A 56,698-nucleotide genomic window follows, 5' to 3' on the forward strand; every position below is an offset into this window, starting at 1 on the left:
TCCGTTGTGTGGTGAAGCCTAGACACCTCCACCACACCGGAGGTCTTCGCCATGATCAAGCCCAGCCGGTGTCAACAACGCTCGTGATCAATACATGCGATGGCTACGAGGAGGTCGCTCACCGCTGCCAGTGCGGGCTGGGCGGCGTGTAGCAGGTGCTGGGTGACGGCGCTGACTTCGGCGGGTGTCCGGGCGGCGGCGAGCGCGGCGCGGCACGGGGCCGTGTCCGACGCAGGGAGGGGTTCGGTGGGCAGGGCGTGCTCGGCGAGAAACGGGGCGGCGTCGCGGCGGGCCCGGCGCAGCAGGTCGTCGCGGGTGGCGATGCCGAAGTGCGCGGCGGCGATCTGTTCGGAGGTCCGGTCGGCGTTGTCGTACTGCTCGAAGTCGGGGTGCTGCATGTGTGGTTCCTGGACGGTGGTGCTCGGGCTGGTCGACGCGGTGCCGGGCGGGACAGCTGTGGGCGAGCAGGGCGGAGGGGCCCGTGGTGCCGCAATGGCGGCGGCGTCCGAGCAGACGAGCGGGGGGGGGGCGGGGCGGGGCCGAACCGCGCTCGGGGCAGTGCGCTTGCAGACGGGGCGTGACTGTTGCTGAAGACAGCGTGTGCGTGGGTCGCTTGCCCCGGATACTGGGGTATGGCCTTCGTTGTCTTCATGACCTTGCCCGGACTGGTCATCTTGTTGACTGTTGTCGCCTTCGCCGACCAACTGCTGCTGCGCGTAGGGCGAGCTGGACTGCTCCCATGGCGCAACAGCGTCAGACAGGGGCAGATATCGGCTACCGGTTTCGAGCAGCTTCATGCGAGCTTCTCACCAGGTAAGCAAAGCGAGCTGAAGGAACGGCAGTCGGCGCTCATCCTGCGGGACGACGAGGAGGACGGAGCACCGCCGAACAGGACCCTGGTGGACCTGGAGGCAGGAACAGCGGTCATCCGCATGCCTCACGCCGGCCGGTAGCGCAAGCCGGACGTCCGTCCCGGGCGGCCCTGGCGCCAGTGAGCAGACAGGACCCGACCCGCGGCCGGGAGGAGTACGCCGGCGTGCCGCGAGGCGGCTAGCGGTGGCGGGCGGCCGTGGACGTGCCGCTGGGCGCGGGGATGGCTGGACGTGTCGTCGTGATGGAGGGTGAAGCGGTGTCCGGTGCGGCGTGGCGGAGGTTCACGCCGATGCCCCGGGCGGCGAGCTTGCGGGCCACGGCGTGGATGCGCCGGGCGCGGCCGTCCTCGCCGTACGCGGCGGGCAGGAGGAACGCGGCCTGGTGAGGGTGGTACTGGAAGCCGTGGGCGTACAGGGCCGTGCGGGCATCGGGGGGCACGCTCGCGTACGGCGCCCCGAGGGCTCCGTCGCCGTAGTAGGTCAGGGTCAGGACCTGGGCGACCTGCGGCGGGGCGGACCGGTGCGGGGGCTCGGGCTGCTCGGCCGCATGGTGGAGCACCTCGTTGAGGGCCTGCTGGTAGCGGGGCAGGAGTCGGCGGGTGATGTGGGCGGCGGCGCGTGCGGGGTCGTCGGGGACGGCGATGCCGTCCGGTTCCGCGACGCCCTCGAAGTGGTGCGGTCTGATGCCGTCACCGTCGGGGTGGAGGGGGGCGACGACGAACTGGTGGGGGTACCGGGGGCGGTCGGTGACGTAGAGCCGCTGGTGTTCGGGGCCGTGGAGGACGGCGTCGTGGGTGAGGACGTACGTGCTGACGACGTGGTCGACGAGGCCGGCATCCCAGAGCTGCCCGGCTTGGGGGAACTGGTCCCGGTACGCGGCGTGGCGCTGGTAGGTGCTGGTCCAGGGGCCGGGCAGGCGGGCGGCCAGGCCGGCGGCGAAGGCGGACAGGTCGGTGCGGGGCGAAGGCATGGGCTCCCGGAGGGACGGCGCGGGGGCGGCGGGGTCAGCGTGCCCGCGGGCGGGTTGGAGGAAGAACCGGCCGGGACGGAGGCGACGTGGGGGCCGGGTTGGCTGCTGACCGGTGTGGCGGCGGGGGCGCGGTGGTGAGGGCGCGCATCCGGTCCTTGGCCCCGTGCAGCACCTCGGTGAGGGTGCGGAGTTCGGCGGCGGTGTCGGCGAGGTCGTACGACAGGTCGAATCCGTTGTCCTCCTCGTCCTCCTGGGCCTTCTAGCCGCGCTCCCCGCGTTCGGGAGGTCGATGGCGGTGACCGACAACGGTCACGCCCGTTAGCCGGACATGACGATTTTTAACCTTCCTGTCGAATCCGCCGATCCAGCTCCGCGCCAGCCATGGGAGGGCGAGGCGAAGGCTCTGGCCGAAGCCGCGGCGGCCTGGCTCCGGGCCCTGCCCGCTCCCGAGTTCGACCGGTGGATTGTCGGCCCCCTCGCCGACGCCGTCGAGGCGGCGATGACGGACCTCGAACCCGGTGACCGCGACGACGTGGACCGGGGCCAAGAGCGGCGTCGGCGACAGCACCATGGTGACGCTTGCCGGTCTCCCGTACGCGGTGCCCGAGGCAGCGCACTGGTTCACCCTCGACCAGCAGGTCCGCCTCCTGGCCGTGGTCGCCGCCGTCTCCGGCATCCCGCGGCTGCTTGCCAACGACCCCCGCACCGTGATCGAAGATGGTGAGCTGGGGTGGATGTGTGCCATCCTCGACCACGCCACCCGCAACTGACACCCGCCCGCTCCGCCCGCGAGCGCGCCAGCAACCGTTCAGCTTGCGGTGCCGCGCCCTCAGCTCGCCCGGTCCATCGCGGCCCGCAGCAGCGCCACGGTCTCCGCAGCGGCCCGGCGCCGTCTTCCTCGCCGGCGTCCGGCCGACCCGGCCTCCAGCGCCTGTGGTGCGTGGCGCTGAGTGTGGACGAGGGGTGGTGACGGGCGATCAGGTCCGTGCCCTCTTGCTGGAAGTGAAATAGATCATGGAGATTTCAGGGTAGGCGGGGGCAACCATTCGTGTTCGTCCCATTTGGTCCGGTGGTTCGCCGTTGGTCGTGGGCTGGCTGGGCGGAGATTTCGCTTTCTTCGGTCTTTATCTTGGCCATATGATCCCCGGCATGGCTGCTGCGTGATCCTGATTCGGCGCGACGGCCTTCACCTGCCCTCCGTCTGAGAAAAAGGATCAAGTGAAGCTTCGCCGCGCTCCTGCGGTGGCTGTCGTTGTGGTCAGCCCCGCCGCACCGCTCTCCGTCGCTCGGTCCTTAGCCGATGCCAGACATGCGCCCCACAAGTTGAATCAGCCGAAGGCCTGCGCCGAGCTGAAGAAATCGACCGCTGACGTGGTTGCTGCCGTGGGGGTTGGGCTGAAGAAGTTGAAGTCAGCATTAGATGTCCTGCGCTTGGACAGGCACTCGCTCAGTACTACAGGCCTCGCCCAGCACAAGGCGGCCAAGGATGAGGGGCTGGGAGGTCAGGGCGCGGAAGACGGTCAGGGGGGGGCTGTGGCCGACGCTCAGAAGGCCACCGATGTCAAGGCGGCCGAGTAGGGCACGGCCCGGAAGATGTCGAAAGACGCCCAGATGAAGAGGGGACAATCGTGCCCCTTGGCCCAGGATTCCCTAGGGAGAACTCTCACAGCCAAGGAAGCGGCCGTCATGGTGTTCACGGCCCCGACCGCTGCGTGAGGGGCACGGCCTCGGCTTTCCTCGCGAACGATCTGTCGTCCGAGGCCGCCGCTGGGGCCATGATCAACTTCTCTTTCGGGGCGACCAATGCCGCCGATCAGCGGTACCCGTACGTCTTTGGCCTGACGCGACACTAGGACTTCAAGGTCGTGCCCCGGCGGTCCGACAAGGTCGACGCCACCGACCGGTCGGCCGGCCCCGAGGCCGAGCATCGCGGAAGGCGGCACCACCAGGCGGGTGGACGTCTACGCCAAGCAAGTGACAGCCCCCCGTGAACGGCAGCCTTGCCACGGCTGGTCCCCCTCTGCCCTTCTCCAGTTCGTCCTTGGGGTCGCTACCTTCAGGCGGCATGTGAGGACGAGTCCGGCCAGCACATCGGTCTCGAGCTGCTCCTCTTCCTGAACTGACGTGAGTGCCTGGCACTCGCGCGGATTCCGTACGACCGCGATTACTCACGCTGGCGGTAAGCGGCGCCCGGTGCCCGCGAGGGCGGGCCGCTGTCCAGGATGTCACCGCTCCTCGGACGGCTGCGGACAGGGGTGGGCACCGGCTACAGAGCCGGGTGATCGACGCCGCCTGCGGTGCTGACAGGAAAGACGCTCCGCTCCGACTGCCTCCCAGCCGCGTGCGCACCGCTTTTGGGCGAAGCGGGGCTTCCGCAGCCATGAGCAACCGCTGCCGTGATGTGTCGATAAAGCCACTGCACACATGAGGCCACCCCTACCGGGGGCCTATTCGAAACAGTAGAAGGGATTGCTGAAATCAGAATGCGCAACAGACACACAGCCTCCGCACGTACGCGGAGCGCCTTTACGCGCGGTATCACGACCGCCACTGCTCTGATCGCGGTCACCGGCGTAGCCGTACCGGCCACTGCGATCGCCGCGCCGTCGGGTGCGAAGGTCACCTTGGCCGGCATCGGTACCAGTGACGAGCAGCGGGTCGATGCGGCGTCGGTGGTCCATCTGGATCCGAGCCCGGATGTGCTGCTGCTCAGCGACCGGGACTTCATCTTCGCCTTGTGGGAGAAAGCCCGGGACGCCGGCGAACGTCTCGAGGCGGTACGCATAGCCGCCGAGGAGGCCATGGGCAGCACCTCTGCCGACGATCATGTGCGGTTCATCGCCACCGGCATCCATGAGGCGTACGCGGTCGACAAGCAGCGGGAGCAGGACCGGGCCGACGCCGAGCGCGCGGCCCGGCAGGCCAAGGCCCAGGCATTGATCGCGGTAGGCATCCCGGTCACCCCGGATCTGCTGGCCCTCAACGACGACAACTTCATCCGCAAGGTCATGAAGCACCCGGATGTGGGGCCCGAGGTGCAGGCCGCGGCCGCGCGCGCTTTGACGGGAAGTCCAGCCGACTGGCGGGAGTTCATCGCCAACGGAGCCCGCGAGGCGCATGACCGCGATGTAGCCAAGGAACTCAAGGAGCTCGAGGAGAAGAACCGCGAGGAGGCCCAACGCCGCAAGGAACTGGCCGCCCGCAAGAACGTCGCCGCGCTGTTCGCCATCACCCCCAGCGAGGCCATGCTCAGCCTCGGCGACGACAACTTCATCCGCGAACTGATCCGCAGCGTCCCAGCGGAGGCCCGGGACACCGACCTGTACGCGGCGGCCCAGGCGGCGCTGAACAGCTCCGCTCCGGCGGACTGGCAGGAGTTCATTCACACCGGAGCCGAACAGGCCTACAAGCGTGACGACGAGGCCCGTCGTAAGAAGGTCGCCGACGCCAATCGCCGGCGCGCTCTGGAGATCCAGGCCGGGGCCGAGAAGACCGGGATGCACCCCGGTCTGGTCACCGCGGCGCAGAAGGCGTTGGCCGGCAGCGACGAGGACGTTGCCCGCTTCCTTCGGGAGGACAGCCAGGAGCGGGCGAAGCGGCAGTCCTTCCAGCCCAGCGGCGGCAAGCAGGCCGGCTGGTACATCCGCCAGTCCAGCGCGGACGGGGGAGCTGCCTTCCTCGCTCCCGTCGATGCCGAGGGCCAGCAGCCCGACCGCGAGGACGCCACCTGGGTCGTCGTGCCCTCGCTCGCCATGCAGCCCGGCTGTTACTCCTTCGAGTCGGTCCGCAAGCCCGGCTACTACCTGATGCAGAAGGACCTCCGGGTGCGGATCTCCGCGAACGACCGCAGCGCGGTCTTCGCCAAGGACGCCACTTGGTGCGCCCGCAAGGGCCTAGCCGGTTCCGGCACGTCCTTCGAGTCGGCGAGTCAGCCGGGCCGCTGGCTGCGCCAGTTCCAGGGCGACCTCTGGGCGGCGGACAAGAGCGGCAAGCACCGCTACGAAACCAGTAAGGACTTCGCCCAGGACGCCACCTGGAAGATCGCCGCCCCGCTCGCGAACTGACCCTCACCCGCCGAGTCCCTCCTTCAAGAAGAACGGAACACCCGATGTCTCGGACCATCCGAGCCGCGCTGGCCACGGCCGTCAGCGCCGCCGCACTGGCCGGCGGTGCGATCCCCGCACACGCCGAGGAGGCCATCACCCGTACTGCGACGGCCACGTCATCTGTCGTGCAGTTGCAGGCGGCGCACAGCGGCAAGTGCCTCACTCTCGCGCAGGGCAGCCTCAGCAACGGCGCGAACGCGGTGCAGTCCACGTGCGTCGGTGGCCTCGCCAATCAGCTCTTCGAGCTTGTCCCCACCGAGTCAGCGGCGTTCGAGGTGCGGGCCAAACACAGCGGCAAGTGCCTCGAAGTGGAGAACGGCGGCACGAAAGCCGGTTCGAACGTCCAGCAGTGGTGGTGCACCGACGGACCACAGCAGCGCTGGAAGGTGATCATGGTCGAGATCGCCGAAGGGCTGTACGAGCTGCGCCCTACGCACGCCCTGGACCGTTGCCTGGACATCAGCAACGCGAGCTTGGAAGACGGCGCAAACGCACAGTCGTGGTACTGCAACGGTTCCCTCGCCCAACGGTGGCGGATTCTGCCGGCCAAGCCCTGACCTCCCGGAAATCCCGCTGAGCCGTGCCCCGCGCCTCGGCGGGCTCTGTACCACCAGGCATACCGCGGTGCCCAACCGTCGGGGCACCACTTGTCCCATCGAAAAGAAATGGATCCCACGATGTCCCGGATCACTCGAGCCGCGCTCGCCATGGCCTCCTGCGTCGCCGCACTGGCCGGCGGCGCGGCCACCGCACACGCGGAGGGAGCCACCTATCTCTCCGCTGTCCCCACCGGGGAACCGGTCGTGCAGCTGCAGGCCGCGCACAGCGGCAAGTGCCTGGAAATCGAACACGGTAAAACCGGAAACGGCATGCCGGCACAGCAGAGAACCTGCGACGGCACGGACCCCGCCCAGCAGTGGCAAACGGTCGCCGTCGCCGGCTCCTCCTTCGAGGTGCTCTCCGTGCCCAGCGGCAAGTGCCTCGAGGTGGAGAACAGCAGCACCAAGGCCGGCGCCAGAGTCCAGCAGTGGACGTGTGTCGCCGGCAAGCAGCAGCGCTGGCAGCTCGTCCTTGTCGACCAGGACAAGGCCTCTTCCAGCTGCGCCCCACCCACACAGAAAACCGCTGCCTGGACATAGCTGGTGCCCAGACAGGCGACGGCGTGCCAGCACAGCAGTGGTACTGCAACCAGACCAATGCCCAGCTGTGGCACATCCAGGTGGTCAAGTGACCTCTCGCGCCCTGCCGCGAGAGCGCGGCAGAAGAATGTGGTGGGGGGGGACAGGCCACAAATGCGGCAACTGCCCTTTGTCAGTGAGAGCACGCTATGAAACGCATATCAGTGAAAGGTTCTGGAGTGAGTCGTCAGAGGTGGGTCACACAGGCACTGGTGGTCAGCCTGCTGGCTGGCGGCGGCAGTCTCGCGGGAGCGGTGCCGGCATTCGCCGAAACCCGCGTGCCAATCACCGTCACAGTCCACCAGCGATCGGAGCGGGGCCCCCTCACGGTGGCTGATGCGGCCGCGGAGGCGCGTGCGTACGTCACCTCACTGGCGAAGTCGCATCTGCCTGCCGAGATACGCGTGTCAGCGTGGAACGTCCTGCGCAATTCCCGTGGGGACGAGGCGATCGCGGAATGGCTGGCACCCGGTGGCGGCTATGACTACGCCAAACAGCGCACACGGGACGCCCGTTCCCGCAACAAGGCGTTCTGCGAACGGGTGGCGCGGACCCACACCATGGCGTTCTCCCCCGAAGTGCACATCGCGGCTGAGCGTGCGCTGAAGGGCACTGCTGCCGACCAGGCCGCGTTCGTCAAGACCGGATACGCCCAAGCCCAACAGCGTGACCGGGAGACCAGGGAAGCCGACACAGCGCACCAGCGCGAAGTCACCGCAAGCGAACGTGACTTCGTGCGCGCCCGCGCTGAGCAGGACCCGGGTGAGCAGGTACGGGTGGCGGCACAGTGGGCTCTGCGGGCCGGCGCCACTGACGCGGACATCGAGGAGTTCTTCGGCTACGGCTGGACGAATGGCGCGGTCTTGGACCTGGAGGCTCATCAGACGCGGATGGCTGACGCGGAGACGCGACGGCACCACACACTGTCCCGCCTGATCGAGGAAGCCACGGCGGCCGAAGAAGCTGTCCGGGGCGCGGCCGACGCGGCGAAGGCCAGGGCCGAGGCCGAACGTGCCTGGAAGTCCGTGGCCGAGCACGCCGACGCCGCTCAGAAGGCGTGGCTGGCGGAACAGGCTGCCGCCACTGCTCAGGCGGAGCACTGGAAGAACATCGCCAAGGTATCCCAGGAGACCGCGGACGAGCTCTGGAAGAACATCACCGAGCCGGCCGAGGCCAATCAGGAAACGTGGGCCCAGGAGCAGGCGGAGGCGGCCGCAACGGCGAAGTTCTGGAAAGACATCTTCGACCGGGCCCGGGAGAGTGAGAACCGCGTCAAGGGCTGAGCGGCCCCGCACACGCGGTTGGCCTCCGATTGGCGGGCCGACCGAATCCGACCACCCCGCCCAAATGCAGGGCAGGGCGGCTTTTCTGTCCAATTTCAATGAGGAGCTTTCCCATGACGGGTAGATTCCGGCCAAAGGCCGGACTGTTACGTAATGACGTAGTCAGAGCGATGAGAGCGGCCGTGTCCGCGGCCGTCGTTCTAGCGGTTTTCGGCGGCGCGACCGGCGAAGCCGCTGCTGCCGCCGCTACGCGCACTGAGGCGGCCTCGGCTACGCAGGCCCTGGCCACACTGGACCGTCTGGCCGCCACCCTGCCGAAGCCGACTACGCCGACAGCCGCGCCGCAGTCCGAACTGGCAAAGATCAGCGCGGAACGCGATCGGCAACTGGTCGAGGACTACGCGGAGTTCGACGAAGAGGAAGAAGTCCGCGAGGCCGCCAAGAAGGCCCTGGAGAGCGACGATCCCAATGCGATCCGGGAGTTCCTCGAACATGGCGAGGCCGAGGCCCGCCAGCGCGCCAAGGACAAGAACAACGCCGCCGATGTCAAGAACCGCCAGCAGATCGAGGCGTTGCGTGGCACCGGCGGCCCGCACTTCAACCAGGCGGTTGAAGACGCGCTGAAGGGCTCGGCCAGGGACCGCGCCGACTTCCTGGCGTTCGGCGCCGGGATCGCCCGGCAGCGGGACGAGAAGACCGAGCAGAACGCCAAGGAGCGCGCGGAGAAGAACCGCAAGCGCGTGGAGATGCTGGCCGCCTCCGGTGGCCCGGAGGTGAAGAAGGCCGCCCAGGCCGCGCTGGCCACCAACGACGACGCCAAGATCGAGGAGTTCCTGGAGAAGGGCTACCAGGTCGCGGCGCAGAAGGACGCCGACGCCCGGGCGGCCCACGAGAAGGCCGAGAAGGAAGCTCAGGAGGCGGCGGAGAAGCTGCGGGAGCTGGCCCGGCAGGCCGCCCGCGCGGCCGAGGCCCGTACCAAGCTGATCGCCGTCAACGGCGACGCGGTGAAGGCGCTCAAGGAAGCGTCCAACGCCATGTCCCAAGCGGCATCGGCCGCCCGTGAGGCCGACCGTATGCTGTCGGCCGACCGGGCCGGCAAGGCCCTGTCCGACTACGGCCAGGTCAAGGACGAGGTCGCCAGACAGGTCGGATACGCCGTCGAGGCCGCCAAGCGGGCCAAGATCGCAGCCGCGCAGGCCAAGGTGCAGGCCGACGTGCTGGTCGACACCGGACTGCCCTACGGCACCCAGTGGGCTGAGGTCGCCTCCGGCATGGCGGCGGCAGCGGACGCGGCCGCCAAGGCCAGCGAGACCGCCCAGCACGCCGTTGACGCCACCGCGGCCGACGCCGCCGGGCTGAACTCCAAGAACCAGGCGGAACTGCACGAGCAGCAGGCCGAGAAGTGGCGGGCCAACGCCCAGGAGCACGCCAAGGCCGCAGCGCAACTCGCCAAAGCCGCCGACAAGCAGGCCCAGACCGCCGCGAGCGCGGCCGCCCGGACCAAGCAGGCACGCATCGCGGCCGAGGAGGCCGAGAAAGAAGCCTGGGCCCACGCCAAGAAGGCCCAGGAAGCCAGGAGCGAGGCCCAGCGACAGGCGAAGATAGCCGCCGAACAGCGCACCATCGCCGAACGCGAGCGCAACCTGGCCGCCCAGGCACGGGAACGGGCCGAGCACGAGCGCGACAACGCCGCCGCGGCACGGGCGCGTGCGGAGGCCGAAGCCCGTACGGCAACGGCGGCACGGGCAGAGGCCCAGGCCGCAGGAGCCACCGCAGCCAAGGCACGCGCGGACGCCGCAGAGAAGGAAGGCATCGCCGCCAAGGCCGACGACCGGGCCCGCGGCGAGGAGAGCAACGCCCGCGACGCCAGGGACAAAGCTTTCAAGGCCGAGCAGAACCACCAAGCTCAGGAGGCACGGGCCAAAGCTCTCGAGGCGATGGCGGCCTCGGGCAAGGGCACCGCAGCAGCCGCTCAGGCCAAGGCCGTGGCGGAGGGGGCGCGAGCGGACGCCGACACCGCCGGTGCGGCGGCCGGCCAGGCCCAGAACGCCGCCGACAGGTCCAGCGGCGCGGCGATCCAGGCGCGCTCCGCGGCCACCGAGGCAGCGGGTGCGGCAGCTCGGGCACGGGCCGCAGCGGCGGAAGCCACCGCACATGCTGCACGGGCCAACGCCGCCGCCAACAAGGCCGAAGCCGCCGCCGCCAACGCCAACGCGGCAGCGAACAAGACCGAGGCCGAAGCCGCAGCCACCCACGCCGCAGCCCTGCGGGCCAACGCCAACGCCACCGAAGCCACCGCTCAGGAAGCCCGCGCCGGCGTCGCCGCGCATGAGGCCGCACGCCTGGCCGGGCTGGCCGCGACCGAGGCCAACAACGCCCTGCAGGCGGCCAACCGCACCAAGGACGAGGCCGAAGGCGCGGTCCGCGAAGCCGCCATGGCCCGGCTCCAGGCCACCATCGCGCTCCAGGCCTCTGCGGCAGCTCGCAGCACCGCAGCCGGCATCGCCGACCCCGCCAACACCGCCATCGCCCTGACGGCCCCCTTCTCCGGCAAGGACGTCGACGCAGACTTCGCCGCCGAAGTGGCCCAGGCCGCCCAGGAGATGGGCCAGGAACAGGTCGACTCGGCCGAGGCCAAGGCAGCCGAAGCGGTCAAGGCCGCCGAAGCCGCCGAAGACGCAGCCAAGAAGGCCAACGCCCAGGTAGCACCGGCCTTCCAGGCCGCAGCCGACGCCGCCAGGTCCTCGGCCAACGCAGCACGCTCGGCCGCATCAGCCATGAAGTCCGCCGCCGAAGCAGCAGCCGACGGAGCCAAGGCCAGAGCCGCCGCAGCCCGCGCCAACCAGGCCGACGCCCAGGCCCAGACCGACGCCCAGCTCGCCCGCCAAGCCGCCAGCCAGGCCTACAAGGACGCGACGGCCGCCCGCGACGCCGCCGACCAAGCCGAAGCCGAAGCAGCACGCGCCCGCGGCGCAGCGGCCGAAGCCGACCAGCACGCCTCCGCCGCCAACAGCGCCGCCGACCTCGCCGAACACGAAGCCACCGTCGCCCAGGGCGCCGCAACCCAGGCACAGAAGGACGCCACCGACGCCGGCAAGCTCGCCGAATCCGCCGAAACACACGCCAAGTCGGCGGAAGAAGCAGCAAAAAACGCCAACAAATACGCCCACGAAGCCGACGAGGCAGCCGAAAAGGCCGAGACGTACGAGCGGGAACAGGAACGCAAGCGTCGCGAAGCAGCTGCCAAACAGGACGGCAAGAGCGGCGCTTCTGCGTTGACTCGACTGGACGAGTGGGTGCTCAAAACGAAAGGCTCATCACCCGAAGAGTACGCGGATGCACTCAAGGCGGACAAGACTATCGCTGAATTCCTGATGGAAAACGGCGGCGAGATCCTTGAGGAGCTCATCGGACTTGAAGACATCAAGAAGTGTTTCACCGAGGGTAATGTTGAAAGCTGCTTCTGGACGGCTATCGGAGCTCTTCCGTGGGGTAAAGCCCTTACTGTCATCAAGAAGCTTCCCGAGCTCTCCAAGACCGTCGCTCGTATTGTTGGCGGAATGGGGAAGTTTCTCGATGAATCTGCTATAGCGAAGAAAGTGATAGATAGAGGGCGAAAAACCCTTGAAGATTTCTATAGGGCTCCTCAGTGCTCGGTAAAAAAAGCATGGTCAATAGCGTCACGACGGCAGTGTCGACGCTCCTGGACGATGGCCCGCGTAGGCCGATCCAGGAAGTACGCATAGGACAGCAGGTTCTGGCTGCTGACGCGGGGGCTGGAAAGACCAAGGCGCGAGCGATCGCTAACGTAAGTTGTCCGTGGACCTCGATGCGCAAGTATGATGGCGAGGGTCATCCGGTGGATGGAACCCGCATACTCAAGAACGATGCGCTCGATTCGGCGGAGAAGTGGCTTGGTTCTGGATATACGGAGCCTGTGCCGGGGAGTGGGCGATACGTTTCGAGGGACGGTACACGTGTTGCAAGGCTGGGCGAATCGGATATCACTGGGCAACACGGTGGCGGCCCGCACATGAATTTCGAGCGCCTAGCCCCCAATCCGAAGAAGCCTGGAAAGATGATGGTCGTTGAGAATCGGCACATCTATCTGGAGTAGGGTAATTCTAGTTGCTCTGCTGTCCGAGGGAGTGGATTGCCGGGGCGGCATGCAGCGGTCAGTCAGTTAGGAGAACGCCATGGAGCAAGTAGTTGTTATTCCCGACTATCGACCTGATGACGGGTTGCGATTCTCGTGGGATGAAGGGTTTGAGATCGCGGTCTCCGCGGATCGATCGGAAGTTCTCATCAAAGCCAACCGGGCGGGACTAACGTCACTGGCGCGTCATCTTCTTACACTAGCGCAGGAGGGTGTAAGTGGTGGGATGCATATCCACCTCACTGCTGACCAAGAAATCGATTCCGAAAATGATCTGATTCTGGAGCGGATGGAGGAGTAAGTCCTCTTTGGATCGCGTTCTTTTCGGCTATCGCGGACGGTGCTGATGCGCTCGGTGGGCTTCGTGCAGGGATGCCTGGCCGACCATAGAGCAGCGGGCTGGACAGGATCACCCTGTCCAGCCCGCTGCTCGTTTCCATCTGCGCCAGTATTACCGGCTGTGCGTTCTCATTGGAGTTGTGGTGAGAGCGCCCTTCTGACCTGGGGAGGTGTAGAAGGCTGAGACTTCCTCGGGCCGGGTTCTTCTGCATGAAACCGCGTTTGGCCTGCAGAGCTGCAACTACCGGTGGTCCGTTAAATGCGGTGGTAGAGATCAAGGGGTCTGCTGGTGGTGACCGCGTCGAGGAGGGCTTGAAGCTCGGACGGCGGGTCTTTGTCGGTCCAGGCCCGCCACCAGCGGGTCATGGTGGTCGCAGGGGTGAGCCAGGTGCGGACTGCTCGTGAGGCCCTGGGCCAGCAGGGCGGTTGGGGCTGGTGGGGCGTGGTGGGGCCCCCTCTCTGCGCCTTCGTCGGGGCGGGGCTCGGGCGCGGTGACGTCCAGCGGTCCGGGCGGGGCGAACCACTGGTCCCAGCAGAAGGAGAAGGCACAGTTGAGCAGGGTCTGGTGCCGGTGGATGGCCCTCGCCGAGCGGACCTGGAAGTCGGCCCAGCCGAGCTCAACCTTGATCTGCTTGTAGCTCTGCTCGATCCACGGCCGCGGCCCGTAGAGCCGGACGACCTCGGCGAGGTCGGCCGGCGGGTGCGTACTGGTGGTGGCGTGCGGGGCGTCGGGACGGGGCAGGTTGGTGGCCAGGTACCAGGTGGCCTTCTCCGGCAGGAGGCCCGGGTCGGTGGTGGCCACGACCAGGCGGCACGCGCTGTCGGGGCCGTAGCCGCCCAGGCGCGCGTCGACGGCCCACCAGGTCTCAGTGTGCCGTTCGCGAAAGCGCCGTTCGACCGGCGTCCAGTCGCCTGGATGGTCAGGGTCGGTCCCGGTCAGGGCGCGGGCGGCGTCGATCGGGGTGTGTGGCTCGTCGGCGTGGGCCCAGGTGCCCCGGTGCGGCTTGAGCGCCACCATATAGGGAAGTCCGGCCTCGCGCAGTGCCAGATACCAGTCGTCGCTGACCGAGTATGCGCAGTCGGCGACCACGGCCCGGCAGGCGAAGCCCGCCTGTTTGCCTTGGCCGGCGAGGGCTGCTGAGATCTGTGGTCTGGTGCGGAAGCCGGGGTCGGCTCGACCACGTGCGAAGTGGTGGGCGGGCGTGTACGGCTGCGCGTGCAGCGGGCAGTACACGCCTCCGTCGGGTCACACCGTGGTGACCGTGACGATGCCGTTGTCGGTCTTGCCCAGCCGGCCCAGCCGCTGGCGGCCGACATGCGCGGTCGCCGTGCCGTCCTTGCGGTCCCCGGAGTCGTCGATGACCAGCACCCCCTGATCGTGCGGGGCGGTAGCCGGATCGGCGCGGATCAACTCTAGGCGCCGGTCGTTCACCTTCACGTCGTCCCAGGTGGACTCCGACAGGAAGAACTGCAGGCGCTGCACGGCTGCGTCCTTCGAACCGGTCACCGGCGCGGCGCCGGCCAGGCAGGTCAGCGTCTTGTTGCGGTCGCGGGGCGCCAGCAGAGCAGTCAGATACTCGCGCAGACCGCGCCGCTGAGCCAGCGAGACCAACAGGTCATCAAAGCGGGCCGCGTACTCCTCCAGCGGGCCCGGCGCGGGCGGGCAGACACGTCGCTCAGTCATCGCTCCTCCGGGGCAATCCTCCCTTCCCGCTCCACGAGCACCCTGAGCAGACGTCAAGCCCCGCTACCACCGCGTTTAACGGACTACCGGTAGCAGGTCGGTAGCCGGAAAGTCCCCGATCGCGGGCGGGTGATGAGGTACCAGAATGATTGGATAAGGGATTCGCAGATGTCGGCTCGGCGTTTTCGGCGGACGCGGAGTCATCAGAAGTCGTGGAGGCAGCGGGGCACCTCGGCGGGCGACTTGAGCGGCGATGTGCCCTGGCGCGCAGAGCACAGATCGCATCCCCAAGGTGCGCGTGCCGGGCGGCGTGTCCGTCGGCACCGTCGGGCCGAGGGGCCTGGTCGCTACCGTTCCGCCGCGTACAGCTCTTCGATCTCCGCCGCGTACTTGACATGGATCGGGTGCCGCTTGAGCTTCATCGTCGTGGTGAGTTCGTCGCCTCCAGGCAGCCAGTACGAGGGCAGTACAACGAACCGTTTGATCTGTTCGACACGCGACAGGCGCGTGTTGCCCGCGTCGACGCCCGCCCGTACCTCCGCCACGATCCGCTCGTCGATGGCGAGGAGCGCCGGGTCCGGGGCCAGGCCGAACTGCGCCGCACGCGTCGCGGCCGTCGCGGGGTCGAGGGCGATGAGGGCGGCATTGTAGGGACGGGCGTCGCCGACCGCCACCACGCTGCCGATCAGCGGTGACGTGCCGATGATCGCGTTCTCGATGTTGATGGGCGACATGTTCTTGCCGGCCGCGTTGATGATCAGTTCCTTGACGCGGCCGACGATCCGTACGTAGCCGTCGTCGTCCACCGTCACCGCGTCGCCGGTGTGCAGCCACCCGTCCTCGTCGAACAGGGTCGCCGTGCGTTCGGGATCGCCTCGGTAGCATTTCATCCGGAACGGCGTACGGATGAGCAGCTCACCGCCGTCGGACACCTTCGTCTCGACAGTGGGGAAGGGGATTCCGACCGTCGCGATCCGCGCCTGCTCGGGTGGGACGCCCATCGCGAGGCCGCACTCCGACATGCCCCACACCTCGCTCACCGGCACCCCTAGCCGTCGCAGGAACGCCCACGTGTCGGGGACGATCGCGGCCGCGCCCGACAGGGCCCAGCGCATCCGGTCGAGGCCGAGGCGGGTGCGCAGCGTGGCCAGGGCCGGTTCGGTGCCCGCTGCGAAGGCTGCGGCGAGTTGCGGGTCGGCGGCCAGCATGCCCTGGACACGGACGTGGAGCTTCTCCCAGATACGGGGGACGGCGGCGAACGTCGTCGGCCTGATCTCGGCCAGCGCGGGAGCCAGTCGACTCGCGTCGGCGAGGGTGACGACCTCCACGCCGTGCAGCATGGCGAAGTACTGGTTGAGGAACCGGTCGGCAACGTGGGCGGCCGGCAGATACGACAGCGCGATGTCGTCGTTGCGCATCGGAAAGGCGCCGGCGATGTCCTCTGCCATGGCGAGCACGCCGCGGTGGGTGTGTTCGGCGGCTTTGGGCGGGCCGGTAGCGCCGGAGGTGTAGATCAGGCACAGGACGTCGTCCGCGGTGACGGCCCGCCACGTCGCCTCGAAGTCGAAGTCGGGCCGCGGGCTCAGCCGCTCCAAGTCGCCGTCTTCGACGACGAGGATCTGCTTGACCGTCCCGGCGGCCCCCTTCACCAGCTCCGTGAACTGCCGTTCGGTGACGATCACGTGGGCCCCGGCGTGGTTCAGCAGGTGGCCGATCTGCTCCACAGAGCTGGTGTTGTAGACGGAGAACGTGGGGGCGCCCAGATGGGAGGCGGCAGCCTCCGCCAGATGGAACTCGGGACGATTGGTGAGCATCAGGGCCAGGGTGTCGCCGCGCCGCACGCCCAGCGCGGCGAGGCCGCCTGCGATGCGTCGGACGTGCGTGGCGTACGCGCCCCAGGTCAGCGCCGTGTCGATGCCGTACGCGCGCAGCGCCACAGCATCGGGCCGAACGACTGCCGTGCGCTGGAACGCCTCCGGCAGGGTCCGGGGCGCTTCTGCGCCTTGCACGCGGTGCCTCCTTGCCTTCACCTGTGCGGACGGTGACGCCAGCAGAGGCGGTCAGTCGGGCGGGGTGCCGAGCACGAGGCCGTACATCTTTCCGTCGAGACCGCCGGACAGGTCGTACGAGATGAACTTGGCCTTGGTGTACTCGTCGAGCGCGCCAGGACCGCCCTCGCGGCCCAGGCCGCTCTGCTTGACGCCGCCGAACGGGTACTCGGGCGGTGCCAGATGCCAGTCGTTGATCCACACCATCCCGGATTCGAGAGCCTCGGCGACGTCGAAGGCGCGTCGCGCGTTGCTGCTCCACACCCCGGCGGACAGCCCGTACTCGCTGTCGTCGGCGAGGGCGACGGCCTCCTCGTCGGTGTCGTAGGCGAGGACCGCGACGACCGGGCCGAAGACCTCCTCCCGGGCGATCCGCATGTGCGGGTGGACGTCGGTGACGATGTTCAGCGCGCCGGCGGCAGCCCCGCGGCCTCGAACTCGCGGGCCAGTTCGAGCACCATCAGCGGCGCGTGCTCGTCCGGCTTGACGACGACCGTGTTGCCCGCGCCGAGCGCCGGGAAGACCTTCCAGACGGCCAGGGGCAGCGGGATGTTCCACGGCACGATCGCCGCGCAGACCCCGATCGCCTCGCGCCGCACTCGGCCCGAGGCGAGCACCGGGCCGACCAGAGGGCCGCCCTGCTCGAACTCATAGCGGGCCGTCAGATCAGCGAGGTACTGCATGTGCGGCAGCGCCGCGCCGAAGTGCATCGGTTCGGCGAGCCGGATCGTCGCCCCGAGCTCGCGGGCGTCCAGCTCGGCCAGTTCGACGGAGCGTTCGGCGAACCGATCGGCGACCTTGCGCAGCACCGCGGCGCGCTCGGCGGGCGGAGTCAGGTGCCATATGCCGGCCCGGTGGGCCGATGCGGCGGCGGCGACGGCCCGGTCGGCGTGAGCGACGTCGTCGCGGGCGACGGTGGCGACCAATTCCTCGGTGGCCGGGCTGCGGATCTCGAAGTGTTCGTCCGTGTCGACCCATTCCCCGCCGATGAACATGCGGAAGTGTCCGACGGCCGTGCTGCTGTTCGCCGAATGAAGGGCTGTCACCTCGCTTCCCCTGCCCGCTCCTTGGTTGCGACGAGCTTGCGGTAGAGGGGGAAGGCGGGCTTGGCGGCGGGCAGCACCTTGAGGATCTTCGCGATGGGTCCGCGGGCGCGGGCCTCCCCCTTGGCGAGGCCGAGGGCGGCGTTGTACTCGCCGCGCCAGAACCGATTGCCGTTGTCCGCGGTCATGCTCAGATGAATGTCCGCCGGCTGGTCGCTCTGCCCCTCGATGATCTCGACGCCTTCGGCGCGCATTCGCAGGGTGAGGGTGGCGGCCGGGTCGCAATACTCGATGCGCAGGGTCGCGCCGACGGCGCGCTGGCGGGGCCCGGCCTCGGGGTGGTCGGCGGCGAGGCGGAAGGCCCCGCCGATGTATCGGTAGACCTCGGCGGCGTCGGCGAAGTACGGCATGGAGCACCCTTCCGGGAGAGTGGAGGCGGCGGAGGTATGGGGGGCAGTACGCGGCCGGCGTCTCATGCCCGATCCCGCCCTCGCGGCGGGATCCGTCCTTTGCGGGGACGGCGGCCATGGCTCGCTCGGCGAGTGCGGTGATGGTCAGGCTGGGGTTGGTGCCGGGGTTGCAGGGCACGGCAGCGCCGTCGGTGACCAGGAGGTTGTGGTAGCCGAAGGCGCGGTGGCGGCTGTCGATGACGCCGGTGTCGGGGCTGGTTCCGATGACGGCACCGCCCAGGATGTGCGCGGTGAAGGGGACGTTGAACGGATCGATGGCCCAGATCTGCGGAATCGCGCCGTACTTCTCGGCGAGCCGGCGTACGAACGCGTACATGACGCGTACGTCTCGGGCAGGAAGGTGGGGTTGGGGTGGTCGGGGTCGGGCCTGCTGGTCAGCCGCACGCCGCGTCCGAGGAGGCGCCGTCGGGCGACGAACCTGAGCGCGCCGTCCTGCGTCCACATGCCACCGATGAGCATCGAACGCCTTGACCAGCCACGGGGGTTGGCGCAGCGCAGCAGGTCCACAGGGCGACGCAGCATCTCCCTCAGCAGGCCCAGCGGCCGGGGCAGCCGAGTGCCGTCGCCGCTGAGGGGGACGAACAGCAGCCCCATGGAGTCGGCGGCGCCGCCGTAGCCGACCGGTTCGAGATGCATGTCGTCGGTGACCTGCGGGCTGCCGGAGACGGCGACGCCCTTGCTGAGGTCGGCGTTCGGGTCGCGGGCGGTGAGCGCGCAGATCGACTCGGCGTTGGTGCGCACGCCCTGGCCGAGTCGCTCGCTCAGTGCGGGCAGCGAGCCGCGGTGGCGACAGGCGGCGAGCAGCCGGGCCGTGCCCACCGCACCCGCCGCGACGACCACACCGCGAGCGCGCAGCACTTGCGTGCCGCGGCGCATGGCGGCGCCGGGGCGGCAGGCGGTGACCGCGTATCCGTCCGAGCCGTCGGCGGTGCTCAGCGGGGCGATGTCGGTGACCTCGCGGTCTGGTTCGATGCGTGCGCCGCGCCGTTCGGCGAGCCATAGGTAGTTCTTGTCGAGGGTGTTTTTGGCGCAGACGCGGCAGCCGACCATGCAGCGTCCGCAGTCGGTGCAGCCGGTGCGTGCGGGGCCCTCGCCGCCGAAGTACGGGTCAGGTACGGTGACGCCCGCTGTGCCGCGGAACACGTCGATGCGGGTGGTGCGGAAGCGGTCGGGCGGCAGGCCGAGATCGTCGGCGGCGGCGCGGGCCATGGCGTCGCGCGGGGAGGCGACGGGGGTGTCGACGACGCCGAGCATCCGCTCCGCTATGGCGTAGTAGCGGTCCAGATCGACGTGTTCGCCCACCGCTATGTCGAGGTGCTCACGGAATGCCTCGCCGGCCCGGTACAGGGTCTGGGCGTAGACGAGGCTGCCGCCGCCGACCCCGGCGCCGCCGATGATCGACACGTTGCGGAAGGCGCTGACCCGCAGGATGCCACGCAGGCCGAACCGTGGCATCCAGAAGTAGCGGCGCAAGTCCCAAGTTGAGGCGGGGAGTTCGGAGGTGGGGTAGCGGTGCCCGGCCTCCAGGGCGCAGACCCGGTATCCGCGCTCGGCGAGCCGTAGGGCGGCCACGCTGCCGCCGAAGCCGGAACCGATCACGACCCAGTCGCAGTCGAAGCCGTCTTCGCGCTCTTGCCCGCTACGAGATCCCATGCGTATCCCTTGCTCGAGGCGCCCGTCGGTCTCACGCGCGGACCGTACGAACGGTCGGCGTCGAGGGAATAACAGTCTCTGTCCGTCCGAAACTCTCGTCAAGGTGGGCGGCGTGCGCTGACGGGCAGAGTCCACCTGGTTCACGGGGTGAAGAGTCAGTCGTCTGTCGGGCTCTGCTCGCCCATGGGGGGGCCTCGTGGTGTGGCCCGGAGGGGCTGACAGAGGGCGTGGGCGCCAAGCCGGTTCGCGGCGCGCGTGCGGGAGGCCGCGGATCGTTTTGCCGCGCTGCTCCCGGATCGCTCGGGCGCGTGATGAGGAGTTCCTGGCAGCGGCCGCGGCAGAGCCGAGTCGTCAGGAGGAGGCGGCCGCCTCCGCGAGGCAGGTGCGGACCGTCTCGGCGACCTTGCCGTCGGGATCGCTGAGCCGGGCGAGTGCGGTGCGGCGGATCAGGAGGCTGCCGAGGACCAGGTCCACGAAGGCGGCGCCGATCTCGTCGACGCTCTTCTCGCCCTCGGGATCGAACCACGTCCAGGCCCACTGCGCCGAACCGAACAGCAGCAAACTCTGCACCGGTACGTCCGTCTCGCGGAACACACCGGACTGGGCTCCGTCCCGCATGACGCCGCGGACGAGTTCCACGTACTCATCGCGCAGCCGGTCGCCCTCGGCGTGCATCTCCTGCCCGGCCAGGCGGACGCTCTCGCGCTGGAAGGCGACGGTGGCGTGCCGGTCGTGCACCTGGTAGCGCACGAACGCGTAGAGCAGGCCCGCCAGTTGATCGGCCGGTTTGCGCAGGCACTCAAGGATGCGCCGGGCCTCGGCCAGGCGGCGCCGCATGTACGACTCGTGGAGCACGGCGAGCAGGCGGTCCTTGGTGCCGTAGTGGTGCACGATCGTGCCCTTGGAGATGCCCAGCTCTTCGGCGATGTCACCGAAGTTCGTGCCGGCGTAGCCGGATTGGGCCACCCGCCGGGTAAAGGATTCCAGGATCTGCACCGACTTGCCCGCAGCCGGGATGCCCCTGCGCTTCGTGGCCACGTTCCCGCTCCTCTACGATCCGCCCGTGCACCCATTCCGGGGGTCGTCCAGGCTACCGCGCGAGCCGGCTGTCCGTACGGTCAAGGCCGTCCGTACGGTCGAAGGCCCGGGTGAACCGGACGCTGGTGCGGTACAGCGCGACGAGCCGGCCCGTCTCCGCCTCCCCGGCCATGACTCGCGACCGGCCCCCGACGGGTGCCGGCGCGGCGTGCGGCTCGCATGGCGCTCGGCCGGTCCGTGGCTGTCGGGTGCCCAGGACAGTTTCGGGTGTGCGCTGGCGGCGACGCCGGAGCCCGTGGCGAAGGCGAGTTCGGCGGCGGTGAAGGGCTGCGGGAGGGGCGCGACATGAACGCGGTGACGGTGCCCACTGGCTCATGCCGCGCGGTCGTGGTGGAGCCGTAGCCGCCGAGCGCGGCCGAGGTCCCCGGTGAGCGTCCCATGGCCTGCGCATGACCGTACGGGCGGTCAGTATCTTACGGCGCGATCATTGACTGTACGGTCGGTCAATTCTACGGTGATGCGCGCCACAGCCCACGACGAAGTGAGGCCGAACATGATCAAAACCCTCAGGCAGGTCGCTGCCGTCGCCGCCGCCCTCGGCGCCGTGCTCGCCGGATCCCTCAGCCCGCTCGCCCGGGCGGATACCGCCGACGAGGGCCCGCCGCTCACCCAGCCGGAGTCCGCGCTGCGCGACGCGGTGTCCTGCGACCCGTCCGTCACTCCGTCGTCCGGCAAGCAGGCCGTGCTTCTGGTACATGGCATCGGCGGTCAGCCCGAGGGCTACTGGGACTGGAACTACCAGCGCGCCCTGCCCGATGAGGGGTACGGAGTCTGCACCGTCGCCCTGCCCAGTCGCGGGGTCATCGACCCGGTGATCTCGGTCGAGTACGTGGTGTATGCGGCCCGGTACGCCTACGAGCGTTCGGGGCGCAAGATCGCGATGATCGGGCACAGCGAAGGCGGCTCGCTCGTGACCTGGGCCACGAAGTTCTGGCCCGACGTGGCCGCGCACGCCGAAGACGTCGTCTCGCTGGCCGGGGCCATGCGGGGTACCGGGCTCGGCAACACGCTGTGCGCCACGAACTGGTGCACCAAGGCGGCCTGGCGCGCCAGCCTGGACTCGCATTTCATGCGCGCCATGCAGAAGGCGCCGATGCCCGCGAACGCCTCGGTGACCTCTGTCTACACCACGGCCCTCGACGAGGCGGTGTTCCCGCAGCCCAAGGCGAGCAGGCTGCCCGGCGCGGCCAACATCGCGTTGCAGGATGTGTGTCCGGCACGGATCGCCGACCACGTCACGATCCTCAGCGACTCGGTCGGCTATGCCCTGGTCCTGGACGCGCTCAAGCACCCGGGGCCCGCCGTGCCGTCGCGTCTCCACAACAAGCTGTCGCTGTGCCTCAACCCGTTCATGCCGCGTGCGGTGCCTCCCCGTGCGACGGAGGTGGCCGAGATCGCCGCGGCTCTGGTCGACGGACTGCTGTTCGGCGGGGACAAGGTGAGCGCCGAGCCGCCACTGCCCGACTACGCTGCCGCGTACGGCGGTTGACCCGGACGTTCGGCGAGCGTCAGGCTCGCGCCGCCCCGACGTGGTCCTGCGCGGCTCGTGCGTCGTCCGACTCTGCGATCGACTGGGAGCATTCGACGTACTGGTCGGTGTTGCACTCCGGCGGCAGGGTTACGCCGCCGCCATCACCACCGCCCCTGCCGGGGAAGTTCACGCCCCGGCCTGCCCATCGGCCGGGGTGAGGTCGTGGACGGGGGAGCCGACGGTGATCGCGCCTGCCGGCGACGCTCCGTGCCGTTCGGCCGCCGTCCAGGTCGCGAAGCCGCCCATGCTGTGCCCCACGACGACGTGAGGGCCGTCGATACCGGCGTCGGCGGCGACGGCCATCACCTCCTCGGCCCGGACGCCGAGGCTGTATTCGCTTCGCCGGTCGCTGTCACCATGCCTGGACAGGCTGATCGCGGCGATGCGCCGGTCCGAGGCCGGTAGCGGGGCGATGCGGCCCCATCGCGCGTGAGCGGCGCCGCGCGCGAGGACGGCCCCCGCTCGGCCGCTGGAGACGTACGCCCGATAGCGGGCGTGCGCGCCGGCGACAGCGAGACCGTGGGGAGCGAAATCGCCCAGAGAGGGGTTGCCCTCGACCCCGAGAGCGCCCAAGCTATTCGGACGAAGAATGTCTGTAAATCCTGCACGCGGAGTCTGCGTGACAGGTTCCACGCCGGCGCACACGCCGTGGCAGGTGACCAAGGGATGACCGCACATGGATGTTGGATCGCTGGTGACACGGGCCGCCCGCCGCTTCGCGGACCGGACGGCCGTCGACGGACCGCAGGGCACGCTCACCTTCGCCGCTCTCGGCGACCGGGTGCTCAGGCTGGCGAACGGGCTGCTGGCCCTGGGCCTCGAACCGGGTGACCGGGTCCTCGACCTGCAGGGCAACAGCAACACATACGTCGAGACGGACCTGGCGATCCGGGCCGCCGGCCTGGTCCGGGTGGCGCTCAACCACCGTCTGCATGTGACCGACTGGGAGCGCATAGCAGAGGACTCGGGAGCCCGGGCTCTGCTCTACGACGCCCGCTGGGCGGAGCAGACCGGGTCCCTGCGTGCGGGCCTGCCGCACACCGTGGTGATCGGGGACGGTCCGGGCACCCCCTACGAGCAGCTCATCGCCCGCTCCTCGACCGCCGCGCTGCCCCCTGTAACCCCGGACTCGCTCTGCGGGTTGCACTACTCCAGCGGCACCACAGGGCACCCCAAGGGCGCGCAGCGCACCCACCGCAACTGGTTCGCGTCCGTGGTGAACATGACGCACGACGTGCTGGGCGGCCCGCCGGCCGCGGCCGACGCTTATGTGCACGCCGGGCCGATCACCCACACCAGCGGTCTGTTCCTGCTCCCGTTCCTGGTCGCCGGAGCCCGGCAGATCGTGCTGCCCTCCTGGGATCCGCAGGACTTCCTGGAGGCGGTCGCCGAGCGTGGCGGCACGCACAGCGCGATGGTGCCCACCATGGTCGCCCGCCTGCTGGCCGCACCGGGCGCCGACCGGCAGGCGCTGAGCGGCCTGAAGATGCTCGGGTACGCGGGCGCCCCCATGCCCGCCGAGCAACTGCGCCAGACCTACGAGGAATTGACGCCCCATCTGGTCCAGTACTACGGACTCGTCGAGGCGATCCCGCCGGTCACCCTGCTGGACGCGGCCGACCACGCGCGCGCCCTCGACGGCAGCCCGGACCTGCTGCGCAGCGCGGGTCGTGCCGCGCTCGGCGTCGAACTCGCGGTGGTCGACGACAGCGGGCAACCGGTCGCCCCGGGCGAGCTCGGCGAGGTCGTCACCCGCGGCGATCACGTGATGAGCGCCTACTGGAACGCGTCGGGCCGAGCCGACCTGGCCAAGTCGGTGGTGGACGGCCGGCTGCACACCGGCGACATCGGACGCCTCGACGAGGACGGCTACCTGTGGCTCGCCGACCGCAAGGGCGACATGATCATCTCGGGCGGCTACAACATCTACCCGCGTGAGGTGGAGGAGGTCGTCGCCCAGGTGCCCGGCGTCGCCGAGGTCGCGGTGCTCGGCCTCTCCGACGACGACTGGGGCCAGCGGGTGGTGGCCGTGGCGACGCGGCGGACCGGGGCGGACCTCACCGAGCAGGAGGTTCTCGACCACTGCCGCGCGCACCTGGCCTCGTACAAGAAGCCCAAGCAGGTGCTGCTCGTCGACGAGTTCCCGGTCAACTCCAACGGGAAGATCGCCAAGCGGGTCCTGCGCGAGCGCCTGGAGCGGGCCGGGCGCCCCGGCCGGCCCGGAAGCGGGGTGTGAGTCGTGCCGCAGCTGCGTACCGACTACGCACCGGCCGGTGCCGAACGCGCGGGCCAGTACCCCTTCACCCGCGGCATCTCTTCCGAGCCTCAGCCGTGGATCATGGGCCAGTACGCTGGTTTCGGCACCCCCGAAGAGTCCAACGCCCGCTTCCGCAAGCTCCTGGACGCCGGGGTGACCGGTTTCTCCGTGGCCATGGACCTGCCGACCCAGATGGGCATCGACTCCGACGATCCGCGCGCGGCCGGCGAGGTCGGCCGGGTGGGCGTGGCCATCGACTCCCTGGCCGACATCGAGATCCTCATGCGGGACATCCCGCTCGGTGAGATCACCCAGGTCCGCACCACCGCGAACTCCATCGGCTATGTCTGGGCCGCGATGTTCCTGGTCCTGGCCGAGAAGCAGGGCGTCGACCCGAACACCTTCGGACTGACCATCCAGAACGACATTCTCAAGGAGTTCATCGCCCGCGGCACCCAGATCTTCCCGCCCGAGCCGTCGCTCGGACTCGCCGCCGACGTGATCGAGCACTGCGTCCGGCACGTGCCGCGCTGGGTGCCGCTGACCATGAGCGGCTACCACATCCGTGAATCCGGCGCCTCGGCCGCCCAGGAGATCGCCTACACCTTCGCCAACGCCCGTGCGTACCTCGACGAATGCCTGGGACGAGGAGTGACCATCGATGAGATCGCCCCGTCCCTGATGACCTTCCTCGCCATCACCACGGACTTCCTGCCCGAGGTCGCCAAGTTCCGCGCCGCCCGCCGGGTGTGGGCCAAGCTGATGCGCGACACCTACGGCGCCGAGGACGTCCGCTCCCAGCAGTTGAAGATCTTCGCCTTCACCGCAGGCTCCTCGCTCACCGCGCAACAGCCTCTCAACAACGTGGTCCGCGCCTCCCTGGAGACCACCGCCGCCGCCCTGGCCGGGGTGCAGACCATGCACGTCTCCGCGTACGACGAGGCGCTCGGAGTCCCCACCGAGGCGGCCGCCACCCTTGCCCTGCGCACCCAGCAGGTCGTCGCCTTCGAGTCCGGCCTGACCGCCACTCTGGACCCGTTCGGCGGCTCCTACGCCGTGGAGGCTCTCACCGACGAGGCGGAACGCGAAATCGACGAGGTGAGCCGCCGGATCGAGGACCGCGGCGGCGCACTGCGCTGCATCGAGTCCGGCTGGTTCGCAACCGAACTCTCCGAAGCCGCCTATGGGTTGGCGCAGTCCATCGACAGCGGCGAGCGCACCGTCGTAGGCGTCAACACCTTCCGCAGCGAGGCCGAGCCGCTGGAGGTCTTCGGCATCGACCCCGCGGCCGAGGCCGCCCAGGCCCGCTCGGTACGTGAACTGCGCGAGCGTCGCGACGGCGCCGCGGTGCGCCGCGGCCTGGGAGCTCTGAGCGATGCCGCAGCAGCAGGCGAGAACGTCATGCCGGCCACCATCGAGGCGGTCCGCGCCTACGCCACCGTCGGCGAGATCGTCGACGTACTGCGCACGGAGTTCGGCACCTGGAAGCCGTCGTCGAACTTCTGACGGGCCCCCGGCCACGCAAGGGCGTCGTATGCGTGCGGCTTCGCCAAGGACGACCCGCGCGAGGACGGCGCGGCCCGGAGCCGCGCACCGACCGAGCAAGGACACAGACACAGGAGGAAAACCCGTGGGAAAACCGCTGTTGACCGACGAGGCGCGCGGCTGGGTCGGAAGGGAGTTCGACATGCCGCCGTTCACCGTCACCGAGAAGGACATCCGTAAGTACGAGGCCGGGCTCGGCAACACGGTTCCCGCGCATCCCGACACCGCACAGCCGCTGCTGTACACCGCGCTGGTGCGCCCGATCGCGCCAGTCGCGGAACTGGGCGCCGACGGGCTCACCGAGGACCGGCGCGCGCCCGTCGGCGAGGGCCGGGTGATGTTCGGTGGGATCGATGTCGAGCTGGTGCGCCCGCTGGTCGTGGGCGATCAGGTGCGTGGTCGGCGTCGGCTGGAGTCGCTGGAGGAGAAGCACGGGCGGCGCGGCCCGTTCGTCCTGGCCACCTGGCGCACCGAGTACGTGGACGCGTCCGGCGACCCGGTGATCCGTGAGGCGTCCACCCAGATCTTGAAGTGACACAGCGTGAAGTGAGGCCCTGCTCCATGACCACCACGTCCTCGATATCCGTCGGCACGCGGCTCCCCGCTCTCGTCCGGCAGCCCGACGCCACCCAGCTGTTCGTCTACAGCGCCGCGGCCTGGAACGCACACCGCATCCACATCCACCGCGAGCAGGCCCGAGCCGAGGGCCATCGCGACCTCGTCGTGCAGGGCTCGCTGCAGGGCGCCTGGCTCGCCGACCTCGCCGCCTCCTGGGCGGGCGAACACGGCCAGGTGCGCCGGGTGTACTTCCGTAACACCGGCACCGCGTACGTCGACGAGAAACTCACCGTCTCCGGCGAGGTCACCGCCGTGCGCACGCTGCCGGACGGGTGCACCGAGGCCGAGCTGGCGCTGCAGGTCGCCGGTCCGGACGGAGTCACCGCGAAGGGCGGCGCCACCGTCGTCCTGCCCCCCGGGGAGCGGCGGTGAGTGCTGTCATCAGCGGCGTGGGGGAGACGGACTACTCCAAGCAGAGCGGCCGTACCACCACCCATCTGGGCATGCGGGCCGCGCTGGCCGCCGCGCGCGACGCGGGCATCGACGCACACGAAATCGACGGAGTCGTCGGCTTCCCGCACTCCCTGAGCTCCGAGGACGTCGCCGCCAACCTCGGGCTGCACGCCTTGCGGCACAGCGTGACCGTCGCGATGGGCGGCGCAAGCTCGGTAGCCGCGCTGGGGCACGCCCGGCTCGCCGTCGAATGCGGGGCCGCCCGGCACGTCCTGATCCTGCGCGCGCGCAACGGCTGCTCCGGAGGCCGCGTCCACGAGCGGCCCTCGCAGCTCCCGGCCCAGCATTTCCGCACCCAACTGGAACACCCCTACGGCTGGAACACCGCCGCTCAGCGCTACGCCATGATCTGCCGCCGCTACCAGCACGAGTACGAACTGACCCGCGAACAGCTCGGCGCGGTCGCCCTCGCGGCCCGGGCGCACGCGCAGCTCAACCCGCGCGCGATGATGTACGGCCGCGAGCTGACCATGGAGCAGTACCTCGCCGGACGGATGATCGCCGACCCGTACCACCTCTTCGACTGCTGTCTGGAGACGGACGGCGCCTGCGCGGTCATCGTCTCCGCGCGGGCCCCGGCGGACGGGCCGCCGCCGGTGCGCATCCTGGGCGTCGCCGAAGGCCGCCCGCGCACCCCCGACGACCTGACCAACCGTCCGGACCCGCTGGCCATCGGCCTCGCCCCGGCCGCGGTCGCCGTCTGGGAGCGCACCGGCCTGGCGCCGGCGGACATGGACGCCGCCATGGTCTACGACTGCTTCACCTTCGAAGTCATCCACCAACTGGAGGCGGCCGGCTTCGCCCCCGAGGGCGGCGGCGGGAAGTTCGCCGCGTCCGGCGCCATCCGGCTCGGCGGCTCGCTGCCGGTGAACACGCACGGCGGGCTGCTCTCCGAGGGCCATCTGTCCGGCCTGAACCACGTCGTGGAGGCCGTGCGCCAACTGCGCGGCGGCCTCGGCGGTACGGGCCTGGGCGCGCGGCAGGTCGAGGGCGCCCGGCATGTCGCCGTCACAGGCTGGGGCGACTTGGGCGACGGCTCCTTCGCCGTCCTGGCCAACGAAAGGGGTACCGCCCGATGAGCACCCGACCGCTGCCCGACACCGCCGACCCCGAGTTCGCCCCGCACTGGGCCGGGCTGCGCGAGGGCCGCCTCCTCGTGCCGCGCTGCACCGGCTGCGGGCGGCACTCCTGGCCGCCCCGCCCAGTGTGCCCCGCCTGCCACGCGGACCACGCCGAATGGAGCGAGGTCGCCGCCCGCGGCGCCGTCTACTCCTGGACACTCGTCGGCCACCGCACCCTGCCCGGCTTCGAGCCGCCCTACGCCGTGGTGTTGGTGGAGACCGATACGGGCGTGCGCCTGCTCGGCGGCTTCACCGCGGACCGTGGCGAACTGCGCATCGGCCTGCCGGTGACCGCTGTCTATCAGCGGGCGGACGACGTGGGAACGACGCTCCTGGCCTGGGCCCCCGCAGAAAGGACCACACACGCATGACCGTCCGCATCCCCGCTTTCGCGCACGACGACGGCGACATCCGCCGCGCCCTGCGCGACATGCTCGACTCCTGTTCCACACCCGAGGAGGTGCGCACCGCCGAGAGCGCCGGCACCCGCCACGATCCAGCTCTGTGGACCCAGCTGACCGAGGGGGCCTGGACCTCCCTGGCGGTGAGCGAGGAGCGCGGCGGCGTCGGCGGCACCGCCGCCGACCTGCACCTCGTCCTCTACGAGTTCGGGCGGGCCGCGGCACCCGCGCCGGTGCGCAGCGCCGCCGTGGGAACCGCCCTCTTCCTGGACCGCGCCTTCCCCGACTCCACGCGCGCCACTGAACTGGCCCGTGCGGTGAGCACGGGCGAGATCTTGGTCCCCGCCGTGGACGAGAACAGCAGCCCGGCGCCCGTATACGACGCCGCTGCCGGGACGGTGACCGGCCGCATCCCCCTGGTGCGGGACGCGGCCGCCGCCACCGGCTTCCTGGTGTGCGCCGCCGACGGCACCTGGCTCACCGTCCGCGCCGCCGACGCGAAGATCCGCCATCAGCCGAGCCTCGGCGAGGACAACCAGTACGCCCTCACCCTCACCGCCGCCCCCGCCGAGCCGATCGGCACCGCCCCGGAGGCATCGCGCACCTGGCGCACCCTGCGCTGGTTCGCCGAGGCGTGCTGGATCACCGGGCTGGCCTCACGGGCCCTCGACACAGCCGTGGCGCACGCCGGCGAGCGCGCCCAGTTCGGCCGGCCCATCGGCACCTTCCAGGCCGTCCAGCACCTGCTCGCCGACTGCGCGATCGGCCTCCAGGCCACCACCGACCTGTGCCGCGCCACGGCCCTGGCCGTGGACGCGCACGGCGCGGCCGGCGCCGAGGCGCACGCGAGCGCCGCCGAAGCACTGGAGGCCGTCCGACTCCACGCCCGCACCGTCACCCGCAACACCCATCAAGTCCTGGGCGGTGCGGGCTACGTACAGGAACACGACCTGCAGCTGTACACCCGGCGCATCCGCTCGGCCCTGCTGTGGGGCGCGGACAGCGAGGAACTGTGCGAACTCGTCCTGGCCCACCGCCACCCGACCAATCCGGAGGAGAACGCCGCATGAGCCTGGCCGTCTACGGCGAGCAGGACGAGCAGCTGCGCCGCGAGGTGCGCGCCTTCCTGGTCGAGACCTGGGACGAGGAACGTCAGCTGGCCGCCCTCGTCGAGCAGCACCACCACCAGGACCACATCCCGCAGGAGTGGGAGCGGGAGTTCTGGCGCGAGTTGGGCAGGCGCGGCTGGCTCGGCCTCGCCATCCCTCCCGAGTACGGCGGGAGCGGCGGCACCGCGCTGCAACGGCACCTGCTCACCGAGGAGATGAGCTACATCGGTGCGCCCTACCCGCGCGCCGCCACCTCCATCGTCGCGCCCGCCCTCCTTGAGCACGCGGACGAGGAACTGAAGCAGCGCTTCCTGCCCCTCATCGCCCGCGGCGAGATCAACTTCTGCCTCGGCTACAGCGAGCCGGAGGCCGGCACCGACCTGGCCTCTCTCAAGATGCGCGCCCGTCGCGAGGGCGACCATTACATCGTCAACGGCATGAAGCTGTTCACCAGCCGCGCGCACCGCTGTGACTACGTCTACCTGGCCGTGCGCACCGATGCCTCGGGGACGAAGCACGAGGGCATCACGCTGCTCATCGTCGACCTGGCGGACGTGGTGATCGAGCCGCTGCCCACCATGGACGGCCGCACCAACATCACCTACTACGACGAGGTGCGCGTGCCCGTCGCCCACCGGATCGGCGAGGAGGGCCAAGGCTGGACGTACCTGAGCGGCGCGCTCGGCCTGGAGCGCATCGGAGTCTTCCCTGTCGGCCACATCCGCCGTTGCCTGGAGGAGGTCGTCAAGCTGGCCCGACGCCCCCGCCCGGACGGCCGTGTCCCGTTCGACTCGCCCGCCGTCCGTCAGGAACTGGCCTGCTCCCAAGTGGAGTTCGCCGCGATCCAGGCCATGGTCGAAGGCGCGCTCACCCGCGCCGTCGTCGACGACGACCTGCCCGGCTTTGCGGCGGCGCAGGTCAAGACCGCCGTCACCGAGTACAAGCAGCGCCTGGTCGACCTGGCCGGCACCCTGCTCGGCCCCTACGGGCAGCTGATGCCCGGTGCTGTCGACGCCCCGCTGGAGGGAATGGTGCCCCAGCTGTGGGCGGACGCCATCGTCCACACCTTCGGCGCCGGCACCAACGAGATCCAGCGCGACATGATCGCGCAGCGCGGGCTCGGTATGCCCCGCAAGAGCCGCTGACCCCGTCGACCACCCCTGCGAGGAACCTTCCCATGACCACTGCCGACGCGCCGCTGTCCGGCGTCACCGTGCTCGACCTCAGCCACGTCTACGCGGGCCCGTACGCCACCCTGATGCTGGCGCAGGCCGGGGCGCGGATCGTCAAGATCGAGCCGCCGACCGGTGAGCACCTGCGCCGCCGCGGCGCCGTCCCGGGCCCGCGCTACGCCTTCGCGATGCTCAACTCGGGCAAGGAGTCCCTCGCCCTCGACCTCAAGAGCGCCGAAGGAATCGCGCTGTTCAAGCGCCTGGTGGTCGCGGCCGACGTGCTCGTGGAGAACTTCACTCCCGGCGTCATGGACCGGCTCGGCATCGGCTGGGACACCCTCAAGGAGATCAACCCCCGCCTGGTGTACGCCCAGTCCTCCGGCTACGGCACCACCGGCCCTTACGCCGCGTATCCGGCGATGGACCTGACCGTGCAGGCGATGGCCGGTGTGGTCTCGGCCACCGGGTACCCCGGCTCCGACCCGGTCAAGTCCGGCGCGGCGGTCTGCGACTTCTCCGCCGGGATCAACCTCTACGGCGCGATCGCCACGGCCCTGTTCCGGCGCGAGCGCACCGGGCGGGGCGGCCGCGTCGAGGTCTCGATGATGGAGTCCGTGTTCCCGATGCTGATGTCGTCGCTCAGCTCGCACTACTCCACCGGTGAGGAAGTGGAGCGTGTCGGCAACCAGCACCCCGGCCTGTCGGTCGCCCCCTACAGCGTCTTCGCCACGAAGGACGGCCATGTCGCGATCGCCTGCGAGGGAGACCACCACTGGCGCGCGCTGGCCGTCCTGATGGGCCGCCCCGAGCTCGGCGAAGACGAGCGCTACGCGGGGGTCAAGGCCCGCGTGGCCCGTCGCGAGGAGGTCGACGAACTGGTCGCCGAGTGGACCGGAGCCCTGACCAAGGAGGAGGCGTTCGAGCGGCTGCGGGCCGCGAAGGTGCCCTCGGCCCCGGTGCGTACGGTCGCCGAGGTCGCGTCCGACCCGCACCTGGCCGCGCGCGGCTACCTCTACCCGCAGGACCACCCCGAGCTCGGCCCGATCACCGCCATGGGCTCGCCGATCACCTTCGAGGTCGCGGACCGCCCCGCCCGTTCCGCCCGCCCTCTGCACGCCGATGCGGAGGACCTGCTGCGCGACCTGCTGGCGGTCGGCGTCGAGGAGTACGCACAGCTCGCCGCGTCCGGGGCGTTCGGACCCCAGCCGAATGCCGCACGCTGAGCAGGCGTCGCCCGCGTGGCCGTGCGGCGGCGGGCGGGACCGCCGTCTGGTCGCACCCGAACCGCGCGCTTCGCGGAACCCTTTACAGACGATTCTCGTCTGCATTAACGTGCGGACACATCCACAACTCCCCACCCCACCAAGAGCGGAAGGAAAGTGCCATGGGCTCTCTTGAAGGCAAAGTGGCGGTCGTAACCGGCGGCGGTCGAGGTATCGGCGCGTCGATCGTGCGACGCTTCGCGGCCGAGGGCGCGGCGGTGGTCGTCAACGACCTGGGCGCCACCGCCGACGGCCAAGGCGGCGACGTGGCACCCGCGGACCAGGTCGTCAAGGAGGTCGTGGCGGCCGGCGGCCGGGCGATCGCCGACGGTGGCGACGTCGCCGACACCGCCACCGGACAGCGGCTGATCGACACCGCCGTCTCCGCGTTCGGCAAGCTCGACATCCTGGTCAACGTCGCGGGCATCCTGCGCGACCGCATGATCTTCAACCTCAGCGAGGAGGACTGGGACGCGGTGATCCGCGTCCATCTCAAGGGCCACTACTCCACGGTGCGACCCGCCGCGCAGTACTTCCGCGAGCAGCGCAACCCCGACGCCAACTACCGCATCATCAACTTCTCCTCCGTCTCCGGCCTCGACGGCTCCCCGGGCCAGCCGAACTACGCGGCCGCCAAGATGGGCGTCATCGGCCTCACGTACTCCCTCGCCCAGAGCCTGGCGAAATACGGCGTAACCGCGAACTCGATCGCCCCGGCAGCCGCCACCCGGCTCACCGGCACCGTCCCCGAGGGGAAGCGCGCCAACGTCCGCGACGAGGACGACCCGCGCCGCTCGCCCGACAACATCGCGCCGCTCGCCCTCTACCTCGCCTCCGACCGCTCCCGCTGGCTGACCGGCCGTACGCTGCGCGCCTCCGGTTACGACGTCGGGCTGTACAACAACCCCGAAGTCGTCCGTCAGCTCAGCTCCACCGGCCCGTGGGACCAGGAACGGCTCGCCGATCTGATCGAGGGCAACTTCCGCTCCGTCGCCGACGGACTGCCGCCGAGCGTCTTCGCGCGCCAGCTCGGCCGCAACTGAGCAGGGGGGCGCCGGCCGCCGCTTGCCAGAGCCACGCACCGAGGGCCCAGCGGACCGGCCGCCCGCGACGACCCGCAACGCCAGGCGAGCAGCGGCGGACTCCGACCGCGACCCCGACCCGCGTCATCCCGCGAACGGCCCCGGCCAGGAGCGATTTTCCCCTTAGAGCCGCTGGTACCCGCATCCCCTTGGATGAGGAGGCACGATGCCGCACGTCCTGCAAGGCCTTCAAGCAGTCGACCTGACCGAGCGCACCGCAGGTCCGCTCGTCGGCATGTTCCTCGCCGACTTCGGTGCCGACGTGGTGAAAGTGGAGCGGCCAGGCGGTGATCCGGCCCGCAGCGACCCCGGATTCGCCGTGTGGAACCGGGGCAAGAAAAGCGTCGTCGTCGACGCGGCCGACCCCAAACGGCGCGATTGGCTGCGCAGGCTGGTGGAGGGCGCCGACATCTGCCTGGTCAAGGACGAAGCAGCACTGGCCGGGTTCGGCCTCGACGCCGAGTCCCTGCGCCGGGCCAACCCCCGTCTGGTTCTGGTCTCCATACCCCCGTACGCCGCGTCGGGCGCCCCTTGGCTCGGTGGCGAGGAGTCGCACGGGCTGCTCGGGGCGGCCTCCGGGATGGCATGCCGCCAGGCGTCCCTCGACGGTGGCCCCGTCGAGTGGGTGATGCCTCAGTACTTGTACGTGCAAGGGGTGTGGGCGACCGCCTGCACGGTCGCCGCGCTGCTGGAGCGGGAGAGCTCCGGGCGCGGCCAGCAGACCACCGTCACCGGCCTGAACGCGGTGGCGACCGCGGCGGTGAGCATGTACACCGTCACCGCCGACAGCGTCGACCCGGACACCGCTGTGGGACTCGGCGGCCGCCACCCCACCTACACCCGCCACCTCGCGGGCGACGGCAAGTGGCTCGGCTGCGGCGGCCTCGGCGTCAAGTTCGAGACGAAGGTCCTCCAGGCCCTCGGTCTCAGCGGGATGCTCGACGAGCCACGCATGGGCGGCAGTGTCGCCGGGCTGCTCGACCCGGCCAACATCGACTGGGCCACCGCCCGCATCAAGGAAGCCTTCCTCACCCGCGACCGCGACCACTGGCTGCGCGTACTCACCGAACTCGGCATCCCCTGCGGCCCGTTGCAGGACTCCCAGGAATGGCTGGACCACCCGCAGCCGCAGGCGATCGGGCTGCGCACCGAGGTACAGGACCCCGAGCGCGGCACCGTCACGATGCCAGGTGTGCCGCTCACCCTGACCCGCACCCCGGGCCGGGTGACAGGAGCCGCCCCCGAGCTCGGAGCACACGACGCGGAAGCGGACAGCCTGCCGCGGCCCAGGCCCGAGGACGCACCGGGCGCACCGGCGCGCCTGGCCGCCGGCCCGCTGGCCGGTTACCGCATCGCCGACCTGGGCACCTTCGTCGCCGCCCCCTTCGCCGGGCACCTGCTCGCCGAACTCGGCGCCGACGTGGTGAAGGTCGAGCCCGTCGACGGAGACCCCTTCCGCGCCCCCGGCTACACGTACAACCGCGGCATGCGCAGCCTCGCCCTCGACCTCCAGTCGCCGGACGGTCAGGAGACCTTCCACCGGCTCGCCGCGACCTGCGACGCCGTCCTGCACGCGCTACGTCCGGGTGTCAGCCACAAGCTGCGCCTGGACCACACCTCACTGACGGCCGCCGCCCCCAGCCTGGTCACGGTCTCCCTCTCCGGGTACGGCGAAGGAGGGCCACTGGGCGAACTGCCCGGCGTGGACATGGTGATCCAGGCGATGGCAGGAATGATGAGCCGTCAGGGCGGCGACGGTGAGCCCGTCTCCAACACACTCGCCATCATCGACACCACCAGCGCCGCCATGGGCGCCCTCACCGTCATCCTCGGTCTGTACCACCGCGCGCGCACCGGCGAGGGACAGCGTGCCTGGTACTCCCTTGTCGGCACCGCCACCTACCTGCAGAGCGACGCCGTGGTCCGCTACGCCGGCCGCCCCGCCCCGGAGGCCGGGAGCACCGACCACCGCGGCCACCACCCCCTCGACGGCCTGTGCCGCACCACCGACGGCTGGATCCGGATCGCCGCCGCGGACCCCGCCTCCGTCACCGGCCAACAGCTCACCGAGGCCGGAATCCCCCTGAGCCGCGGCGCGTTCGCAGCCGACCCGGCCGCTGCGGTCCGGCAGGCACTGGCCCAGCTGAACAGCGAGCAGGCCGTTGACGCCCTCGCCGCCGCGGACATCCCCGCCGTCCGAGCCCGGAAGATCACCGAGGTGCTGCGCGACGAAGACCTGCTGCGTGAGGAATTCGTCCACGTACGCCCCTGCGAGGACGGCCCCGCGATCATCGCCCCCGGCCGGTACGCCACCTTCAGCCGCACCCAACGCACCGGACCCCTGCAGGCCCCCGGGCCCGGGGAGCACAGCCGCGCCGTGCTGGCCTCGGCAGGGCTCGCGGCGGAGCGCGTGACCGAGCTGCTGGAGGAGGGGGTCGTCCGCGAAGGCGGCCCCATGCCCCAACGTCTGGCGCCCCTGTACCGCTGAGTCGCCCCAGCATCCCGCTCCCGGCCGTCGCCGAGCCGGCACCCAGCCCTCACCCAGGCAGAAAGCGAGCCCCCCACCCATGTCCCTCAATCTGGCCGCGGTCGGACAGAGCGTCGATGCCGGCACCTTCAGCTGGGACTCGTCCGACGCCATCCGCTACGCCCTCGGCGTCGGTGCCGGGGCCGAGGATCCCACCGCGGAGCTGGCATTCACCACCGAGAACACCGAAGGCATCACACAGCAGGTGCTGCCCACCTTCGGCGTGGTGCTCGGCGCCCGCGAACGCCGGCCACGGCTAGGCGACTTCAGCGGCACCCGGATGCTCCACGCCGAGCAGTCCCTGGAGCTGTTCGGCCCGCTGCCGGTCTCCGGCACCGCCCGCACCACCGCGACGATCCTCGGCTTCGACGACAAAGGCGACGACGCCCTGGCGCACATGGAGCTGGCCCTCACCGACGCGTCGACCGGAGAGAAGTTCGCCGTCTCCCGCAGCACCGTCTTCGTACGCGGGGAGGGCGGATTCGGCGGCGAGCGCGGCTCCAGCCCGGCCTGGCCGCGGCCCGAGCGGCCCGCCGACCACACCGTCGCCTACCGCACCCGCACCGACCAGGCGCTCCTGTACCGCCTGAGCGGCGACCGCAACCCCCTGCACTCCGACCCCGGCTTCGCCGCCCGGGCCGGCTTCGCGCGGCCCATCCTGCACGGCCTGTGCACCTACGGATTCACCGGACGGGCTCTGCTGCACAAGGCATGCGGCGGCGACGTGGCCCGCTTCGGCCGTATCACCGCACGCTTCGCCTCCCCGGTGACGCCCGGCGAGAAGCTGACCGTCCACATCTGGCGGGACGATGCTCCGGAAGCCGCCGAGGCGGAGGGCATCGAGACATTCCGCTTCCGGACCCGGGCCGGTCACCGCGTCGTCCTGGACCGGGGCACCTTCACCACCAGGAAGGCATGATGAACACCACCACCGGCGCGGTGAAGCCGTTCGCCCACGCACCCGAGCCCACCCCGGAAACCCTCCCGTTCTGGGAGGGCGCCCGTGCCGGCGAGCTGCGCATCCAGCGCTGTCGCAGCTGCACGCGACACTACTTCGACCCGCGCCCGCACTGCCGTCACTGTGCCTCCGCCGACACCGAGTGGACCCGCGTCAGCGGCCGCGCCCGGCTGGTCTCATACATCATCAACCATCGACCCGCGCCCGGCTTCCGGGACTACTCGCCCGTCATCGCGATGGTGCAGCTCGACGAGGGCCCGACCCTGATGTCCAACATCGTGGGCGTCGAACCGCTCCCGGAGAACCTCCCCCTCGATATGCCGCTCGAAGTCCGCTTCGAGGAGCGGGGCGAGACGGTCCTTCCGGTCTTCGCGCCGGCCGCGCCCGCCACCAGCACCGACGAGCCGAACGCCGTCGCCGTTACCTCCGGCAGCGAGGAGACCAGGCAGGTGACCGCATGACGACCACCACGAACACGCCGCCGCGCGGCATGCACGGCGGCACGGTCGCCGTCGCCGGCGCCGCCGAGACCACCGAGATCGGCAAGCGTCCTGACATCTCCGTCCTCGGCCTGCACATCGAGGCCGCTCGCAACGCCCTGGCCGACGCGGGGCTGGGCCCCGCCGACGTCGACGGGGTCGCCACCGCGGGCCCCAGCCCCATCGATGTCGCCCACCATGCAGGGGTCACCCCCCGCTGGCTGGACGGCACCGCGGTGGGCGGCTGCAGCTTCCTGAGCCACGTCCGGCACGCCGCGGCCGCTATCACGGCCGGGGCCGCAGAGGTCGTCCTCATCACGCACGGTGAGTCGGGCCGCTCCCAGGTCGGCCTCCCCGGCCGGGCCCGCTCCGCATCCTCCCCGCCCGGGCAGTTCGAATGGCCCTACGGTGCCATCGCCCCGTACATGAAGTTCACCGTGCCCGCCCTGCGCTTCCTGCACGAGCGCGGAATGGGCCGCGAGGACCTCGCCCAGGTCGTCGTCGCCCAGCGCGAATGGGCGGCGAAGAACCCGCAGGCGTTGCGCCAGGAGCTGGTCGGCGTGGAGGACGTGCTGGCCGCGCCGATGATCGCGTACCCGTTCTCCAAGGACATGTGCTGCCCGGTCACCGACGGCGGCGGCGCTCTGGTACTCACCAGTGCGGAGCGCGCCGCCGACCTGCGCCGTCCGCCGGTGTACCTGCTGGGCTCCGGGGAGTCCGCCGAGTCGACGCTGGTCTCCCAGATGTCCGACCCGGGTTCCTTCGGCGCCTCCCGCCGCGCGAGCGCCGAGGCGTTCGCCACTGCCGGGCTGCGCCATGGCGACATCGACCACCTGATGATCTACGACGCCTTCGCTCATCTGCCCTTGTACGGCCTGGAGGACACGGGGTTCGTGGGGCACGGAGAGTCAGGCGCCTTCATCGCAGACGGCCACACCCGCCCAGGCGGCGGGCTGCCGATGAACACCAACGGCGGCGGCCTGAACTACACGCACACCGGTATGTACGGCATGTTCGCCATGCAGGAGTCGATCCGACAGCTGAGGGGCGAGGCGGACGCCCAGGTGCCCGGCGTGCGCACCGGCTTCGTGCACGGCTACGGGCTGTTCTTCTCCGCCGCTACGAGCCTCGTCTTCGCCAACGAACGGCACTGAGCGGAAACTCCAGATGGGACGCGGTAACACGTGACGTCCCAAGCGTCGGCCGGCCTGGCCGGCCCGCCGAGGCGGGGCCGAGCGCGTCGCGCTCGGCGAGTGCCCCTGAGGACAAGGGCGGACAGATCGACCGGATGGACACCGGCCAGAGCACCGCCTCCGCTGCGTGACAGAATGAGACGCATGACGTCCACATCACGTGCCAGGCCCGGGCGGCCGGTTGATCCGGACATCGAACCGCGCGTGATCAAGGCGACACTCGAGGTCTACGGCGTGGTCGGCTGGGACGGGTTCACCATCGACGCGGTGGCCCGTCAGTCGCGGGTCGGCAAAGCAGCTATCTATCGCCGTTGGGCCAGCAAGCAGGACCTGATCGCCGCCGCGATCCTTTCGCTGAAGGCGCCCGAGCCCGTGGAAGTCACCGGCCACCTCCGAGACGACCTGACGGGAATCGCGCACCGCGTCGCCAGGCGGTACCTGGGGCCGCACGGGTTGGCGCACATGCGGGCCATGGTGGAGGCGAAGGTCTATCCCGAGGTGCTGGGAGAGGCGCTGGAGCACATTCGCCGGGGTGCGATCGCGAGCGGCCGCAGGACCGTCCTGGCCGCGATCGAGGGCGGCGAACTGCCTCCCGGTACCTCACCGTCCCTGGTGATGGACGGCCTGGCCGGCACCATCATGCACCACGTCCTCATGGTGCCGAACTCCAAGCTCGCAGAGCTCGCGGACGATCCGTCGAAGTTCATCGAGCAAGCCGTCGACTTCGTGCTGGCGGGTGTCGGCTGGTCCGGGCCCGAGCCCGTGTGAACGGTCGGCCACAGCGAACTTCCTTACGCCGGATGTGCTCGGGCTGACATTCCGTGGCTCGGCCGAGGGCCGGTTGCGGAATGCACGACGCCTCGGCCGCCGGTAGTCGGATGCGGTGTCACGTTGCGGCGGGCGCCGTGACGACGCCGAGCTGGGTGAGCTCGTGGAGGCCCCAGGGACCGTTCTCGACACCGAGGCCGCTCCACTTGGCGCCGGCGAAGGGGAGGTCGGGGCGTAGGCCGACGGCGTGGGCGTTGACCGCGGCTTGGCCGGCGTCGAGGCGGCGGGCGATGACGGTGGCCTGCTCGACGTCGGTGCCCCAGACGGACGACGTCAGACCGTACTCCGAGTCGTTCGCCATGGCCACGGCATCATCGATGTTCCGGTAGGGGAGCACCGGCAGGGCCGGGCCGAACTGCTCCTCGCTCACGATCCGGGCTGCTGCGGGGACGTCGGTGAGGATGGTGGGGGAAAAGAAGTAGCCAGGGCGGTCGATGCGAGAACCGCCTGCCGCGGCCTTGGCTCCGCGGGCGATGGCGTCGCCGACCAGTTCCTCTACCCGGTGCAGCTGCGGTTCGTTGTTGATCGCGCCGAGCCGCGCACCGGGCTTGGAGCCGTCGTCCGGCTGTATGGACCTGGCGATCTCGGCGAGGGCGTCCACCAGGCGGGGCTGGATGCTCTCGTGCGCGTAGACCCGCTTGACGGCCACGCAGATCTGGCCGTTGTTGCGGAAGGCGCTCCAGAACAGCTGCTCGGCGATGGCCTCCGGGTCGGCATCGGGCAGGATGATCGCCGGGTCGTTGCCGCCGAGTTCAAGGGTGATCCGCTTGAGGTCGTCGGCCGCCGCGGCGGCGACCTTCTTGCCAGTGGCGGTGGAGCCGGTGAAGCTCACCTTCCGGGCCAGCGGATGCCCGGTGAGCAGATTGCCCAGCGGATCGGGGCCGGTGACGACGGTGAACACACCGACGGGGAAGACCTCCTGGAGGACCTCGCCCATGGCGAGGGTGGCCAGCGGGGTGAAGGGGGAGGGCTTGAGCACCATGGTGTTGCCCGCCCGCAGGGCCGGCGCGATCTTCCACATGGCCAGCAGGAGCGGATAGTTCCACGGAGTGATGGCGGCTACCACCCCCAGCGGGCGGCGGGTCACCTCCACTCGGCGATCCGCGCCGGGGGCCGGGATGTACTCCGGTTCGATCTCCAGATCGGCGTAGTAGCGCAGCCACCGGACCGAGCCGTCCACCTCGGAAGCCGCCTCGGCGAGAGGCTTGCCCTGCTCGGCGGTGAGCACCGCGGCCACCCGGTCCTTCTCCGCCAGCAGCGCATCAGCGGCCGCTCGCAGGGTCGCGCGGCGGACTTCCTCGTCCCGGCTCCAGCTGCCGGCGAAGGCGCGGTGGGCGGTATTCATCGCCGCATCCAACTGCTCCGGGGAGCAGGCGGGAGCCGTGGCGAAGACCTCCCCGGTGGCAGGGTTGATCACGCCGAACGTGTTCTCCGACGGGTCTGGCATGCGTGTACCTCCGTTGTTCACCACGTGACAGGGAGCCCGGTGAGGCCATTGATGGGCGCATAGGTCTTGTACGGGAGGCTTTCGGCCTCCGTCGCGAGTCGAAGGCCGGGCATACGCCGGAACAGCGTCTCAAAGATGATGTCCAGCTCCAGGCGGGCGAGCGGCTGGCCCATGCACTGGTGGATGCCGAAGCCGAAAGCCAGGTGGTCGCGCGGAGCGCGGTGGATGTCGAAGACGTCCGGATTCGGGTAGTGGGCGTCGTCGCGGTTGGCGGAGAAGTTGAGCGGGATGATCGCCTCACCCTTGGGGATGACCTGCCCGGCGACCTCGATGTCCTCCTTGGCGACCCGTACGACGATGAGATGCACGATGGTCAGGAAGCGCAGCAGTTCCTCGATCGCTCCTGCGCGCAGCCCGGGCTCGGCCCTCATCTCGGTCAGCTGGTCCGGGTGTTGCAGCAGGATGGCCGTGCCCAGGGCGGTCATGTTGGCGGTGGTCTCGTGACCGGCGACCAGCAGGGTGACCCCTGAATTGATCATGGACTCTCGGGAGATCGTCCCGTCCTTGACCGCCTTGGCCATGTCGCCCAGCATGTCCTCGCCCGGGTCGTCCGTCGCCAGCCGCTCGTCGCTGAGCTTCGCGATGTACCGCACCATCTCGGTGCGCGCCGCTGCGGCCCGCTCCTCGGCGTCCGGGACGTTCGGCCTGCCACGCGCCAGCAGGTCCTCGGATGCCTTGTTGAAGAAGGCCTGGTCCTCCGCAGGGACGCCGAGCAGCCAGCTGAGCACGGTGGAGGGGATGGGCAGGGCGAGGTGCTCCACCAGATCGACCGGGCGCTCCTCGCGGCCCAGCAACTCGTCGATCGTCTCATCGACGAGTTCCTGGATGCGCGGGCGCATCGCGTGCACCCGCTTCACGGCGAAATGCTTGCCCAGCATCCGGCGGAAGACGGTGTGGTACGGGGGGTCCGAGCGGAGGAAGGACTGATCCTTGCCGGTCAATCGAGGCGCGCCGAGGAGGGAGTAGCCAGGGGCGGATGCGTCGGAGCTCACGCGCGGGTCGGCGAGCAGTTCGCGGACGTCCTCGTAGCGGGTGACCAGCCAGCCCGGCAGGCCGTCCACGAGCTCGACCCGACGGATCGGCGCGTTCTCGCGCAGCCAGCCGTAGGCGGCGGGCGGGTCGACCGCCGGGCGGGGCCAGGGGAACGGGCGCTGGAGCTCGGCGGGCTCGGGGGCGCCGGCAGTGGTGGTGGGCGGCGTCATCGGTTCCTCCGAAGGGTTCGAGACGGAAACGGATGGGACGTAAAGGAGCTCAGGCGTCGAGCAGTGGGCGGTAGTGGCGCATTCTGCGTGCGCTGTTCCAGCCGAGGGCGCCGATCGGCTTGCCGCCGCTGCGGTACACGGCGACGAAGCGGCCGTCCTCCGGGCTTCCCTCGGCGATCTCGATGTCCTCGCCCTCCAGCAGTCCGTAGCCCTGGATTTTGATGTCGTACTGATCGGTCCAGAAATACGGGACCGGGCTGAACGGCTGCTCGGCGCCGAGCATGTTGCGGGCCGCTGCCCGGCCCTGCTCGGTGGCGTTGGTGCGGTGCTCGATCCGCAGCCGGCGGCCGTAGCCCGGATGCTGCCAGGCGGCGACGTCGCCGGCCGCGTAGATGCCGGGGGCTGCCCGGCAGTACTGATCGCAGACCAGTGCGCCTCGGTCCAGCTCCAGGCCGGAGCCGGCCAGCCAGTCGGTGGCGGGGACCGAGCCGACGGCGACCAGGACGCAGTCGGCGGGGAGAGCGGTGCCGTCGTCGAGTTCGACGGCGGTGACCCGGCCGTCGACACCGATGAGGTCGCGTACTCCGGTGCCCAGGTGGAGTTCGGTGCCGTTGGCCCGGTGCACCCGAGTCATCAATGCGCCGAAGCGCTCACCCAGTTGCCGCATCAGTGGGACTGGGGCGGGGTCCACCAGCGTGACGTCCAGGCCCAGTTTCCGTGCGGTGGCGGCGACTTCGGAGCCGATCAGCCCGGCGCCCACCACGACGAGCCTGGAGCCGGTGTCGAAGGCGGTGCGCAGCGCGCGGGCGTCGGCCTCGGTGCGGAGGGCGTGTACGCCCGCCAGGTCGGTGCCGAAGGGCAGAGGGCGGGCGCTGACACCGGTGGCGATGATGAGGCCGTCGTAGGCCAGTCGCCGTCCGCTGTCCAGCGTGACGGTGCGTCCGGCGGGGTCCAGGGCGGTGGCGCTGCGTCCGCCGATCCAGGCGACGCCCAGGGCGTCGATGTCCTCGGGGCGGCGCAGAGCCGTGCGCTCGATCTCCCACTGACCGGCCAGTACCTGCTTGGACAGCGGTGGCCGGTCGTAGGGGAGTCCGGACTCTGCGGAGACCAGGGTGATCTCGCCGGTGAAGCCGTCCTGGCGGAGGGTCTCGATGGCGCTGACCGCAGCGGCTCCGCCGCCGACGACGACTATGTGCTGCACGTTCGTCTCCTCAGATGACGAGGACGGGCTTGATGGTCTCGCCGTTGTCGCTGTCCCGTTCGGCGTCGTTGATCGCGTCGAATGCGTAGGGGCGGATCATTCGGTCGAAGGGGAAGCGGCCCTGTTGCCAGTGTTCGATCAGCTGCGGGATGAAGGTCTGCGGCACCGCATTGCCCTCCAGCAGGAAGGTCACGGTGCGACCGGCCAGCAGCGGAGGCGGCAACTGGAGCAGCGCATCGGTGCCGGCGGCCAGGCCGAGCGCTCCGCGCCGGCCCAGAGCCTCCACGGCGGAACGCATCACGGAGGGGACGCCAGTGGTGTCGAAGGCGTGGTCGAGTCCGCCTCCAGCGATCTCCCGCAGTTGGGCGACCAGGTCGGGGTCGGCGCCGTCCAGAGCGTGCGTGGCGCCGAGTTCGAGCGCGAGCTCGCGACGCTCGGCGTGCAGATCCACGGCTACGATCCGGGCGGCTCCGGCCATGCGGGCCGCCAGGACAGCGGAGAGACCGACGGCGCCTGAGCCGAAGACCGCCACCGAGGCCCCGGCGGTGACGCCCAGGCCGATCAGGATGCTGCCGGCGCCGGTCTGCACCCCGCAGCCGAGCGGTGCGAGCACGTCCAGCGGCAGATCCGGGTCGACCCTGACCACGCTGCGCTCGGTGGCGACGCAGTGGTGGGCGAATGAGGACTGTGCGAACCAGCGGGAGCTCAACTCGGTGCCGTCCGATGCCACCGCTCCGGTGGAGCCGTCCACCCGGCGACCGGTGAGGTTGCGCTCGCGGAATTCCGCGCAATAGGAGGGGGCGCCGGCCAGGCACTGGCGGCACCAGCCGCAGCTGTCGAAGCTGAGCACGACATGGTCGCCGGGGCGGACACGGGTGACTCCGGACCCGATGGACTCCACGACTCCGGCACCCTCGTGGCCGAGGACCGCGGGCAGCAGCGCGGCCCCGGCCGGGCGCGGGCGGCGGCCACCGAGGTCGGTGTGGCACATCCCGGCCGCGGCCACCCGTACCAGAACCTCCCTGGGGCCCGGCTCGGCGAGGTCGACCTCCTCCAGGGAGAAGGGGACGGCACTGGATCGCAGGACGGCGGCCCGGGTTCTCATGCCGTGTCCGCGGAGAAGATCGCGCGGCCGGGGCAGACCCTGACGGACTCGCGTACGCCATCCAGCTCTGCGGTCGGCCTCTCGTCGAGAAGGATGACGATCCCGTCATCGTCCTGGTCGAAGACGGCGGGGGCGAGCATCACACACTGCCCCGATCCCACACAGCGGTCCGGCTCGATGGTGACCTGCATCATGGGCGCTCTCTCTCGTGTCCCGTGGGTGCGGTTTCGCTTCTATTTCGGACGAGCTTCGTCTAATATTAGGGGAACCTAGAAGCGCGCTCCTCGACTGTCAAGGGTTTGGGTGGCAGAGCCTCGATCACGTTCCGGGGTGCGGCCGGCGCACGAGAACCAGGCGCGTGTCGTCAGCACTTCACGGGGAGATCGCCTTGGCGATCCCCCTCACCGGAGACGGACGGGAACCGCGGTCCGCTCGGTCCGTCACCCGCGACTTCTCACCGCGGACAGCGCCCGCGCGCCGAGTGCCGGACGCCGCTCGGCAACGACGCCTCCGGGGCTCTGCCGTGCTTCTGTGCGGCCTCGCTGCCGTTGGACGGCTGGGCGTCACCTGCCCGAGAAGCACGGCGGTGCCGGTGCCGGGGTTGCCGGGGACGAGCGCGGCATCGTCCAACCGGTGCAGCACGGCCGCGTGCAGCCGGCCCCAGACACCGGCTCTGGACCAGATCACGAACCGGCGGTGCGCAGTCGACTTCGAGATGCCGAAGCACGGCGGCAACGCCCGCCAGACGCAACCGGACACCAGCACGCAGACATTCGCCGCAAAAAGCGTCTCAGCAGGCGTGCACTGTGTCCCGCCGCTCTGTGGCCGCACCCTCGACGGAGGAATCAGCGGCTTCGCGATCTCCCAGAGCCCCTCCGGAACGATCCAACTCCAAGTTCCCCGCCCCGTACCGGATTCTTCGTCCGCCTCACCACATAGGACACGGTCTCAGTAAGGGTCGTTACGTGACTCGGCGATCGGTCAGTGGGGTCTTCACACGGGCCGCTCGGCCGCTGGGGAGGCAGTGGTGGTGCGCCGGAACTCGCTCGGGTTCACGCCCCGGACCCGTTTGAACGCTGCGCTGAATCCGAATGGGTCGGAGTACCCCACGGTGCGGGCGATGTCCGCGATGGTCGCGGTCTCCTGCTCGGCAAGCAGGTCGGCCGCGAGCGTCATGCGCCAGCGGGTGAGGTAGGTCAGCGGCGGTTCGCCGACCTGGTCGGCGAACCGCTTGGCCAGCGTCGAACGCGCCACTCCGGTGTGCTCGGCCAGCGCGGTGACCGTCCAGGGCGCCGCCGGTTCGGTGTGCAGCAGGCGCAGCGCGTCGCCGATCACGGGGTCGCGCTGGGCGGCCCACCAGGCCGGGGGTGCGCCGCCGGGCCGGTCGAACCACTCGCGCAGTGTGCAGACCAGCATCCAGTCCAGCAGCCGGTCGAGTACAACCTGCTGGCCCGGTGTGTCAACGGCGACCTCGGCGGCGAGATGGTCCAGTACGGCGTCACCCGCGCCCCCGGTGTCCGCGCGCAGCACGACGGGCAGTGCGTCCAGCAGGCGGCGGCTGATCTCGGAGCGCACGGGATAGGCGCCGACGATCAGGGTCGTCGCGGCGCGGCCGGCACCGGCGGCGCTGCCGAGACCGTGCCAGCCGAGCCGGTGCCGGGTCCCGCCCTGCTCGGGCGTCGCGCAGTGCACGCCGCACGCGATCGGTTCGGCCCGGGTGCCGACCTCGTCGGCGAAGGTGAACGTCGCGGGACCGCGGATGACGATCGTCTCGCGAGCGCGAAGGGGCTCGGGCGGACCGTGCTCCGGCACGATCCAGCCCTCCCCGGTGAGGACCGTGCACAGGGTCAACGGCGCCCCGTCCACGAAGTGCAGGGCCCAGGGCGGCGCGTGGGTCGAACTGCCGAACAACGAGCCGTGGGCCCGCACCCCGCGGATCAGGTCACTGAACACGTCCATCTCAGCGAGGGTAGACGAATACACAGGTGATCCGGCTTTTCACCTATGGGATCGTCTGGATCCGCCGTGTTCAATCGGTGTCATGAGCAACAACGACATCACTCTCGTCCTCGGCGCATCAGGCAAGACCGGCCGGCGGATCGCCGCCCGGCTGAGGGTGCGCGGCATACCGGTCCGCGCCGCCTCCCGGTCGAGCCCGACCCCTTTCGACTGGTCCGACCCGGGCGGCTGGGACGCGGCCCTGCGAGACGTCGCCGCCGTCTACGTGGTGGCCCCGAGCGTGCCGGGCCCGGTGCACGAGTTCGTGGCCCGCGCCGAGTCCGCCGGGGTGCGGCGGCTGGTCCTGCTCTCCGGACGCGGCGCCGACACCTGGGGCGACTCCACCTTCGGCCTGGACGTACGGTCGGCCGAGGACGCCGTACGCCGCTCGGCACTGGAGTGGACCGTCCTGCGACCGTCGAACTTCGCCCAGAACTTCGACGAGGGCCTCTCCCATGCCCCGCTGGTCGCCGGGGAACTGGCGCTCCCGGCCGACACAGTTCCCGAACCCTTCATCGACATCGAGGACGTCGCCGACGCCGCGGCCGCGGTGCTGACCGAACCCGGCCGGCACGCCGGACGGATCTACGAGCTGACCGGGCCGCGTGCGCTCACCTTCGGCGAGGCCGTCGAGCTCATCTCCCGGGCGTCCGGGCGGCCTCTCACCTATCGGCGGATTTCCCCCGACGAATACGTCGGGACGCTGGTCGCCGAGGGCTTGGGCGAGGGCGACGCCCGCCATGTCGCCGATTTGTTCGTGCTGATGGAACGCGGCCTGCTCGCGGCGACGACGGATGACCTCGCCACTGTGCTGGGGCGGGCGCCTCGGACCTTCGAGGAGTACGTTGTGCGGGCTGCGGCGGCAGGAGCCTGGCGGCGATGAACGTCCCACCGCCCCGGACAGCGCAACCCAGGCCACCAGCAGCAACGACAAGACGGTGCGGCTGCGCGAAGTGGCCTAACAAGGCCGTGTCCTATGTGGTGAAACGGACGAGCCGCTTGTAGCGGCACACGGCCGCGGCGAGTCCGAGGAAGGCCAGGTACTTGCGGGGATCGCGCTCGTAGCGGGGCTGAGGCACCGGTAGCCCGACAGCCAGGACATGGTCCGCCGCCGGGCCCGCACTTTGTGAGCCGCCCCTGGCACAGTCGGGTCGCCGAGTAGGAGTCGGCCCAGTCGGCGGCGGCAGCTCGGTGTGGGCTGCGCGTTCCGTCAACGTTTCTGCTGCGGCTGCCCAAACTGGCCGGCATCGGCGGCGGGTGCACGGACCTGGAGGTCGGTGCCAGTTGCTCCACTGCCCTCCGCGCAGCGGATGGAGCGGAGGACGCCTGACGAGGTTCCGTGTCGGGGCCGACCCGGAGCATCTCGCCACGCACGGCGATGTTTCGGGCGTGTGCTGCTGCGATATTGCGTACGGTATCCGTCTGTTGCGTACGCGAGGCGACTTTCTGCACGCTTTCCCGCCGCTTACAAGCATGTGCATTCGCTGCTTAAGCCAGTTGCCGTATCGGAGTGTGCACCGAGGGAAACTCAGTGTTGTGCGCTGGGCGTGGATTCGCCCACGGCAGACGGGAAGTGGGCCTGAAGGACGGGAATCTGCCGCCGGGGCTATGTCAACGTACGACGTCCCCGAAAACGTCAGGTCGTCGAAGGAACGAGACGCGCGGCCCAGTGCTGGGCGTTGGCCGGCTGGGCTTCTCCGGATAGCTGTCGTGGTCGGTCTGGGGTGTGGGCCCCGCCAAGGGGAAGCGTTTGGCCTGAGTCCCCAGGACATCGACTGGGCGAGGGGCGTGCTTCACGTTCGGCGGCAGGTGCAGACGTTCAAGGGGAAAGGGGAAGAAGTGCTTCGCCTTGCCGAAGGGCGCGAAAACGCGCACGGTCGACATGCCCCCAGCGGTGGCCGAGGAACTGAAGTGCCACGGCGAGGTGTTTCCGTCGTTGGAGGTGGAGTTTCCGTGGGAGGCTCCGGGGTCGGACCGGCTGACATGGAAGGTCTCGCTCCTGCTCACCACGCGCATGGGTAATGCTGTCTCCGCGAACACGTGGAACACCTATACGTGGAAGCCGGCGCTCGCCGCGGTGGGCATCATTCCACCGCTCCCCGAGGGGGCGGATCCGTGGCAGTGGGCCGCGGCACCGAAAGACGGGTTTCACACGCTGCGGCACACCTATGCCTCGATCATGCTGGAGGCGGGTGAGTCGGTGGTGACGCCGGCGCGGTGGCTCGGGCACTCTTCGCCGGCTGTCACGCTCGGTTACTATGCTCACTTCATGCCGGAGGTCGGAAGCAAGGAGTGCGGCGCGATCGCCGACTGCTCGGGGGCCACAGGGGTGGCGTGCTGGCCGAAATTCCCCAGGTTCTCCCCAGGGCTGATCCCGGTGATTCTCCGGTGCTCACGCTCCCGAAGCCGGCCCATCGGTCATTAGGCTAAATACTCATGGAGCCTGGGAAAGTGCTAGAGAAAGTCACCGCCACTCGCTACATCACGCCCTTGCGTGAGGGCGGGTCGCTGCCGGGGCTCGTCGAAGCCGACGACCTGGGTACGTACGTCATGAAATTCACCGGGGCCGGGCAGGGGCGGAAGACCCTTGTCGCCGAGGTCATCTGCGGGCAGCTCGGGCGGAGGCTCGGGTTGCGGGTGCCGGAGCTGGTGGGGATCGGGCTCGATCCGGTCATCGGGCTGAGCGAGCCGGACGAAGAGGTGCAGGATCTGCTCAAGGCGAGCGGCGGGCTGAACCTCGGGATGGACTATCTGCCGGGGTCGCTCGGGTTCGACCCGCTGGCCTTCGAGGTCGGGGCGGCGGAGGCCGGGCGGGTGGTCTGGTTCGACGCGCTGATCAACAACGTGGACCGGTCCTGGCGCAACCCCAACCTGCTCGTCTGGCACGGTGAGCTGTGGCTGATCGACCACGGAGCCACCATGATCTGGCACCACAACTGGCCCGGCGCCCAGAAGTCCGCCGCCAGGCCCTACGACGCCTCCGACCACGTCCTGGCGCCCTTCGCGCCGGACATCGCCGCTGCCGCCGCCGCATTGGTGCCCCTGGTCACCGAGGAGCTGCTGACCGAGGTCGCCGCCGACGTGCCCGACGAGTGGCTCGTCGACGAACCGGGCTTCGACAGCACGGACGCGCTGCGCCGCGCGTACGTGGAGGTGCTGCTGGAGCGCGCCCGTACGGTCACCGACGGGATCACGCTCGGCGCGCCCTCGCGGGACAAGCCCTCGCAGGCGCCGGAATGGATCGCCGCCCGACTGCACCGGAAGGCCGTCAAGTGAGCGCCGCGAACCACGGCCGCGATGTCTTCGAGTACGCCCTGCTGCGCGTCGTACCGAGCATCGAACGCGGCGAGATGATCAATGCCGGGGTGCTCGTGTACTGCCGGGCCAAAAGCCTCGTCGTCGCCCGTACGCACCTGGACGAGACGCGGCTGCTCGCGCTGGCCCCCGGCGTGGACGTCGAGGGCGTACGGGTGGCGCTCGGCGCGGTCGAGGGCGTCTGCCTCGGCGGTGAGCGGGCCGGTCAGGCCGCGGCCGACGACGCGGGGCGGCGCTTCCGCTGGCTGATCGCGCCGCGCAGTACGGTCGTACAGCCCGGCCCGGTGCACACCGGGCTGACCGCCGATCCGGAGGCGGAGGCGGAGCGCCTGCTCGACCTGCTGGTGAGGTGAGCGGGGGAGGCGTTGACAGCCGGTGGTCAGGCTTCTAGCGTCAGCTCTGCCGAAGGTACTAAGCGGTTGCTCACCCCTAGCCGGACCCGGACGGTGAGCCGCTTCCGAGCTGAGGAGATCCCGCATGTCCACCACTGAGCAGCGCGTAGCCGTCGTGACGGGCGCGGCCCGCGGCATCGGCGCGGCGACCGCCGTGCGGCTGGCCGCCGAGGGCCGCGCCGTCGCCGTGCTCGACCTCGACGAGGCCGCCTGCGCGGACACCGTGGAGAAGATCACCGCGGCCGGCGGCAAGGCCCTCGCCGTCGGCTGCGACGTCTCCGACCCGGCCCGGGTCGACGCCGCCGTGGCCCGGGTGGCGGCCGAGCTCGGCGCCCCGACGATCCTCGTCAACAACGCCGGCGTGCTCCGCGACAACCTCCTCTTCAAGATGAGCGAGTCCGACTGGGACACGGTCATGAACGTGCATCTGCGGGGCGCGTTCCTGATGTCGCGCGCCTGCCAGAAGCACATGGTGGACGCGGGGTTCGGCCGGATCGTCAACCTCTCCAGCTCCTCCGCGCTCGGCAACCGGGGCCAGGTCAACTACGCCGCGGCCAAGGCCGGCCTCCAGGGGTTCACCAAGACCCTCGCCAAGGAGCTCGGCAAGTTCGGCATCACCGCCAACTCCGTGGCCCCCGGCTTCATCGTCACCGACATGACCGCCGCCACCGCAGAGCGCGTCGGCATGGGCTTCGAGGAGTTCCAGGCCGCCGCCGCCACCCAGATCCCCGTCCAGCGGGTGGGCGTGCCCGACGACATCGCCAACGCGATCGCCTTCTTCACGGGCGAGGCGGCCGGGTTCGTGTCCGGGCAGGTCATGTACGTGGCCGGCGGCCCCCTCAACTGACCCCGCCCGACTACGGGGCCGCTGAACCGGCCCGCCCAGTCGGCACCGCTCAACCGACCCGCTCAACCGACGAGGAACGGCACACCGCATGAGTGCACAGGACCAGGAGCGCACCGAGGACGCCCGGGGCCACGGCTCCGGGCGGGTCGCCATCATCACGGGCGCGAGCCGCGGCATCGGCTACGGCATCGCCGAGGCGCTCGTGGCGCGCGGTGACCGCGTCGTCATCACCGGGCGCGGCGAGGAAGCCCTTGAGGAGGCCGTGCGGCAGCTCGGTGAGGACCGCGCGATCGGCGTTCCGGGAAAGGCCGCCGACGACGCGCACCGGGCGATGGTCGTCGAACGCGCCATGGAGACCTTCGGGCGCATCGACTACCTCGTCAACAACGCGGGCACCAACCCTGTCTTCGGCCCCATCACGGAGCTGGACCTCGGCGTCGCCCGCAAGGTGTACGAGACCAATGTCCTCTCGGCGCTCGGCTTCGCCCAGCGGACATGGCATGCCTGGCAGAAGGAGCACGGCGGCGCGATCGTCAACATCGCCTCCGTCGCCGGCATCTCCGCCTCCCCGTTCATCGGGGCGTACGGCATGAGCAAGGCCGCGATGGTCAACCTCACGCTCCAGCTCGCGCACGAGATGGCGCCGACGGCACGGGTCAACTCGATCGCTCCGGCCATCGTGAAGACCAAGTTCGCCGCCGCCCTGTACGAGGACCGGGAGGCGGAGGCCGCCGCGAACTACCCGTTGGGGCGGCTCGGCGTCCCCGCGGACATCGGGGGCGCGACCGCGTTCCTGCTCTCCGACGCGGCGGGCTGGATCACCGGCCAGAACCTCGTCGTCGACGGCGGACTGTTCCTCAACGCCGGGGTGTAGCCCCGGTACGGCCCGCGGGTGGGAGCGGCGGACCCCGGTCCGCCGCTCCCACCGGCCGTTGTCAGTGGTCGCCGGTAAGTTCTGTGGTCGACAGCGGATCACACACCGGAGGTTGTTGAACGTGACCGACATGCTGCCCGAGTCCTGGACGGGCGTCCTCGGCGACGAGCTGGAGAAGCCCTATTTCAAGGAGCTGATGGGCTTCGTCGAGGAGGAGCGGGCGAAGGGCCCGGTCCACCCGCCGCGCGAGGAGGTCTTCGCGGCCCTCGACGCGACGCCGTACGACCAGGTGAAGGTGTTGATCCTCGGGCAGGACCCGTACCACGGCGAGGGGCAGGGGCACGGCCTGTGCTTCTCCGTGCGACCGGGCGTCAAGACCCCGCCGTCGCTGCGGAACATCTACAAGGAGATGCACGCCGAGCTGGGCCACCCCATCCCCGACAACGGCTATCTGATGCCGTGGGCGCGGCAGGGCGTGCTGCTGCTCAACGCGGTGCTCACGGTCCGCGGCGGCGAGGCCAACTCCCATAAGGGCAAGGGCTGGGAGAAGTTCACCGACGCCGTGATCCGCGCGGTGGCCGACCGCCCCGACCCGGCGGTCTTCGTCCTGTGGGGCAATTACGCGCAGAAGAAGCTGCCGCTCATCGACGAAGAGCGGCACGCCGTGGTCAAGGGCGCGCACCCCTCTCCGCTGTCCGCCAAGAAGTTCTTCGGCTCCCACCCCTTCACCCAGATCAACGCGGCGGTCGGGGCCCAGGGGCACCGGCCCATAGACTGGCGGATCCCGGACCTCGCCGCCTGACCCGGCGCCGCCCGGCCGTCCGGCTCAGTTCGGGTGGACGGCCCCGGCTGGGCCGAGGTCGTAGTCGAGGGCGTAGGCGATCTCCTTCTCGCCCCGCCGGGCGGTGAACGCGCCCTTGCCGGACAGCCCGGCCAGCGCGCCGCCGGACGCCCCGGCCAGCACCTCGAACGCGCAGTGCACGGTGCCCTCCTCGTCGAAGTGCCCGCGCTGGGTGAGGACGAAGCTGCCCTTGCGGCCGTCGAGCGCGCCGTCGATCTGCTCGTAGCCGGCGAAGACGCCCGTCGTCCCGCTGGTGTAGACGATCGTGTACTCGCACGAGGTGCCGGCCGCCTCGATCGCGCCGGTGAAGTGGTTGGTCACCCGCGCGTGGGCGAGCCGGGCCGCGCCCTCGACCTCGCCGGCCGGGCTCTCTTCCCAGCCGGCGAAGGTGAAGGCGCCGGTGGCGTGCGTGGTCATGACGGTTCCTTTCCCGCTGCCGTACGGGCCTGTCCGTACGGCGGTGCGCCCAGCCTGTCCGCCGTACCTGACACCTTCTGTCAGGTACGGCGGGCGGGCACCGGACAATGTCGCCATGCGCGCCGACCGCCTCCTCTCCCTGCTCCTGCTGCTCCAGAACCGCGGCAGGATGACCGCGCCGGAGCTCGCGGAGGAGCTCGGCGTCTCGGTCCGCACGGTCTACCGGGACGTCGAGGCGCTCGGTACGTCCGGCGTGCCCGTCTACGCGGACCGGGGACCGGCCGGCGGCTACCGGCTGCTGGACGGCTACCGCACCCGGCTGACCGGACTGACCGGCGACGAGGCCGACTCGCTCTTCCTCGCCGGAACTCCGGGGGCGGCGGCCGAGCTGGGCCTCGGCGCGGACCTCGCCACCGCACAGCTCAAGCTGCGGGCCGCGCTGCCGCACGGGCTGGGGGAGCGCTCGCGCCGCATCCAGGAGCGCTTCCATCTGGACGCCCCCGCGTGGTTCCGCGACGCCGATCCGGTGCCGCGGCTCGCGCCGGTCGCCGAGGCGGTCTGGCAGCAGCGCGCGCTGCGCGTCCACTACCGGCGCTGGAACGGCGAGGTGCACCGCGAACTCCAGCCCCTGGGCCTCGTACTCAAGGGCGGCATCTGGTATCTCGTGGCGCGCGCCGAGGACAGCCTCCGTACGTACCGGGTCTCCCGCATCCTCGCCGTCGACGTCCTCGACGAGCCCTTCGAGCGCCCGGCCGGCTTCGACCTGGCCGCCTACTGGCAGCGGTCCTCGCGACGGCTGGAGGACATGCGCTTGCGGGGCGAGGCCCTGCTGAGGCTGTCGCCGAGGGGGCTGCGGCTGCTGCCCGCGCAGTTCGGCGCGGTCGGCGGGGCGGCCGCCGCGGCGGCGGGGGAGCCGGACGGCGACGGCTGGGTGCGGGTGACGCTGCCCGTCGAGTCGCTGCCGGTCGCCGTCCACGACGTGCTGCGGCTGGGCGTGGAGGCCGAGGTGATCGGCCCGCCGGAGCTGCGGGCCGCGCTCGCCGAGGCGGTGGGGGAACTGGCGCGGCGGTACGGGCGGCCGGCGACGTGAGGCGAGGCCGGCGCCCCGCCGGTTACGGTTCACACCGCCCGTACGCCCGTACTACCGCCACCGCGGTCATGACATGCGATCAGGCGGCAGGCGCCCCGCCCCGCGTCGAGTCCACAGCGTCCGCGAGGGCCTTGATCACGCGCTCGGTGTCGTCCACGGTCGTGCGCCAATTGCTGAACGCGGCGCGCAGCGCGGGCTCCCCGGCGTACACCGTGGGCGTCAGAAAGGCCGTATCCGCCAGCTCGCGGGCGAGGGCGGCGAGCCGTCCGGCGGTGGCGTCCTCGGCCAGGGTGAAGCAGACGACGTTGAGCCGGACCGGCGCGAGGAGGCGCAGACCGGGGTGGGCGTCGACGGCCGCGCCGACCGTCCGCGCGCAGGCCACGCACCGTTCGACGATCTCGCGGTAGCCGTCCCGCCCGTACGCGCGCAGGGTGAACCAGGCGGCGAGCGCCCGCAGCCGCCGGGAGTTCTCCGGGGTGAGGTGGACCGCCTCGGGAGCGTCGCCCAGTGGGCCGAGGTAGGCCGCCGCGTTCTGGAAGACGCGGGCCTGGAGGTCGCGGCGGCGGGTGAACTGCACCGCGCTGTCGTAGGGCACGTTCAGCCACTTGTGCAGATCCACGCAGAGGGAGTCGGCCTCGTCGATGTCGTCGACCAGATGCGCGTGGGCGGGGGAGAGGGCGGCGAACGCGCCGAAGGCGGCGTCGACATGCAGCCAGAAGCCGTACCGCTCGCGCAGTGCGGCGATGGCGCGTATGTCGTCGAAGTCGACGGTGTTGACCGTTCCCGCGTTGGCGACGACGACGCACGGGCTGTCCGCCTCCCGCAGGGCCCGCTCCAGGGCGGCCGGGTCGACGGCCTCCCGGCCGGGGAGCGTGGCCACCGGGACCAGGGCGGAGCGGCCCAGGCCGAGCATCGACAGGCCCTTGGCCACGCTGGAGTGCGGGCTGCCCGACAGCACCCGCACCGGGCCGAGGACCGCGGCCCCCTCATCGGCAGGCGAGACGCCGCGCCGCTCCCCGAGCCACTCGCGTGCGACGGCCAAGCCCACGGTGTTGGACATGGTCGCGCCGCTGACGAAGTTCCCCTCATGGCCGTCGGACAGGCCGAAGAGATCGCGCAGCCAGCCGATCGCCTCCTGCTCCAGGCGCTGCCCGGCGGGGTCCAGCGACGACATCGGGTTCTGGTCGACGGCCGAGGTCAGCCAGTCCCCGGCGAGCGCGGCGGGCGTCACGCCGCCGGTGACGAACCCCAGGTAGCGCGGCCCCGCCCCCGCCGACAGGCCCGGTTCCCAGCGCTCGGCGAACTCCCGCAGCGCGGCGCTCAGCCCGACGCCTCGTGCGGGCGGAGCGGCGGCGGGAGCCTGCGCGGTGGGGACGACCGGGCGCCCGTCCAGCCCGTCGAGGAAGGCCGCGGCATGCCGGCTCGCGGCCTCCAGCAGCTCCGGCAGCCGTTCGAGATCGGCTGTGAGTCGAGGGTGCACCACGGGCTCCGTTCGTCGGTTCGCGAGGCAGACGCTAATCCGGCGGAGGCCGCGCGGCTCGGTCCAATCGTCAAAAATTGGACTGGTCCGCCACGCGGAAGCGGCAAGCGGGCCCGGGAGCGGTTCCCGGCGCGGGGCCGATACGCGCCGTTCAGTCGCCGGTGGCGCCGTCGATGGACTGCCGGATGAGATCGGCGTGGCCGTTGTGGCGCGCGTACTCCTCGATCATGTGCGTCATGATCCACCGCAGGTTGAACGTCTCGCCGCTGCGGTGCGCGCCGAGGTTGCGGTCGTCCAGCGACCGGGACGCGGCCGCTTCCCGGGCCCGCTCGATCTCGTGCTGCCACGTGGCGTAGGCGGTCTCGAAGGTGTCCTGCTCGGTGACGCGGAAGTCCCCGTCCAGGTCGTCGTCGCCGTAGTGGATCGGCGGGGCGTCCTCCCCGGCGAGCACCCGCCGGAACCAGCCGCGCTCGACGTCCGCCATGTGCCGTACGAGCCCCATCAGCGTGAGGTCCGAGGGCGGCACGGACGCCTCGCGCAGCTGCGCGTCGTCCAGCCCGGCGCACTTGGCGGCCAGGACGGCCCGGTGCTGCTCCAGCCAGCCCTCCAGCATGGCGCGTTCATCGGCGGTCGTCGAAGGCGAGGGGATCTTGGAAGTCGTCATGGCCGCCATCATGAACGCTCGACCGGCGACGGGGCGAGGCATTATCGGGCCCCCGGCGCCGCCGCGCGCCCGCGGCGGCATACCGGACCGTCGGCCGCCGCGACGCCCGTATGCTGCCGGGGCAAAGATCGGACAGCACGCGCACCAGGGAGCACTTGTGAAGGTCGGCTGCATCGGGCTCGGAGACATCGCGCAGAAGGCGTATCTGCCGGTACTCACCTCCCGGCCGGGGGTGGAACCGCACCTGCAGACCCGCACCCCGGCCACCCTCCACCGCGTCGCCGACGCCTACCGCATCCCCGCCGCGCACCGCCACACCGACCTCGGCT

Annotated in this window: 52 protein-coding genes and 5 pseudogenes (1 of these 57 cut by a window edge); 35 read left to right on the forward strand and 22 right to left on the reverse strand. The window is 70.5% G+C overall.

The features are described 5' to 3' along the window. Positions 1–71: 71 nt before the first annotated feature. Complete coding sequence (locus AB0I49_RS30925; protein WP_363230445.1) at positions 72–398, reverse strand: hypothetical protein; 327 nt, start codon at positions 396–398, stop codon at positions 72–74. A gap of 234 nt (positions 399–632) precedes the next feature. On the opposite strand from AB0I49_RS30925, the gene AB0I49_RS30930 reads away from it, so the two are divergent. Beyond that, complete coding sequence (locus tag AB0I49_RS30930; protein WP_363230446.1) at positions 633–953, forward strand: DUF6191 domain-containing protein; 321 nt, start codon at positions 633–635, stop codon at positions 951–953. 97 nt (positions 954–1,050) lie between these two features. Here AB0I49_RS30930 and AB0I49_RS30935 read toward each other — a convergent pair whose 3' ends face one another. After that, complete coding sequence (locus AB0I49_RS30935; RefSeq protein ID WP_363230447.1) at positions 1,051–1,842, reverse strand: hypothetical protein; 792 nt, start codon at positions 1,840–1,842, stop codon at positions 1,051–1,053. Between the two features lie 163 nt (positions 1,843–2,005). On the opposite strand from AB0I49_RS30935, the gene AB0I49_RS30940 reads away from it, so the two are divergent. From AB0I49_RS30940 to AB0I49_RS30980, 9 genes are all read left to right on the forward strand, one after another. After that, a complete protein-coding gene (locus tag AB0I49_RS30940) occupies positions 2,006–2,164 on the forward strand; it encodes a hypothetical protein (protein ID WP_363230448.1) in 159 nt (52 codons plus the stop codon). 196 nt (positions 2,165–2,360) lie between these two features. Next, positions 2,361–2,612, forward strand: a complete 252-nt coding sequence (locus tag AB0I49_RS30945) for a hypothetical protein (protein WP_363230449.1) — start codon at positions 2,361–2,363, stop codon at positions 2,610–2,612. 1,854 nt (positions 2,613–4,466) lie between these two features. Then, positions 4,467–5,906, forward strand: a complete 1,440-nt coding sequence (locus tag AB0I49_RS30950) for an AbfB domain-containing protein (protein ID WP_363230450.1) — start codon at positions 4,467–4,469, stop codon at positions 5,904–5,906. Between the two features lie 44 nt (positions 5,907–5,950). Then, complete coding sequence (locus AB0I49_RS30955) at positions 5,951–6,505, forward strand: RICIN domain-containing protein (protein WP_363230451.1); 555 nt, start codon at positions 5,951–5,953, stop codon at positions 6,503–6,505. Between the two features lie 108 nt (positions 6,506–6,613). Next, positions 6,614–7,087, forward strand: coding sequence for an RICIN domain-containing protein (locus tag AB0I49_RS30960; protein WP_363230452.1), 474 nt, complete (start codon positions 6,614–6,616; stop codon positions 7,085–7,087). Then, positions 7,084–7,179 (forward strand): hypothetical protein, encoded by a 96-nt coding sequence (locus AB0I49_RS30965; protein WP_363230550.1) that lies wholly within the window; start codon positions 7,084–7,086, stop codon positions 7,177–7,179. The genes AB0I49_RS30960 and AB0I49_RS30965 overlap by 4 nt, the downstream gene beginning before the upstream one ends. A 159-nt stretch (positions 7,180–7,338) precedes the next feature. Then, positions 7,339–8,409 carry a hypothetical protein gene (locus AB0I49_RS30970; RefSeq protein WP_363230453.1) on the forward strand — a complete coding sequence of 357 codons (1,071 nt, stop codon included), beginning with the start codon at positions 7,339–7,341 and terminating at the stop codon, positions 8,407–8,409. 182 nt (positions 8,410–8,591) lie between these two features. After that, positions 8,592–12,155: a hypothetical protein gene (locus tag AB0I49_RS30975; RefSeq protein ID WP_363230454.1), complete on the forward strand. Its 3,564-nt coding sequence runs from the start codon at positions 8,592–8,594 to the stop codon at positions 12,153–12,155. Positions 12,156–12,605: 450 nt separating this feature from the next. Next, positions 12,606–12,866, forward strand: coding sequence for a hypothetical protein (locus tag AB0I49_RS30980; RefSeq protein WP_363230455.1), 261 nt, complete (start codon positions 12,606–12,608; stop codon positions 12,864–12,866). A 312-nt stretch (positions 12,867–13,178) separates the two neighbouring features. Here AB0I49_RS30980 and AB0I49_RS30985 read toward each other — a convergent pair. The 8 genes and pseudogenes from AB0I49_RS30985 to AB0I49_RS31020 form a co-directional block, all read right to left on the reverse strand. Continuing rightward, positions 13,179–14,588, reverse strand: a pseudogene (locus tag AB0I49_RS30985) (IS701 family transposase). Positions 14,589–14,935: 347 nt separating this feature from the next. Further along, positions 14,936–16,597, reverse strand: a complete 1,662-nt coding sequence (locus AB0I49_RS30990) for an AMP-binding protein (RefSeq protein WP_363230456.1) — start codon at positions 16,595–16,597, stop codon at positions 14,936–14,938. Between the two features lie 51 nt (positions 16,598–16,648). After that, a complete protein-coding gene (locus AB0I49_RS30995; protein WP_363230457.1) occupies positions 16,649–17,014 on the reverse strand; it encodes an aldehyde dehydrogenase family protein in 366 nt (121 codons plus the stop codon). A 26-nt stretch (positions 17,015–17,040) separates the two neighbouring features. Next, positions 17,041–17,682 (reverse strand): aldehyde dehydrogenase family protein, encoded by a 642-nt coding sequence (locus AB0I49_RS31000; RefSeq protein WP_363230551.1) that lies wholly within the window; start codon positions 17,680–17,682, stop codon positions 17,041–17,043. After that, positions 17,679–18,089, reverse strand: coding sequence for a hypothetical protein (locus AB0I49_RS31005; protein ID WP_363230556.1), 411 nt, complete (start codon positions 18,087–18,089; stop codon positions 17,679–17,681). Before AB0I49_RS31005 ends, AB0I49_RS31000 begins: the two co-directional genes overlap by 4 nt. Positions 18,090–18,267: 178 nt before the next feature. After that, a pseudogene (locus AB0I49_RS31010) lies at positions 18,268–18,465 on the reverse strand (GMC oxidoreductase); the annotation flags it as partial. Between the two features lie 491 nt (positions 18,466–18,956). Then, positions 18,957–19,802 (reverse strand): annotated as a pseudogene (locus tag AB0I49_RS31015) (FAD-binding protein); the annotation flags it as partial. Between the two features lie 351 nt (positions 19,803–20,153). Further along, a complete protein-coding gene (locus AB0I49_RS31020) occupies positions 20,154–20,840 on the reverse strand; it encodes a TetR/AcrR family transcriptional regulator (protein ID WP_363230458.1) in 687 nt (228 codons plus the stop codon). Between the two features lie 553 nt (positions 20,841–21,393). On the opposite strand from AB0I49_RS31020, the gene AB0I49_RS31025 reads away from it, so the two are divergent. After that, positions 21,394–22,389: an alpha/beta hydrolase gene (locus AB0I49_RS31025; protein WP_363230459.1), complete on the forward strand. Its 996-nt coding sequence runs from the start codon at positions 21,394–21,396 to the stop codon at positions 22,387–22,389. A gap of 168 nt (positions 22,390–22,557) precedes the next feature. Here the strand turns inward: AB0I49_RS31025 and AB0I49_RS31030 are convergent, their stop codons facing one another. Next, complete coding sequence (locus tag AB0I49_RS31030; protein WP_363230460.1) at positions 22,558–23,004, reverse strand: alpha/beta fold hydrolase; 447 nt, start codon at positions 23,002–23,004, stop codon at positions 22,558–22,560. 103 nt (positions 23,005–23,107) lie between these two features. Between AB0I49_RS31030 and AB0I49_RS31035 the strand changes: the two genes are divergently transcribed. The 15 genes from AB0I49_RS31035 (at position 23,108) to AB0I49_RS31105 (ending at position 39,376) form a co-directional block, all read left to right on the forward strand. Continuing rightward, positions 23,108–24,667, forward strand: a complete 1,560-nt coding sequence (locus AB0I49_RS31035) for an AMP-binding protein (protein WP_363230461.1) — start codon at positions 23,108–23,110, stop codon at positions 24,665–24,667. 3 nt (positions 24,668–24,670) lie between these two features. After that, the gene (locus AB0I49_RS31040) at positions 24,671–26,194 is read left to right on the forward strand and encodes a methylmalonyl-CoA mutase family protein (RefSeq protein ID WP_363230462.1); all 1,524 of its coding nucleotides are present in this window, start codon (positions 24,671–24,673) and stop codon (positions 26,192–26,194) included. A 124-nt stretch (positions 26,195–26,318) separates the two neighbouring features. Continuing rightward, a complete protein-coding gene (locus AB0I49_RS31045; RefSeq protein ID WP_363230463.1) occupies positions 26,319–26,768 on the forward strand; it encodes a MaoC family dehydratase N-terminal domain-containing protein in 450 nt (149 codons plus the stop codon). Positions 26,769–26,794: 26 nt separating this feature from the next. Further along, positions 26,795–27,223 carry an acyl dehydratase gene (locus AB0I49_RS31050; protein WP_363230464.1) on the forward strand — a complete coding sequence of 143 codons (429 nt, stop codon included), beginning with the start codon at positions 26,795–26,797 and terminating at the stop codon, positions 27,221–27,223. Beyond that, positions 27,220–28,383, forward strand: coding sequence for a lipid-transfer protein (locus AB0I49_RS31055; RefSeq protein WP_363230465.1), 1,164 nt, complete (start codon positions 27,220–27,222; stop codon positions 28,381–28,383). Before AB0I49_RS31050 ends, AB0I49_RS31055 begins: the two co-directional genes overlap by 4 nt. Next, on the forward strand, positions 28,380–28,796 hold the full coding sequence (locus AB0I49_RS31060; RefSeq protein ID WP_363230466.1) for an OB-fold domain-containing protein: 417 nt from the start codon (positions 28,380–28,382) through the stop codon (positions 28,794–28,796). The genes AB0I49_RS31055 and AB0I49_RS31060 overlap by 4 nt, the downstream gene beginning before the upstream one ends. After that, positions 28,793–29,896 (forward strand): acyl-CoA dehydrogenase family protein, encoded by a 1,104-nt coding sequence (locus AB0I49_RS31065; protein WP_363230467.1) that lies wholly within the window; start codon positions 28,793–28,795, stop codon positions 29,894–29,896. The genes AB0I49_RS31060 and AB0I49_RS31065 overlap by 4 nt, the downstream gene beginning before the upstream one ends. Beyond that, positions 29,893–31,080: an acyl-CoA dehydrogenase family protein gene (locus AB0I49_RS31070; protein ID WP_363230468.1), complete on the forward strand. Its 1,188-nt coding sequence runs from the start codon at positions 29,893–29,895 to the stop codon at positions 31,078–31,080. Before AB0I49_RS31065 ends, AB0I49_RS31070 begins: the two co-directional genes overlap by 4 nt. A 32-nt stretch (positions 31,081–31,112) precedes the next feature. Beyond that, positions 31,113–32,330 carry a CoA transferase gene (locus AB0I49_RS31075; RefSeq protein ID WP_363230469.1) on the forward strand — a complete coding sequence of 406 codons (1,218 nt, stop codon included), beginning with the start codon at positions 31,113–31,115 and terminating at the stop codon, positions 32,328–32,330. A 161-nt stretch (positions 32,331–32,491) separates the two neighbouring features. Next, a complete protein-coding gene (locus AB0I49_RS31080) occupies positions 32,492–33,412 on the forward strand; it encodes an SDR family NAD(P)-dependent oxidoreductase (RefSeq protein ID WP_363230470.1) in 921 nt (306 codons plus the stop codon). Positions 33,413–33,617: 205 nt separating this feature from the next. Then, entirely contained in the window at positions 33,618–35,939 is a 2,322-nt protein-coding gene (locus AB0I49_RS31085) for a CoA transferase (protein WP_363230471.1), read from the forward strand. Positions 35,940–36,018: 79 nt separating this feature from the next. Beyond that, a complete protein-coding gene (locus AB0I49_RS31090) occupies positions 36,019–36,897 on the forward strand; it encodes a MaoC/PaaZ C-terminal domain-containing protein (protein WP_363230472.1) in 879 nt (292 codons plus the stop codon). Next, positions 36,897–37,397 carry a Zn-ribbon domain-containing OB-fold protein gene (locus AB0I49_RS31095; protein ID WP_363230473.1) on the forward strand — a complete coding sequence of 167 codons (501 nt, stop codon included), beginning with the start codon at positions 36,897–36,899 and terminating at the stop codon, positions 37,395–37,397. Before AB0I49_RS31090 ends, AB0I49_RS31095 begins: the two co-directional genes overlap by 1 nt. Beyond that, positions 37,394–38,569 carry a thiolase gene (locus tag AB0I49_RS31100; protein WP_363230474.1) on the forward strand — a complete coding sequence of 392 codons (1,176 nt, stop codon included), beginning with the start codon at positions 37,394–37,396 and terminating at the stop codon, positions 38,567–38,569. Before AB0I49_RS31095 ends, AB0I49_RS31100 begins: the two co-directional genes overlap by 4 nt. Before the next feature lie 183 nt (positions 38,570–38,752). Next, positions 38,753–39,376, forward strand: coding sequence for a TetR/AcrR family transcriptional regulator (locus AB0I49_RS31105; protein ID WP_363230475.1), 624 nt, complete (start codon positions 38,753–38,755; stop codon positions 39,374–39,376). Positions 39,377–39,494: 118 nt separating this feature from the next. Here AB0I49_RS31105 and AB0I49_RS31110 read toward each other — a convergent pair whose 3' ends face one another. The 7 genes and pseudogenes from AB0I49_RS31110 to AB0I49_RS31140 form a co-directional block, all read right to left on the reverse strand. Next, on the reverse strand, positions 39,495–40,883 hold the full coding sequence (locus AB0I49_RS31110; RefSeq protein WP_363230476.1) for an aldehyde dehydrogenase family protein: 1,389 nt from the start codon (positions 40,881–40,883) through the stop codon (positions 39,495–39,497). 17 nt (positions 40,884–40,900) lie between these two features. Beyond that, entirely contained in the window at positions 40,901–42,145 is a 1,245-nt protein-coding gene (locus AB0I49_RS31115) for a cytochrome P450 (RefSeq protein ID WP_363230477.1), read from the reverse strand. Between the two features lie 49 nt (positions 42,146–42,194). Continuing rightward, a complete protein-coding gene (locus AB0I49_RS31120) occupies positions 42,195–43,346 on the reverse strand; it encodes an FAD-dependent oxidoreductase (protein ID WP_363230478.1) in 1,152 nt (383 codons plus the stop codon). A gap of 10 nt (positions 43,347–43,356) precedes the next feature. Further along, positions 43,357–44,451, reverse strand: coding sequence for an NAD(P)-dependent alcohol dehydrogenase (locus AB0I49_RS31125; RefSeq protein WP_363230479.1), 1,095 nt, complete (start codon positions 44,449–44,451; stop codon positions 43,357–43,359). Continuing rightward, the gene (locus tag AB0I49_RS31130) at positions 44,448–44,642 is read right to left on the reverse strand and encodes a ferredoxin (protein WP_363230552.1); all 195 of its coding nucleotides are present in this window, start codon (positions 44,640–44,642) and stop codon (positions 44,448–44,450) included. The genes AB0I49_RS31125 and AB0I49_RS31130 overlap by 4 nt, the downstream gene beginning before the upstream one ends. Positions 44,643–45,060: 418 nt before the next feature. Next, a pseudogene (locus AB0I49_RS31135) lies at positions 45,061–45,336 on the reverse strand (transposase); the annotation flags it as partial. A 108-nt stretch (positions 45,337–45,444) separates the two neighbouring features. Next, positions 45,445–46,410 carry an AraC family transcriptional regulator gene (locus tag AB0I49_RS31140; protein ID WP_363230480.1) on the reverse strand — a complete coding sequence of 322 codons (966 nt, stop codon included), beginning with the start codon at positions 46,408–46,410 and terminating at the stop codon, positions 45,445–45,447. 82 nt (positions 46,411–46,492) lie between these two features. Between AB0I49_RS31140 and AB0I49_RS31145 the strand changes: the two genes are divergently transcribed. After that, positions 46,493–47,332 (forward strand): NAD(P)H-binding protein, encoded by an 840-nt coding sequence (locus tag AB0I49_RS31145; protein ID WP_363230481.1) that lies wholly within the window; start codon positions 46,493–46,495, stop codon positions 47,330–47,332. Positions 47,333–47,423: 91 nt separating this feature from the next. Here the strand turns inward: AB0I49_RS31145 and AB0I49_RS31150 are convergent. Continuing rightward, positions 47,424–47,557, reverse strand: a pseudogene (locus tag AB0I49_RS31150) (IS5/IS1182 family transposase); the annotation flags it as partial. 741 nt (positions 47,558–48,298) lie between these two features. Between AB0I49_RS31150 and AB0I49_RS31155 the strand changes: the two are divergent. The 6 genes from AB0I49_RS31155 to AB0I49_RS31180 all read left to right on the forward strand — a co-directional run bounded on the left by AB0I49_RS31155 (position 48,299) and on the right by AB0I49_RS31180 (position 52,679). Then, entirely contained in the window at positions 48,299–48,874 is a 576-nt protein-coding gene (locus tag AB0I49_RS31155; protein ID WP_363230482.1) for a hypothetical protein, read from the forward strand. 26 nt (positions 48,875–48,900) lie between these two features. After that, entirely contained in the window at positions 48,901–49,725 is an 825-nt protein-coding gene (locus AB0I49_RS31160; protein WP_363230483.1) for a HipA family kinase, read from the forward strand. Continuing rightward, on the forward strand, positions 49,686–50,117 hold the full coding sequence (locus AB0I49_RS31165) for a DUF3037 domain-containing protein (protein ID WP_363230484.1): 432 nt from the start codon (positions 49,686–49,688) through the stop codon (positions 50,115–50,117). Before AB0I49_RS31160 ends, AB0I49_RS31165 begins: the two co-directional genes overlap by 40 nt. A gap of 124 nt (positions 50,118–50,241) precedes the next feature. Next, positions 50,242–51,003, forward strand: a complete 762-nt coding sequence (gene fabG / locus AB0I49_RS31170; RefSeq protein ID WP_363230485.1) for a 3-oxoacyl-ACP reductase FabG — start codon at positions 50,242–50,244, stop codon at positions 51,001–51,003. Between the two features lie 88 nt (positions 51,004–51,091). Further along, positions 51,092–51,877: an SDR family oxidoreductase gene (locus tag AB0I49_RS31175; protein WP_363230486.1), complete on the forward strand. Its 786-nt coding sequence runs from the start codon at positions 51,092–51,094 to the stop codon at positions 51,875–51,877. 130 nt (positions 51,878–52,007) lie between these two features. After that, a complete protein-coding gene (locus AB0I49_RS31180; protein WP_363230553.1) occupies positions 52,008–52,679 on the forward strand; it encodes a uracil-DNA glycosylase in 672 nt (223 codons plus the stop codon). Positions 52,680–52,703: 24 nt separating this feature from the next. Here the strand turns inward: AB0I49_RS31180 and AB0I49_RS31185 are convergent, their stop codons facing one another. Further along, on the reverse strand, positions 52,704–53,135 hold the full coding sequence (locus AB0I49_RS31185; RefSeq protein WP_363230487.1) for a DUF3224 domain-containing protein: 432 nt from the start codon (positions 53,133–53,135) through the stop codon (positions 52,704–52,706). 115 nt (positions 53,136–53,250) lie between these two features. Here AB0I49_RS31185 and AB0I49_RS31190 point away from each other — a divergent pair, with 115 nt between their 5' ends. After that, entirely contained in the window at positions 53,251–54,225 is a 975-nt protein-coding gene (locus AB0I49_RS31190; protein ID WP_363230488.1) for a WYL domain-containing protein, read from the forward strand. A 79-nt stretch (positions 54,226–54,304) separates the two neighbouring features. Here the strand turns inward: AB0I49_RS31190 and AB0I49_RS31195 are convergent, their stop codons facing one another. Beyond that, positions 54,305–55,705, reverse strand: a complete 1,401-nt coding sequence (locus tag AB0I49_RS31195) for a pyridoxal-dependent decarboxylase (RefSeq protein ID WP_363230489.1) — start codon at positions 55,703–55,705, stop codon at positions 54,305–54,307. 151 nt (positions 55,706–55,856) lie between these two features. Then, on the reverse strand, positions 55,857–56,369 hold the full coding sequence (locus AB0I49_RS31200) for a DinB family protein (protein WP_363230490.1): 513 nt from the start codon (positions 56,367–56,369) through the stop codon (positions 55,857–55,859). Between the two features lie 157 nt (positions 56,370–56,526). Here AB0I49_RS31200 and AB0I49_RS31205 point away from each other — a divergent pair, with 157 nt between their 5' ends. Continuing rightward, on the forward strand, positions 56,527–56,698 hold the 5' portion of the coding sequence (locus AB0I49_RS31205) for a Gfo/Idh/MocA family oxidoreductase (RefSeq protein ID WP_363230491.1). The gene runs 734 nt beyond the window's last position; the window shows 172 of its 906 coding nt (coding positions 1–172); its start codon is at positions 56,527–56,529; its stop codon lies beyond the right edge, outside the window.

Origin of the sequence: Streptomyces sp. NPDC050617 (genome assembly GCF_040654795.1) — a bacterium.
In the GTDB taxonomy this organism is placed as follows: Bacteria; Actinomycetota; Actinomycetes; order Streptomycetales; family Streptomycetaceae; genus Streptomyces.

Excerpts from the sequence above, each read along its gene's own strand:
- AB0I49_RS30925 (WP_363230445.1), bottom strand. The coding sequence starts at position 398 with ATGCAGCACCCCGACTTCGAGCAGTACGACAACGCCGACCGGACCTCC.
- AB0I49_RS30930 (WP_363230446.1), top strand. The coding sequence starts at position 633 with ATGGCCTTCGTTGTCTTCATGACCTTGCCCGGACTGGTCATCTTGTTG.
- AB0I49_RS30935 (WP_363230447.1), bottom strand. The coding sequence starts at position 1,842 with ATGCCTTCGCCCCGCACCGACCTGTCCGCCTTCGCCGCCGGCCTGGCC.
- AB0I49_RS30955 (WP_363230451.1), top strand. The coding sequence starts at position 5,951 with ATGTCTCGGACCATCCGAGCCGCGCTGGCCACGGCCGTCAGCGCCGCC.
- AB0I49_RS30960 (WP_363230452.1), top strand. The coding sequence starts at position 6,614 with ATGGATCCCACGATGTCCCGGATCACTCGAGCCGCGCTCGCCATGGCC.
- AB0I49_RS30980 (WP_363230455.1), top strand. The coding sequence starts at position 12,606 with ATGGAGCAAGTAGTTGTTATTCCCGACTATCGACCTGATGACGGGTTG.
- AB0I49_RS30995 (WP_363230457.1), bottom strand. The coding sequence starts at position 17,014 with ATGCGGATCGCCCGGGAGGAGGTCTTCGGCCCGGTCGTCGCGGTCCTC.
- AB0I49_RS31005 (WP_363230556.1), bottom strand. The coding sequence starts at position 18,089 with ATGCCGTACTTCGCCGACGCCGCCGAGGTCTACCGATACATCGGCGGG.
- AB0I49_RS31025 (WP_363230459.1), top strand. The coding sequence starts at position 21,394 with ATGATCAAAACCCTCAGGCAGGTCGCTGCCGTCGCCGCCGCCCTCGGC.
- AB0I49_RS31035 (WP_363230461.1), top strand. The coding sequence starts at position 23,108 with ATGGATGTTGGATCGCTGGTGACACGGGCCGCCCGCCGCTTCGCGGAC.
- AB0I49_RS31050 (WP_363230464.1), top strand. The coding sequence starts at position 26,795 with ATGACCACCACGTCCTCGATATCCGTCGGCACGCGGCTCCCCGCTCTC.
- AB0I49_RS31060 (WP_363230466.1), top strand. The coding sequence starts at position 28,380 with ATGAGCACCCGACCGCTGCCCGACACCGCCGACCCCGAGTTCGCCCCG.
- AB0I49_RS31065 (WP_363230467.1), top strand. The coding sequence starts at position 28,793 with ATGACCGTCCGCATCCCCGCTTTCGCGCACGACGACGGCGACATCCGC.
- AB0I49_RS31070 (WP_363230468.1), top strand. The coding sequence starts at position 29,893 with ATGAGCCTGGCCGTCTACGGCGAGCAGGACGAGCAGCTGCGCCGCGAG.
- AB0I49_RS31075 (WP_363230469.1), top strand. The coding sequence starts at position 31,113 with ATGACCACTGCCGACGCGCCGCTGTCCGGCGTCACCGTGCTCGACCTC.
- AB0I49_RS31080 (WP_363230470.1), top strand. The coding sequence starts at position 32,492 with ATGGGCTCTCTTGAAGGCAAAGTGGCGGTCGTAACCGGCGGCGGTCGA.
- AB0I49_RS31085 (WP_363230471.1), top strand. The coding sequence starts at position 33,618 with ATGCCGCACGTCCTGCAAGGCCTTCAAGCAGTCGACCTGACCGAGCGC.
- AB0I49_RS31090 (WP_363230472.1), top strand. The coding sequence starts at position 36,019 with ATGTCCCTCAATCTGGCCGCGGTCGGACAGAGCGTCGATGCCGGCACC.
- AB0I49_RS31095 (WP_363230473.1), top strand. The coding sequence starts at position 36,897 with ATGAACACCACCACCGGCGCGGTGAAGCCGTTCGCCCACGCACCCGAG.
- AB0I49_RS31100 (WP_363230474.1), top strand. The coding sequence starts at position 37,394 with ATGACGACCACCACGAACACGCCGCCGCGCGGCATGCACGGCGGCACG.
- AB0I49_RS31105 (WP_363230475.1), top strand. The coding sequence starts at position 38,753 with ATGACGTCCACATCACGTGCCAGGCCCGGGCGGCCGGTTGATCCGGAC.
- AB0I49_RS31110 (WP_363230476.1), bottom strand. The coding sequence starts at position 40,883 with ATGCCAGACCCGTCGGAGAACACGTTCGGCGTGATCAACCCTGCCACC.
- AB0I49_RS31115 (WP_363230477.1), bottom strand. The coding sequence starts at position 42,145 with ATGACGCCGCCCACCACCACTGCCGGCGCCCCCGAGCCCGCCGAGCTC.
- AB0I49_RS31125 (WP_363230479.1), bottom strand. The coding sequence starts at position 44,451 with ATGAGAACCCGGGCCGCCGTCCTGCGATCCAGTGCCGTCCCCTTCTCC.
- AB0I49_RS31130 (WP_363230552.1), bottom strand. The coding sequence starts at position 44,642 with ATGCAGGTCACCATCGAGCCGGACCGCTGTGTGGGATCGGGGCAGTGT.
- AB0I49_RS31140 (WP_363230480.1), bottom strand. The coding sequence starts at position 46,410 with ATGGACGTGTTCAGTGACCTGATCCGCGGGGTGCGGGCCCACGGCTCG.
- AB0I49_RS31145 (WP_363230481.1), top strand. The coding sequence starts at position 46,493 with ATGAGCAACAACGACATCACTCTCGTCCTCGGCGCATCAGGCAAGACC.
- AB0I49_RS31165 (WP_363230484.1), top strand. The coding sequence starts at position 49,686 with ATGGATCGCCGCCCGACTGCACCGGAAGGCCGTCAAGTGAGCGCCGCG.
- fabG (WP_363230485.1), top strand. The coding sequence starts at position 50,242 with ATGTCCACCACTGAGCAGCGCGTAGCCGTCGTGACGGGCGCGGCCCGC.
- AB0I49_RS31175 (WP_363230486.1), top strand. The coding sequence starts at position 51,092 with ATGAGTGCACAGGACCAGGAGCGCACCGAGGACGCCCGGGGCCACGGC.
- AB0I49_RS31180 (WP_363230553.1), top strand. The coding sequence starts at position 52,008 with ATGCTGCCCGAGTCCTGGACGGGCGTCCTCGGCGACGAGCTGGAGAAG.
- AB0I49_RS31185 (WP_363230487.1), bottom strand. The coding sequence starts at position 53,135 with ATGACCACGCACGCCACCGGCGCCTTCACCTTCGCCGGCTGGGAAGAG.
- AB0I49_RS31190 (WP_363230488.1), top strand. The coding sequence starts at position 53,251 with ATGCGCGCCGACCGCCTCCTCTCCCTGCTCCTGCTGCTCCAGAACCGC.
- AB0I49_RS31200 (WP_363230490.1), bottom strand. The coding sequence starts at position 56,369 with ATGACGACTTCCAAGATCCCCTCGCCTTCGACGACCGCCGATGAACGC.